We start from the raw sequence: 57,671 nt of genomic DNA on the forward strand, positions 1-57,671 counted from the left end.
GACATATTGTTTAACCGGCTTTAGAATATTTGGATACGTTTTCATAACAATTGAATTTTGATTTTCATTTATATTCAAATGTCTCAATTAAGCAGGCTCCAAACATTAGGGCAATGCGGAAATTTTAATTAAGGGATTTACGTAATGCCTCTGGCTCAAGATATAGTCATTTCATGAGACAACTCCGATTTTAGACTTCTTCGCATCTAAGTTGTTTTGGACGGGACTCACAGTTATAATTGGAAATCGAATAGTAACTACTTCAAAATAAAAAAGGCAATGCTGCGTTTAGCATTGCCTAAAACTATCACTGATAACCGTTCCAACTTGAACTAGTCTTTTAGAATATTGATTGCCATTGAATTATCGCTTTTATCAAAGGCAAAGTCTTTATAAATCTGCTTTACATGGTGATTGTAATCTAGCAGGGATTCAGAATCATCGCCATCTGCCATGATTATCAAACTTTCTGCATTAGGCGTTTGAATTGTCAAATTAACATCAATTAGCTCAAATACTTCTCTCACATTCTGCACTTCCCATTTAGCTCCCATATAGAAATAATAGCCTGCTTTTTCACCAGATACATAAACCAGTTGATTGAAAGAAGCATCCTGAATTGACGCTAATTCTTCTGTACTAACTTTTGGAATGAGTATATCAAAATCATAATTTGCCAATTGCACCACCATGGAATTATTGATTTTATCAACATCATTTTCTAATAATGTGCTTTGAGCATTTGCTTTCAAGGTTAAACCAAATAAAGTGATCATAACAATGATCGCAATTAGAGCATATTGTTTAACCGGTTTCAGAATATTTGGATACGTTTTCATGACTTTTGATTTTTAATTATAATCAAATGTCACAAGAATATGCCCTTTAAACATGAGGGCAATACGGAAATTGAAATTAGGTGATTTACGTAGATGTGTTCCATTCTCTCATTTTCTTATCTCAGAACAGCATGAATAAACTTTTCCAAAGTTTTAAAAATCAACTTCACATTATTCTCAACTTAGCGAAAGTTAACAGCAGTGTCTTTTCACCAAAATTCTCAAATTCAATGGTTGCTTTTCTGTTCGCCCCTTGAACATCCATTTTCTTAACCTCTCCAAAACCAAATTTAGGATGTTCTACTTTCATTCCTGTATCTAAAGTACGAGTATCACTAGGAGCAAAATCAGGTGATGGAGTATGTAGTTTCTTACCTGGAGGAACTGCTTTTCTTTCCGTTTTCCTTTGAGCTACTAAGTTTTTAGCATAAACACTATTACTACTACCATTATTCAAATCCCCCATAGGTTCAGACCGATTAAATTTCCGATCTACTTTAATATAAGCAGGATCTATCTCCTCTATAAATCGGCTTGGCTCGCAGTTTTTCAATCTTCCAAAACGATAACGGGTTAAGGCATAGCTTAAAGTCACCTTTTCCATAGCTCTGGTCAATGCCACATAAAACAACCTTCTCTCCTCCTCCAAGTCGGCACGGCTATTCAACATCATCTGCGAAGGAAAAAGATCCTCTTCCATTCCCACTATAAACACATGTTTAAATTCCAGTCCCTTTGCAGAGTGGATGGTCATCAAGTTTACATGGTCGTTATTGTCTTTATCTTCATTGTCGGCATCGGTCAATAAAGCCACATCAGCAATGAAAGCTTCGAGGGATTTATCTTCTTGCTGTTCGTCATCCACGAATTCCTTGATTGCGTTGAGCAATTCCTGAACGTTCTCGTAACGATTCAGCCCTTCAATGGTTTTATCATCATATAACTCTTTTAGCAAACCACTTTGCTTAGCAATAAAAGCTGCCGTATCATAAGCATCTGCTTTCTCTAGCCTAATTTTGAAGGTTTTGATTAGAGTGACAAAATTATCAACGGCATTGGCGGCTCGGTTAGGGAGCACTCTCTGGCTCTTTTGCAGTACGTCCCAGATTCCCAAATCATTTTCAAAAGCCGCTACCACTATTTTATCTACAGAAGAAGCTCCAATTCCTCTTTTGGGTAAATTGATAATCCTTCTGAATGATTGTTCATCATTATGGTTGATGGTAAATCGTAGATAAGCTAGTAAATCCTTGATTTCCTTTCTTTGGTAAAAAGATAAACCTCCGTAGATTCGATAAGGAATATTGCTTTTTCTAAGAGCTTCCTCCATCGCACGGGATTGGCTGTTGGTTCTATAGAGAATAGCAAAATCCTTATTCTCAAGTTTTTTGTTGTTCTTGTCTTCAAAAATAGAAGAAGCTACTAGCCTTCCCTCTTCATTATCAGAAGTAGATTTTATCAAATGCACCAACTCGCCATCATCATTTTGCGTCCAGACCTTTTTCTTAAGCTGGGCTGCATTTTTCAGGATAACCGAATTAGCTGCGTTTACAATATTCTGAGTACTTCTATAATTTTGCTCTAATTTAATCACCCTTAAATCAGGATAATCTTTTTCGAAATTCAAGATGTTTTGAATGTTGGCACCACGAAAGGCATAAATACTCTGGGCATCATCTCCTACTATACAGATATTCTGATTTACTGCAGAAAGACGTTTGGTAATTAAATATTGAGAAATATTGGTGTCTTGAAACTCATCTATCATCACGTATTTAAATCGCTGTTGATACTTATTCAGCACATCCAGATGATCACGAAATAAAACATTGGTATTGAATAGTAAGTCATCAAAATCCATTGCCCCTGAGCGGAAACACCGCTGCACATACTCTTTGTAGATGGCTCCCATTTTAGGTTTCTGGGCTTGCTCATCCTCGGAAACATAAACTGAATTGTTCATGTAATTCTGCCAGGAAACCAGATTATTCTTGGCTCCTGAAATTCTGCTATAGACTACATTTTGCTTATAGACTTTATCATCCAATCCCATTTCCCTAACAATTGCCCTTATCAAAGATTTGGAATCTTCCGTATCGTAAATAGTGAAATTGCTTGGATATCCTAATTTATCGGCTTCTGCTCGTAGAATTCTGGCAAAAACCGAGTGGAAAGTTCCCATCCATAAATTACGGGCATCAGTTCCCACTATTTTTTCAATTCTTTCCCTCATTTCCTTAGCAGCTTTATTGGTAAAGGTCAAAGCCAAAATGCTAAAAGGATCAACATTTTTAACGGTTATAAGGTGAGCAATGCGGTAGGTCAGTACTCGTGTTTTCCCAGAACCAGCACCAGCAATGATCATGGTAGGGCCTTCCAAATTCTCAACTCCTTCTCTCTGCGGGGGATTCAAATGACTTAAATAATCCATAGGGCAAATTTATAATCTAATTGCCAAGGAGCATCGAAAAGCGGTGGGAAATATTGAAAATATTTTGGTCGGTACTAGCTGGGAAGCTCACCAGCTGGTAGAGATAGTAATGGAGCTACTGCAGGAAATCATCATTATGCTTTTACTTTTCCCAGACAACCTCTACAAAGCTAGAATTTTCATAAAATTTCACACCATCAATTTCGTCTGAGCCAGCCAAGCCTCCTAAAAAACCCAGTCGATTACATTTTGAGTCAATCACTTCGATGCTGCCATCAGCAATGCAGCTACCCTTTTCCAATAGATACACATTTGACCCTTGAAACTTATATAAGCTTATCTGAACGCCATCTTCGCACGAACTCTCTTTCAGTTCACTTTTTTTGTCATTCAAGCAGCTTGGTTCTAGCTTTTCTTCTTTACAAGATACGATTGTTAATGTCACCAAGATTAACAGGATGGATAGCTTCTTCATTTATTCAATTTTGATTCAAACGATTGGAGATAGTTCGATATTGTAAGATTGAATTAATAAAGAATTGAATTTTAAGAAGTGTTTTTTAATGTCGGCTACCTTAGAATAATTACTTCCAGAAATTCTTTGTAGTTATCTTGTGCTTTGTTCTGTAGTATTAACGACTACAAAATCATTACTACTGCTCATGGAGAAAGACTAGTCAAGAACTTGAACGGTGTACCTCCAGAATTTCGTTCGCCAAACTGCTTCTTCAAATTCCTAAATTCCTTTTTTTGGTTTGTAGGAAATACATTTCTAACAGCATTCAAGTTTTTGATGTTGCTTATCAAATCTACCTCTAACCGGTCATAAGGTAAACCGATCATAGCACAGATTTCTTCCCCCAATAAATACGACATCATCGTTTCGGTAGGAAACGAAAATGGTAAAGGTTGACTCTTAATATAATTTTGCAAATTTACCGCAAGTAGTGCGCCTTCTGTCGAATAAGTGAAATTTCGACTCTTTATTTTCTTGTCTAGTATAAAAGCCTCTTCATTACTATCTGGCAACCAATCCTGTTCTACTCCTAACATTGCCCCTATCCCATTCCAATAGCGGATATAAGCTTGTGATTCCTTTGCAGAAATAGAATAGCCTAACTTTCGTAGACCCCGAATAGCAATTAAAGAAAAGGAAAGATTTGTACCAGCCATGTCTTCTTGATTGACAGGAGTTCCCTGTTCATCACTCCACTTATCACTATGCAATAAATGATAGCGAATTGCCGCATGCATTAAGCGGACTTTGGCAATGCTAATAAACCCCTTTCCTTCTGGTTTAAACGCTTCAGGACTGCAAACATCAAATACGAACTCCGCAGTTTCCGTTAATCGCTTCTCAGGCTGCTCATATATTCTTTTAGAAAAACTCAACACTTTAGCTCCTTCCGCTGCAGCATAGCAATAGGGTAAGGAAAGCATTCCCAGACATAGCATGATGGCCGATGCGTGTTCAACATAAAATTGAGATCCTTCTGCTGCAACTTTGTCTTCAATTTGATAGCTCTTGATGGTTGCAAAGTAGCTTTTTAAACCTTCAGGAAATTGATTCGGAATAGGCTGATTGTTAAATACCAGTTGATTGTAAGCAGTATTAGACAAAGGATTAAATCCGCTATCAAATAAATCTTTTACAGTTTTATCTGCTAAAACATCAGCTGTTTTACGAGCTATATCGAGCGCTTTGTTGGGATATTTTATTGCTTGAGTTTGCACATTATGCTTAACTAAGAACTGGAGAAAATGATTTGATAAATTAACAGAAACTTTAAATGGAATTCATTCTTATTAATAAATTCTTAGTGACATGCTAAGGCAAGTTCAAGTTAACTCGTCTAAATTGTAAAAAACTTCGCTAGTATTCATTACTCAATAAAATCAACTAAAGCAAATTCTAAATATTCTTAAAAATCTCAGGAGACTGTCTAGAACTAATGATATCTATTGTAACTATCTTATTGTTATTTTCTTTATAGAGTAACTTGTAGTCTCTTACAATTATCCTTCTATACTCTGGGTTAATATCATCGGGCTGATATTGTTTAGAAAAATAGATGGCTTTTTTTGCGACAGCTAGAGGTTTCTCTTTAAAAAATTCGTAAATCTCTTTTACGGAATTTTTTGCTTGATTTGACCAAATTATTTCAAATTCCTTCATTACCAATTTTCAGACTCTTTTTCTAAATCAGCTTGAGAAATAAATTCACCAGAACTAATTTGAGCTTCTGGAATTTCAAGTCTTTTATTGTATTCAGAAATTGTTAATGGTTTACCCTCAGTTGTATATCCTACAATAAGTTCTTCCTCAAGTAATTTTTCAACCTTTTTCAAAAGTTTTGAATCATTTACTGTCATCAACTTCTGCATTAAATCTAATTTTGTCTCTTTTATTCCCATCTTAAAACCTTTTACTAAAAAAAATAAATTTAATAATTCCGGAAAATTAAAAACACTCCCTAATTTAAATAAACACCTACTTCTCAATATCCCCCATCTGTATATTAAGCGCTTTTACACTGATTTGGATTTCAATTATGGAAAGCAATAAGGAGATCATTAGCAACACTAAGGAAAAACCGAAAATGATGCTTCCTGCCATTTGATATTCTTGGTAAATGGTAAACATGCTCACTACACAAAAGAACAAAGAGGAAATCCCTAGTAATTGCATATTACGAATGAGAATAACTCTCTTTTTTAAGTTAGAAATCTGAGCTTTAATTTTCACATCCTTTTCTGTCATATAACGAGCATGTAAACTTCTAATCAAATTAGCAAGAGCTAAAAAGCGATTCGTATAAGCTAAAAGCAGCAATGAGATTGCAGGAAAAAGTAAAGCTGGTGTGGTTAGGGAAATTTCCATTTCAACTTACAAATTCATCTTTTTCAATTCTGAAACCGCAAAATCAACTGCTCTTGCGGTTAATGCCATGTAAGTCAAACTTGGATTCTGACAAGCAGATGAAGTCATAGCCGAGCCATCGGTTACAAAAACATTAGGTACTTCATGCAATTGGTTATGCTTATTTAACATAGAGGTTTTAGGATCTCTCCCCATTCTGGCAGTTCCCATTTCATGGATGCCAAAACCTGGAACAGCAGGCAAGTTCACGGCTTCAATATTTTTACCACCAGCAACTTCCAGCATTTCTTTTCCCGTCTTCATCATGTCTTTTCGCATTTGCTTTTCATTGTCCTTGAATTCGCAATCGATATGCAAAGTCGGTAATCCCCATTTATCTCGAACATTTTCATTTAGCGTTACCTGATTGTCTTCATAAGGCAAAGTCTCACCAAAAGGCATAAAAGACATTTCCCAAGGACCAGGCTTCATTAAAGCATCTTTAAATTCTGCCCCGAAACCTGCCAATCTGTTTCCATAGCCCCAACCTACTCTATTTCCTCCTCCTTGAAACCCATATCCTCTTATGAAATCAGGATGTTGAGTTTTTATATTTTGAAAACGAGGAACATAAATACCATTTGGTCTGTAGCCGGTATGATATTTATCCTTAAAATCATCAAATTCAGCTTTGACATAAACCTCAAAATGATGATCCATTAAATATTTTCCTAATGTTCCGCTTGTATTTCCTAATCCATCAGGAAAACGGTCGCTTTTAGAATTCAGCATTATCCAAGTGGAACCTAAGGTAGAAGCACATAAGAATATGACTTTAGCATAATACTCATGGTATTCATTGGTTTCGGCATCAATTATCCGAACTCCCTTGGCTTTATTCGTATTTTCATCTAAAATTACCGATTCCACTATTGAATGCGGCCTTAATGTCATATTCCCAGTAGCAGAAGCTGCTGGCAAAGTAGAAGCCTGACTGCTAAAATAACCACCAAAAGGACAACCTCTGCTACATAAATTTCTGTATTGACATTTGGTACGATTATGTTTGTTTTGAGTAAGATTGGCAGTTCTACCGATTGTCATGAATCGGTCATCCCAATTTTTCTCTATAGCTCCTTTTACTTTTTCCTCCACACAATACATATCCATGGCTGGTTGGAATTTACCATCTGGCAATTGTGCGTAGCCTTCATTTCTACCCGAAACCCCTACAAACTCCTCCACTTTATCATACCAAGGCGCTAAGTCTTCGTATCGAATGGGCCAGTCAACTGCAATTCCATCTTTTGCATTAGCTTCAAAATCCATAGGGGCTAATCGGTAACTTTGTCGTCCCCAAGTTAAAGACCGTCCTCCTACGTGATTTCCCCGTAACCAGCGAAATTCTTTATTATCAGGATGTGTATAGGGGTTTTCTTTGTCATTTACCCAAAAATGCTTGGAACCTTCGTCAAAAGCATAGGTTTTACTTTGAACATAATACTCTTCCTGCACTTCCTGAGATTCTTTTCCCCTGTGTTCAAATTCCCAAGGAGCTTTATTCATGGTAGGATAATCCTTGATATGCTCTACATTTCTGCCTCGCTCCAGCACTAAAGTCTTCAATCCTTTCTCGCACAATTCTTTTGCTGCCCATCCGCCTGAAATTCCTGATCCCACTACGATGGCGTCATATTGATTTTTTTCTTTACTCATTCTTAAAAATAATTTCCTACTCTTAGTTTTTGATCTAATTTCATGGGTTCACAACCTACTAATTGAGAAGGCACAGGTTGATAATCCAAATGCTTGGTCATTATTTCTTCTGATGTGAAATAACCTAAAAGTACCAGCTCTTTAAGCATTAAAAAGAATGGTTTTTCTTGAGGGGCTGAATCGAAAGAAAGGTGCTGAATTTCGCTCTCCAATCCGTATAAAAAATCATATTGTTCTTTACTTTCTAGATCTGTAAACAACTTGCCATTTTTTGCTTCACTGTTTTTTTCAAGTTCTTCAAGACCCTTTAAAAACTGCTTCTGTTCTTTTTTGCTGTAGACTTCTGCCACCATTTTATCAACAAATACATCAACCCCAACATCTAATGCTCCTGGAGTATCTGTCTTGGGCAAAATCTGATTGGTTAAGGCCGCAACTAGTAATGCTTGCTTCTCATTAAAAAACTGAGGCTTCCAGCCTAATGGTTTCTTGCTATCACATGATTGAACTAAATGCATCAACAATGGCGAAGTAGCAGCAAAACCTAAGGCTAAACCTGTTTTCTTAATCGCTTCTCTTCTGTTCATTCCCTAAATTATCTTAATCAAATTTAATAATAAGTAAGTTATTGATTAGTTTCAAGCAATAAGAAATTAAATAGAAGAAAGTTTTTATAAAAGGGAAATTAGTACTTCGAATTTTCCTAGGGTTGGTGTTCCGCCAATCATGGGGACAGAAGAACAAAACTACCTTTGTCGGTGTGCCACCGACCTACATCTATTTAACCATAAAAATACAAAATTATACCATGAGCAAAATATTAAAAATGGGCATGATTGGAGGCGGACCAGGTTCCATGATTGGGGATATTCATAGAATTACAGCCACTACATCTGGAAAGGCGGAATTGGTTTGTGGTGCATTCAGTTCATCCAAAGAAAAATCCTTGCAAAAAGGAAAAGAACTTGGGCTGGATGAAAGCAGAATTTATGGAAGCTATGCCGAAATGGTTGAGAAAGAAGCTCAATTAGATGAAAAGGATCAAATGGATTTTGTTGCAATAGTTACTCCTAATCATTTGCATTTCGATGCTGCAAAACTAGCACTTGAAGCAGGCTTTCATGTCATATGCGATAAACCCTTGGCTTTTGATTATAGTGAAGCTTTGCAATTCCAAAAGGTAGTAGCAGAGTCAAAGGGACATTTTGCCATGACTTATACATACAGAGGTTACCCGCTACTGGAAAAGGCAAAGGAGGTCATAGATTCAGGACATTTGGGAGCCATCAGAAAAGTAAAAGTTGATTATTCACAGGGCTGGTTGTCTCAGTTGATAGAATCAGAAGGTCATAAACAAGCTAGCTGGCGTACTGACCCAAAAAAATCTGGGAAAGGCGGCACTATTGCCGATATTGGAACACATGCTTTTAACTTGCTAGAATCAGTTAGCGGTTTACAAGTAAAATCGCTTATGGCTGATGTTTCTATTTTAGTAGAAAGCCGGAAAATTGATGATGACACCAATGTTTTATTAGAGATGGAAAACGGTGCCAAAGGTTATTTATCTGCCAGCCAAATTTGCACAGGAGAAAATCAGGATTTGAGCTTGAATATTTACGGTAGCAAAGCGGGATTAGTATGGAATCACAACGAACCCAATTTGCTCACTATCAAATATCCAGATTTTAGGGAAGAGTCAATTAAGGGACTAGATCATGAAATTGGGGAAACTAGTGAAGTCAATATTCCGGGGCATTCTCCTTACTTCACAGAAGCTTTTCAAAGGATATATGAAGGCTTTTTTGACACTATTTTAAATGAAAATAGTAAAAAGGATTTTGTGAAAGCGGGAATAGAAGATGGCGTGAGAGGAATGTTGTTTATTGAGAAAGCGATTCAGTCTTCTAATGAAAGGAAGTGGGTGGAATTGTAAAATTCAATTACTTTATATTGATTAAAATTAACTATAATATTATGAGATTCCATTTTATTTTGGAATGACATTCTATTCTATCATATTAAAAAACTCAATAAATGAGTATATAGTTAATTTAAACTCATACTTGTGTTCTGTGCGTCATCCTCGCAAAGGCGGGGATCTTCTAATTTTAATCACAGATTAAAATATCGAATAAACTGGTTGTTTAAATCTAAAATAATTTAAAATCCATCTATAAAATTGCTGAAACAAAGTTTCAGCAAGACCAGATCCCTGCCTTCGCAGGGATGACGCACGGATTAAAACAAGCAATAAATGAAAAAAAAATCTCTTATTCAGCTGAATATGCTAATTCCGAGAAAGGTGGGTACTGTCATCTACAAAAATTAAAGAATTGAATACAATCCAATTTCCCATTCAATTTCACCCTCCTCTAAATTTTAAATCGTAATTTCGCTTTTTAATTAAATCATAATAATGAAACCAACAGTAGACCCGAATAATTTTAAATTTTCAGAAGATATTCAAGTGCGGTGGACGGATTTAGATCCATTGGCACATGTTAATAATTCCATTTACATTCAATATTTCGAAATAGCTCGAGGCAGATATATGCTGCAAGCATCCCCTAGCTGGGATTGGCACAAACATATGTTTTTGCTCGCCAATATTAATTGTAGCTATCTGCAAGAATTAAAAATCGGAATGGCTAAAACCAAATGCTGGGTGCGAACCAAAGAAATGGGCAAGAAAAGCTTTGTGTTGGAATATATGATTACCACTGAGGACAATACAGTTCATACCGTTGGAACTTCTATACAGGTGATGTTTGATACCAAGAATAAAACCACCATCGAGATTCCTGATTGGTTAAGAAATGAGCTAATGGCTTATGAAAAAGAAGGAAGCATAGAAGTAAAATAGATGCCAGCTGACAAATAGGCTTTAAAATAAAACTAAAGAAGGCCTTAAGTCGTTGTTTGAGAAAAATTCATAATATCATGATAAGAAATACAGCAATTGTAATCCTAAGCATATTATTCTTTGCATGTGCTGCAGAAAATAAAAAATCTGATAAAACAGCAACTGAAACTAATGTTATACAAAATACCGCAGCCTTAGACACCGCTTATTTTGCTGGTGGTTGTTTTTGGTGCGTTGAGGCATCATTTGAGCAAATAAAGGGCGTTAGAGAAGCAATCTCTGGTTATTCAGGGGGAGAAGAAAAAAATCCATCTTACAAAGAGGTGAGTTATGGAAGAACTAATCATGCGGAAGCCGTGATGGTTTTGTATGATTCGTCTGTGATCAGTTATGAAACGTTGTTAGAAATATTTTTTGTTGCTCATGATCCTACTCAATTAAATAGACAAGGACCAGATGTTGGAAAGCAATACCGATCTGCCATTTTCTACCGCAATTCCACTGAAAAGAATTTAGCTTTGAAGAAAATGAATGAATTGGCTTCGAAATTTGATAATGAAATCGTGACTGAATTGACTGCTTTCACTAAATTTTGGGAAGCGGAAGATTACCATCAGGATTATGAAAAGAAAAATCCTAATGATCGTTATATCGTGAATGTTTCAAAGCCTAAAATTGATAAAGTAGCGAAGGAGTTTAAGGATTTATTGAAGTGATAAAAGTCTAGATTCTAGAACCTAGAGGCTAGAATCTAGACTAAAATCATAATTATATAAGGTCTAAAACTTTTTCAGGCGGTCGTCCTACCACTGCCTTATCGCCATTAATGAAAATAGGCCTTTCGATCATCTTGGGTTCTGCTATCATAGCTTCAATCCATTTTGAATCTGATAAATCTTTCCCCTTATATAATTCTTTAAAAACCTTTTCATTTTTGCGCAATAAATCTTCTGCTTTCATATCTAATTTCTGAAGTAGATCTTCTAATTCAGCATGAGTGGGTATGTTTTTCAAATATTCAACAATTTCAGGCTCAATTCCTTTTTCTTGCAGTAGTTTCAAAGCCTCTCTGCTCTTTCCACATCTGGGATTGTGATATAGTTTCATGTGTATATGTTTTAATTTATAAGAGTCAATACTTGTCCCGTACCAGAGATCGGGATGGAATCTTTGATTAAAAATTCATCTTCGGTTTGTGTAAAATTCGAACCTGAATTTTTAATGTCGATTTCATAGTTTTCAATTTTAAGTAAAGTATGTTCCTTATTCTTCGGAATTTGTTTACAAATGTTGTATTACAGCCCTAATAATTATGCTCTTGGGTGAAATTCCTTTAGCGTTTGACTTAAATAATCCCTGTCCAAATGCGTATAAATCTCAGTGGTGGTGATGGATTCATGCCCCAGCATTTCTTGCACTGCTCTAAGATCAGCACCTCCTTCAATTAAATGTGTGGCAAAAGAATGACGGAAAGTATGCGGACTTACATTTTTCCTAATTCCTGCCATAACACATTGCTTTTTAATCATGGTGAAAACTGAAATTCTACTGATGGCTCCACCAAAACGATTCAAAAAGACGATATCTCTGGCTTCAGGTTTGGGCTTTTGATGTACTCTTACCTCAGTAAGGTAAATTTTTAATTGTTTGGCTGCAGACTTTCCCATCGGAACTAATCTTTCTTTGCTGCCCTTCCCGATTATTCTCAAAAACCCTAGATCAAAATAAGTATTGGAAATTTTGAGACTGGTTAATTCGGTTACCCTTAAACCTGATGAATATAAAACTTCCAGCATAGTCAAATCTCGCTGGCCATTTGCTGTACTTCTATCGATGGAAGAGATTATTTGTTCGATTTCATCAAAGCTCAAAACATCTGGTAATTTCCTTCCTAGTTTGGGAGCCTCCAGCAGTTCCGCTGGATTATCTTCGATGATATCTTCGAAAACTAAATATTTATAAAAGCCTTTGATTCCCGAAACCACTCTAGCCTGTGTATGGACTGTCATGCCCAATTCATTTACATATTCCAGAAAATTATGTAAATCAGTAGAAGAAACTTGCAAAGGGTCTACATTTCGATTGGAGATATCCAAAAACTGTTTTAGCTTTATCACATCATGAACGTAGGCGGCAACCGTATTTTCTGCCAATGAACGTTCTAATTGTAAATAATTTTTATATTCAGTTAAAAATACATCCCAAGCCATAATCGAAAGTAATGCAAAAAAGGAAAATCATCATCATAAACGGACCTAATTTAAATCTTTTGGGCAAAAGAGAACCTGAAATATATGGTGGGGATTCTTTCGAGGAATTTTTCAAGAAATTGCAAAACAAAAACCCTGAGTTTCAACTAGAATATTATCAATCCAATATTGAAGGTAAATTAGTAAGCAAAATACAACAAGCGGAAGGAGAAGTTGATGGAATTTTATTGAATGCTGCTGCTTATACGCACACTTCTGTTGCCATTCATGATGCTATAGGTGCCATAACAGTTCCTGTAGTGGAAATCCATATTTCCAATATCTATAAAAGAGAAGAATTCAGACACAAAAGCATTATATCTTCAAAATGTGTCGGCATGATTTCAGGGTTAGGGTTGAAAGGCTACCAGTTAGGTTTGGAATATTTTAAATCAACAAATAAATGAAGATAGCAATAATAGCTCACGATGGAAAAAAACCTGAAATGGTTTCCTTCCTCAATAAAAACAAAGATAAGCTTAAGGAAATTTCTTTAGTGGCGACTGGAACTACGGGTAAATATGTGGAAAATACAGGCTTAAATGTAGAAAAATTGCTTTCTGGCCCAATAGGTGGTGATGCACAAATTGCAGCACTTTCCGCTGAGAAGAAATTAGAAATGGTGCTCTTTTTCAGAGATCCGCTTGGCAAACATCCTCACGAACCCGATGTGCAAATGTTGATGAGGATTTGCGATGTCCATAATATTCCAATTGCTACTAATCCTGCTACGGCTCAACTACTTATTGATGCTTTTTGGAGCAAACAAATGGAATAAAATATTATTGACTGGTTTTCAGATATTTAAATAAAAATATTCGACCAATGCTATTGCTAAAGCTTATAGATAGTACTATCTTACCAATAACTATAAACTTTTCATGCTATGGCAGAACGCGAATTTATTCAATCAGGCACAACCGGTCCCCGTTTAAAGTACATTTTCAAAATCTTTAATAGCTATACAAGTGGCTGGATAGTTTCTGCCCTGCTTCTAACGGCTGCTTATGGCTACTTTTTTCAGTACGAATTTTTACAAGAATCGGGTCCAGTAAAATTAGCACTTACATTAGGTGGCGAATTTCTTCTAGCCCTTCTCATCACCGGACTGATCACCTTATACATTTATGATAAGAGACAGACTGATATGCCTATACAACGTGTTTTCCCAGTAGTGATTTGGGGTAGAAAGTTTTTAGTGAAAGTAGGCCCACTTTTACGTCAATATTTATTTTCAAACGATCAAGAAGAAACACCCTACAATAGAATCACCAGAAACTGGATTTATGCTACTTCAGCAGGAGTCAGCAACACCATTGGTTTTGGTAGCCAAATAGACATGGATAAAGTAGGCACAACGCTCATCATGCCTGCTACATTTACCAATACTAAAACCAAAACAGGAGACGAAACCGGTCATTTCTATAAAAAAGTTATCGGTGAACACACTGGCGTTCAAACCTATACTTTGAAGCACTTTGTACACATTAGCGCTATGTCTTATGGCGCGCTTTCCTATAATGCACATGCTGCATTGAGTAAAGGAGCTAAAATGGCAGGAATTCTGCATAACACTGGCGAAGGATCATTGGCACCTTGCCATGAATATGGCGGTGCAGATTTAGTCTTCCAGATTGGAACAGCTAAATATGGAATCAGAACAGAAGATGGGAATATGGATGACAATTTATTGAAAGAAATGGCCGATCATCCCCAGGTGAAAATGTTTGAAATCAAATTGGCACAAGGAGCAAAACCGGGTAAAGGTGGAATGTTGTTAAAGGAAAAAATCACAGCCGAAATTGCCCAGATAAGAAAAATCCCAATGGGAAAAGATGCCTATGCTCCAGCAAGACATAGAGAATTTTCTGATGTGGCAGGATTATTTGATTTCATCGATAAGGTTAGAAAAATCACCAATAAACCTGTAGGAATCAAAATGGTTATAGGTCATACCGTAGAGATTGAAGACATTGCCAAGAAAATGAAAGATGAGCCAGGCAGAGGACCAGATTATATTGTGATTGATGGTGGAGACGGAGGTACAGGAGCCTCTCCACACGTTTTAAGTTCTTATGCCGGTTTACCTATGAAGCAAGCTTTAGCGGTAGCAGACTGGGCTTTAAGACACAATGGCGTAAGAGATAAAGTAGTGCTTTTTGCCAGCGGTAAAATTGCTACTACCATCGACATAGCCGTTGCCATGGCATTGGGTGCAGATGCCGTTTATATTGCCAGAGGCTTTATGCTTTCATTAGGCTGTATTCAAGCCTTAGAATGCCATACCAACTCCTGTCCTACAGGCATAGCAACTCAAAACAAGCGCTTACAAAAAGCCTTGGATATAGAGGCTGCAGCCAAAAGAATTGCCACTTATGCCGATGCGCTCTATAAAGAAACCCAAATGCTTGCAGAATCATGTGGCTATGAAAGCCCTAATCAAATCACAGCAGATGACATCATGGTGGTGACTTCACCGGGTCATTTAGATTATTTATCCGAACTACAAGGCATATCAGCCTTTGAAGCCAGTCAGGAAAGAAGATTGGCTAAAGAAAAAAACATGAGTGTTGGAGAAATGAAGATGCGAGGAGAAAAGGTTTAAAAAATTTAACCCAATGAGCACACTCCACAGAGTCAGATTATTTATATTCAATATTAGTTTTATTCTGTTTACTGACAAAAAGAAAAACACAATTCTATGTTTTGAAGTTTATTGAATGTATTTTCATAACTTCTATAAAGTAATTCAAAACAAGACTAAGACAGCATGATAATAAGTACCGATAAAAGCATAGGAATATGAAACTGAAAAAGACATTTGAGCTAGTAAATTCTAATGTATTTTTTTAAAGCACACGTGATCCAATATTAAATTATCATGTAAGCTTTTTCATTCTTCCAATTTATTTGAACCACTTTAATAATGAAATATTGATTATCCTATCGAATAAAACTAAACAGAACTTTAGAAACACAAGCTGTGAGTCTACTCGACTATCTAGAATCATAGTTTTGTTGGTTTTGATATTATGCATAGGCGATGATGTTTCTAGTCAATTCTACCCTGCAAAATTATATTCCATCCGAGACGGTATGCCTACAAATGCCGTCTATGATATTTCTCAATCGCCAGATGGTATTTTGTGGTTTATGACCTCCAAAGGTGTTGCTACTTACAACTCACTTAAATGGACACTTTATCCTGACAGTCTAAAACTTCCAAGTTCTCCGTATTCTTTCATTAGGTCTCTTGAAGATGGATCAATTTGGGTTGCTGGCCAAAATAGTGATGGCTTTATGATTAGTTACTTCAAAAATAAGAAATGGCACTCTGTCAATACAAAAGAGATTGGTGAAATAAAAGGTAAATTTACTTTCGATGTCAAATTGAAAAATGAGAACTATTCCGTTGTAATCGGCAATGAAGATTATCTTAAAATTCTAAATACCTCTGAAGATAAGCTCACAAAAGTTCTTCTCCCTAATCATCGGACTTTACAAATACATGCCGTTTCTTTCAAAGATGAAAATATTTACATTTCCAGTTCTGAAGGGCTATTCGTATTCAATGAATCAGTAACAGCTCATGCCGTGAATAAGTTAATCGCACCCCAAAAGCAAATCTTACAAATTGATTGGGATGATGACGACTTATATTTATTGGGAAAAAATTGGGTAGGGCGCTATAAAAATAATGAATTTGAGTATCTAAGCAATAATACCGGGGTCAGCAATGTTAGCCAGTTTAATAAGCATAATTTAACAATCGATCAGTTTGGAAGAGTATTTTTCAGTAGTATGAGTTCAGCTCGTTTTTTGAATCCTGCTTCTGGAAAAAGCGAAATATTGTTCGTGAACGGTCGAATTTTCAATGCAAAAAGCAACAAAATATTTGTAGACAATGAGAATAATATATGGGTTGGAGATCACCGAGGACTCTTCAAGTTTAATGTATTAAGATTCCAAAATTACAACGAGAATATCGGTTTAGCTGACGATGAAGTTACCGCTATCTCTACTTATCAAGATCAACTTGTTTTAGCTAATAAAACTCATTTAAACTTGCTAGAGCAAGGTACTATTAAAGAGAGAATCGCATTGAACTATGAACCTGACATGAGAATACTTGATATTGCATATGATGGCCAAAATGTACTTTACATGGCCACCAATTCAGCTGGTTTGCAAGTATATGATGGCAAGACGGTAGCTAACATTAACTTACCAGGTCTTACAGAAAAGAGGATCACCACAGTGGAATTTATCAAAGATCAATTGTTTTTTGCTACTATTGATGCTCTATTCTCCTATCAAGCAGGAAAAATCACAAAAGAAGCTGAACTAAGTGGCATTAGAAATATCAGTGCTTTAGATTCAGACAGCATTGCGGCAGTTAGCACCAACAAAGGAATCTATTTTTACCAACCAAAAACACAAGCCGTTCACAACGTTACCTCTAATTCTCTTAATTACCGAAATGTATATAACATCTGTAAATGGAAAGGACAATACTTTGTAGGTACTAGTGGCGGATTGGCTGTAATTACAAACAACGAAATTATTCCCTATTTCACAACTGAAAAATTGAATGGGGTTGCTGTGTATAGTTTATTTGTAAGTATTAATAATAAATTATGGATAGGCACAAATGAAGGAGTATTCATATGGGATGGGCAGAAACTGACCAATTATAACAGATCTCATGGTTTAATTGGTGACGAAATCAATAGAAATGCATTCCTTCAAATCAATAAAGATAAAGTTTGGATAGGTACAGAATTAGGTGCTTCAGTATACGATTATACTAAAGACATTAGCCTGGAAATTATTCCAAATCTAAAGATTACAAAAGCAGCGACTTTAGAGGGACAAGAATTAAATGAGAATACTAACACTGTAAACTATAATGATAACACTATAGAATTTCAATTTATTGGAGTATCATATTTTGATGAGAACCAAATAAAGTACCGGTATAAATTGGTAGGCTTCGATGATGAGTACCTTTACATCAATAACTCCAATTCCAATTCTATACGATATACTAATTTGCCCCCTAATAATTATGAATTTCAGGTACAATCTAGCATTGATTCCGACCATTGGAGTCCTCCCAAAAGTATGAGTTTCACAGTTGAAAAACCATTCTATGCCACTTACTGGTTTCTTACTTCTTCTATTCTGGCTATTATTATCATCCTTTATATCATTTACAGAATTAGATTCAATCTTATACTTCGAAATCAGGAGAAGCTTAAAAAAGAGGTGAGCCAAAGAACCCAGGAAATTCAACGAATGAATAGTGAAATTCAAGCACAAAATGAAGAGTTACTGAGTCAAACCGAAGAAATTGCCACTAACAATGAAAGATTAGAGGAGATTGTTCAGGATAGAACTCAGAAGCTTCAGGAACAAAATGAAAGACTATCAAAGTATGCCTTTATGAATTCTCATGAGTTGAGAGGGCCAATCTGTAGAATGATTGGACTATTGAATGTATTAAAAATTTCAAAAAGCACAGATCATAAAAAGCTCTTGAGATTGATCCAAGAAACAGGCTTAGAACTAGATGCAATCACCAGACAAATCAATCAGACACTAAGCACCGTGGATCTCAATGAAGTATATGAATCAAATAGTATAGAAAACATTAATGTCGAAATTAGCGATAATAAAACATCACAGAAGTAGAAGCTTTCCTTTTGCAGGCCTAGGCCTGCCTGTATCACAAGATTGATTCTAATTCAACCTACATGAGCTATCTTATAATTGGATATCAATATTATGTTCCCCCGTTTTAGACTGTGCAGTCCTACAATTACTTTCCGGTTGTAATATTGAGAGTACTCCTTAAAAGTGTACTATATACGGATAGAAGATGATAAAAGCATTTATTAAAGCAAAGATTACAGCAAAACCTACGGCACCAGCAGCAATATCCTTTATCACTCCTATTTTTTCGTTATAGTCAGGATTAATAAAATTGCAAGTAAGTTCAATCGCTGTATTTAGGCTTTCTACGGTCAACACCAAACCAATGGAAAAAACTAGGAACATCCATTCAATCCTTGAAATGTTAAAATATATACTGATTGATAAAAAGAATAGTCCAATTATACACTGGGTTATGATGGCATGTTCAGTTAAAAGCAAGCGCGACATACCAACGAAAACATACTTAATACTTTTTAACCTGCCAACGATGAACTTTTTCATGAATATTTATTTTTAGTAAAATTAAAAATTTCTCCCATTGTAATTGAAATAGCAATAAAGAAAATCGATTATTACAATTTTCGATTTCGAGCCGAGCGGTTCTCATCCGCTGGAAAATTCGTGCATAAAAAAACCTCCAACAGAAAAATTAACTGATGGAGGTAAAAAAAAGAGGTCACGAGCGGATTCGAACCGCTGTGGATAGTTTTGCAGACCACTGCCTAGCCACTCGGCCACGTGACCTTATTTGCTTTTGCGATTGCAAAAATAGACATATTATTGCGCTTGTCAAATAGAGAACAAGAATAATTATTAAATAATTTGACTTACTATATGACTAGTTCTATTTTTATTTGACTACATCTCTTTATTACTCTAAAGCAACACCTACCAAACCCACTCAATACTATTAAGTTAAGCTTTAAAGCCTAATCGCTCCTGAAAAATAACCTTGGTTATTTTCCTTTGAGTTCTCGTCTCTTTTGTGGTGTAAATTTGCTACCGGTTGTTCAGATTAACAAACATTACTTTTTTACCACAAAAGATTCAAAAGAAAACAAAAGGTTTCTCGCTGAAGCGATAAACTTGATAGTAAAATATTTTTAACTTATTAGCATTGGAACCCTCAAGGACAGTCGTTCAGATTTAAATCAGTAAAAACAAAAAAACCACCCACTTTTCAGCAGATGGCTTTCACATATATTATTAAGAATTAAGAATTAAGAATTACTCCTTATCTTCTTTTTTATCGTCAGCTTTTTTCTCTTCAGCTTTGTCCTCTTTCTCGTCCGCTTTAGCTTCTTCCTTTTTGGCTTCTGCTTTCACTTCATCAGCTTTTGGCTCTTCCTTCTTAGCTGCTTTCTTTGCTTCAGCTTTTGGCTCTTCCTCTTTCTTAGGAGCAGCTTTTTTCTTGCTTCCGCCTTTAGCATCATCTTCCATTTGTGTTTTCAATGCATATAATGCATCTAAATCACCTAATGTAGAAGAAGAAGCTTGTTGCTTAGGAGCTGATTTCTTCTTACCACCACCAGTTGCTGGCTTCTTCTTAGGAGCTGCCTCTTCAACTTTTGAGTGTGTATGTAAGTGAGACAATACAATACGCTTGTCATCTTTTGAGAATTCTAATACTTGGAATTCTAAAGACTCACCTACTTCTGCCATAGAATCATCTGCTTTCTTCAAATGCTTAGTTGCAGCAAAACCTTCGATTCCGTAAGGAAGCTCAAGGATAGCACCTTTTTCGTTTTTGTTCAACACAGTACATTTGTGCTTAGAACCTACAGTAAATACTGTCTCGAAAGTATCCCAAGGATTTTCTTCCAATTGCTTGTGTCCTAATGCTAATCTTCTGTTATCAACATCAAGTTCTAAAACAACTACGTTCAATTCCTCTCCTACTTTCACGAATTCAGATGGGTGCTTGATTTTCTTAGTCCAGCTTAAATCAGAAACGTGAACCAAACCATCAATTCCTTCTTCCAATTCGATGAACAATCCGAAGTTAGTCATATTTCTAACTACTCCTTTATGCTCAGTACCAACCGCATATTTAGTTAATACTTCTTTCTTGTTCCAAGGATCTTCAGTCAATTGCTTAATGCCTAATGACATCTTACGCTCTTCTTTGTCTAAAGTAAGCACAACGGCTTCTAACTCATCTCCAACATTGATGAAATCTTGTGGATTTCTCAAGTGCTGTGACCAGCTCATTTCAGAAACGTGGATCAAACCTTCAACACCTGGAGCGATTTCCAAGAATGCACCGTAATCAGCAACATTAACAATTTTACCTTTCACTTTAGAACCTACATCAAGGCCTTCAGCCAATGAGTCCCAAGGGTGAGAAGTCAATTGCTTCATACCTAAAGAAATACGTTTCTTGCCTTCGTCAAAGTCTAATACTACAACTTTAACTTTTTCGTCAAGCTTCAATACTTCTTCTGGGTGGTTAATTCTACCCCAAGAAATATCTGTGATGTGTAATAAACCATCAACACCACCAAGGTCAATAAATACACCAAAGTTGGTCATGTTTTTGATCACACCTTCTAGAACTTGTCCTTTTTCAAGGTTGTTCAAGATTTCAGCTTTTTGCTTCTCTAGATCTTTCTCTATTAATACTTTGTGGGAAACTACTACGTTATCGTTGCTGTAGTTAATTTTCACCACTTTTACTTCCATTTTCTTACCTACAAAAACATCGAAGTCGCGAATTGGCTTCACGTCAATTTGAGAACCAGGCAAGAAGGCTTCAACACCGTGTACATCCACGATTAAACCACCTTTAGTTCTTCTTTTTACTAATCCTTCGATGATTAGATCTTCGTCAAGTGCTTTTTGGATTTTATCCCAAGCACCTACAATTTTTGCTTTTCTTCTGGATAAAACTAATTCTCCATTTTGATCTTCACGCTCTTCAACGTAAACTTCCACTTCGTCACCGATTTTTAAATCAGGAGTATCACGGAATTCATTGGTAGGAACCAATCCATCAGACTTGTATCCAACATTTAATACTACGTCACGATCGTTGATCGCTACCACAATACCTTTTACTACTTCCTGCTCAGCCAAGTCAGTAGCAACATTGTCATACATTGCTGCTAATTCTTCTCTTTTTGATTTTGAGTAGCCTTCGCCAAATCCTTTGGTTTCAAATGCTTCCCAGTCGAACTCTTCGTTCTTTACGTTTTCTTGATTTTCTGCCATAATGTGTCAGGGCTCTTTAATTACAATGTCAATCCGAGCCAAGATTGCCATCGTTTTGGTTTACAAATACTTATCTACTCAGATAAGCCCATTCACTCGAACGGATTGCAAAGGTACGATTTATTTGGAAAGTCACAATATGTTGGCACTCAGATAATAAAAACATTTGATTTTTAACCACTAAGTTTCTCTAAGAATTTCGCAATGGTCACTAAGGTACTTCTTTGTAAAACCACCACCTGTTTCTTTCAACCACTAGAATCCTCAAAGCTAAACTCAATGCTACGCAATGAGGGTTAGCACATGTCAGACAATCTACTTAATCAGCCAATTTTATAATCTCGTTTTTCTAGTCTTACACAACAAAATTTAATGATAAAGTTAGTCTATGTCGGACATTTTATTAACACAGTTAGAATATTCAAGATATTTAGCGATAAGCTCACTGATTAATGTCTGACATGAGCACAGATTATTATTTTTGATGAATTTAAGAATGCGAGGTCACACAGTTATTTCTTCGTGAAACTTGGTGAAAAATCACCGTGCTCTTTGTTGCTAATATGGTTAAAATCAATCTTCTGTTAATTCGAATAGATGGGATTCAGGGAAAGTCACTATGTAGCTCTCCGCTACTTTAAATTCTGATGAAAGTGATTTTACTATGAGTTTTTGTTTTTTTAACAATCGAAACTGGTAGCGATAATAATTACCTACGAAAAGCTTTTCAGTAAGCTTCAAATTTAAATGGTACTTAGAATCATTCTCAGTACCGATCAAAATATTTTCACTCCAAATCCCCAATAATTTCTTTTGTCCTTTAGAAAGAGTGCCTTTTGGCAGAAGGTTTACTTCCCCTAAAATATTGGCAACTGAAATAAATTCAGGATTTTCGTAGATAACTTTAGGTGTACCACTCTTAATGATATCCCCATCTTTAAGGATATGAATAATATCAGCCAGGTAGAAAGCCTCATAGAGATTATGACTCACCAGGATAATGCTAGTATCCAATTCGTTTTTAACTTCTTTAATAGCATCTAAAAGTATTTGGCGAGTTGGAAAGTCAAGCTGTGTGAAAGGTTCATCAAGCAATAATACAGCTGGCTGAGTAGCCAATGCTCGAGCAATTGCTAATCTTTGTTTTTCCCCTCCTGATAATAACTCAATCTTATGCTCTTTTACTTCTTCTAAGCGCATAAGCTGCAACAATTGATTAATTTGTTGCTTAGCAAAATCTTCTTTAAAAGCTAAGAGCGCATCCTTTAAATTCTCAAGGACTGTACGATTATGCAGAAGATTGAAGTTTTGAGCTACATAAGCCAATTCTTCATGCCCGGCAACCAGGACTTCTTCAGGGTTATCTAATTCTTCTCCTTCAAAAAAGACCTTCCCACTATCAGTTGCTGTCAGTCCGGCTAAAATTTTCAGCAAAGTTGATTTTCCCTCACCGCTTTTACCCATCACCACATGGGTTTCACCTTCCTCTATTTTCAAATTAACTTTTGAAAGAATAGGCTTATCAAATGATTTGGAAATTTTACGACCTTCTAAAATAACTTTAGCCATGCAGTAAATTTAAATAGACTGATGATAGATATCTACAAACAAAAAAAGCGAACTGATGTTCGCTTCATTTTTATATCTGCAAAAAGAAAAGGAATTAATCCTCTTTCTTATCTTCTTTCTTTTTTGTTGCCTTCGGCTTATCTTCAGTTTTTGCTTCCTCTTTTTTAGGAGCTGCTTTCTTCTTAGGAGCTGCCTTTTTTGCTTTTGGAGCTTCCTCTTTCTTTTCAGCTTTAGCAGTATCTTCTTTCTTAGCAGCAGGTTTTTTCTTATCTGCTTTAGCGAATTCTGCTTTTATTGCTTCTACATCAACATTTTTGATAACAGGCTGTTGCTGTAATTTCTGAATGCTTTCCACTCTTTTCTTTGCTACTACCCTGTTTCTTCTTGCTTTTCTTTTAAGACTTGTTCCTGCCATGATTAGTTCTTTGTCAAAATTGGAATGCAAATGTAGGCTTATTGTTCATTTAATCAAAATATAAGTGAAATATATTTTAGTTAATTCAAAAGCATCCACCAAAAATATCAGCGAATACTTTTGAATGAATTATTAAGTCAGATTATCACTATTTACTTTGAGTTTCCTTCAGTATTTTCAGAATCTGACTCATCAGATTTATTCTTAACATATTTCTCCAACCACTCATGTTGCTCCCATAGCATGTGTAAAATGCTTTCTTTAGCACTATAGCCATGACTTTCTTTTGGAAGCATAACTAGACGAGCTGTAGCTCCTAAACCTTTTAAGGCATTGAAATATCGTTCGCTTTGCAGGGGATAAGTCCCTGAATTATTATCTGCCTTTCCATGGATTAATAATAGAGGAGTATTCATTTTATCAGCATGCATGAATGGCGACATATTGTAATAAGTCTCCGGTGAATCCCAGTAAGAACGCTCTTCACTCTGGAAGCCAAAAGGTGTTAAGGTTCTGTTGTAAGCACCACTTCTTGCAATTCCGGCAGCAAACAAATCAGAATGGGAAAGTAAATTTGCTACCATAAAAGCTCCATAGGAATGACCGCCAACCGCTACTCTATTTCGATCGATATAGCCCATTTCATCCACGGCATCAATAGCGGCTTTAGCATTATCCACCAATTGCTTTCGGAATGTATCATTCGGCTCTTCTTCCCCCTCTCCTACTATCGGAAAAGCTGCTCCATCTAACACCACATAACCTTGAGTTACCCAGTAAATCGGACTTCCATAGTAAGGATAGATAAATTCATTAGGATTAGATGTGTTTTGGCCTGCGCTGCTCTTATCTTTATACTCTCGAGGATATGCCCACAAAATCATCGGTTTCTTCTCCTTTTTAGATTTATCATAATCTACCGGCAAATAAAGTGTCCCATCTAATGAAAGTCCATCTTCTCTTTTGTAGTTAATCACTTCTTTATGCACATTTTGCATGCTTTTAAATGGATTCTCAAAAGATGTAATTTGCCTTAAATCATTCTTCTTTCTAATGTTCCGGAAATAATAATTTGGATAATCTGTTTTGGACTCTATTCTTACCAAAATAGTCCCTTTTTTCATATCAACCGAAGAATATAAATTCTCTAGTTTATCTGTATATCCTGACCTATAAAGTCGATTTGTCTTTTTAGTTTTTAAATCAATCTCATCAACAAATGGAAATTGTCCTTCGGGAGTATAACCATCCCCCATTAAAAAGGCTTTATTGCCATCCATTTCCAAAACATACTCATTAAATTCATTTTTAGTGGTCACAAAGCTACCAGGGTCATTATATTGATCCTGATAATTTCTGTCAAAAAGGATTTCTGGTTCCTGTTCATTATCCGATGGATTGAAAACATAAGCTTTCATATTTCTTGTATTCCACCAGTAATCGTGGGCAATGGCTATATCATCACTTCCCCATTGGATATATCGGTAACGATTGATTGTCTTTAATAATGGCTTACCTTCACCTTTAAATGGGGCTTCCAATTGATAAACTTCATCCCTATATTCCACTTCATTTTCAGGATCCCCCTCATCTAATGCTTTGGTATAAATCAATGTAGCAGGCTTATCATTTCGCCAGTTCATACTTCTTCTGCCCGTCCTGACCGACATAAAGCCTTTCGGTAAAACTTCCTGCAATGGAACATCATTCACCTGGTTTATAAAATTCCCTTCTATATCATATATATTGGTTTCATTAGGAAATCTATAGTAGGGCACGAGATAAGAAAATGGCGATTTAATTCTGCTCACCATCACATACTCTCCATTCGGGGAAATTGAAATATCGGAATACATGGCATTAGGCAGGAAATCAGTTGCATTTCCTTTCAAATCCAAGGAAACAATTTTAGACAAAGCCAACTGTTCAAAGTTAAATTCATCGTTCGGATTGCTCAATAAATCTTGATACGTTCTATTTTGCGCTTTTTCACCATCACTAATCGAAACTACAGGACCACTTGGTATAGCTTCATCAGTATCAATCAATTCTTTTCTATTATCAGGTAATACATTGATTAAAAGTCCTGAATTATCTTTTTTCCATTCAATCGGATTTCCCATGTTAGCATTCACTATGCCTTCCATTAATCGATTGGCTTTGCTTTCACTGATATTAAGAACCCATATCTCCACGCCAGTATGCGTAGTGTGCGTAAAAGCAATCATTTTTTGATCAGGCGACCAATTGAAATTTGCTAATCTTGGAGTTTCAGGTAGGCCTTCGACTTCTATTATTTTGTCCTTTAGCGCTTTTTTGGTTTTAATATCATTGTAGTAGCGGGTTCTGCTTCCAATGTTAGTCTTTGGATTTATTCGCAGCCCCCCTAGCCTTAATTCTTCTTCCGAGAGTTCAGCTATAGACTTATAAGGGTCTCTGTAAAGCAACACTACATTTTCTCCTTTTTTATCAATAAGGACAGACGGAGCTAAAGGAGCATTCACCAACTCTAATATCTCCTTAGGTGGTTTCTGATAATCTAAATTCTCTTGAGCTTGTAAATTCCAGCTGGCAGCTATCAACAGCAGTAGAATGAATACTTTTTTCATAATGATTAGTTTTGGGTTAAAAATTCGGATTTCATTTTGAACATGAGGCTTATGCCAATATAAAAATCCAACGATAACTGAAATTATACAAACCTTACCAAAATTACTAATCAGAACTACAGCAATGGTAGGAAATCCTCAATATCACTTAAAATTATTCTCTAAATAGCCCGAAAAGCTTCTTTTTACAATTGGCAATAATGTTTCTTCATAAGGATAGGGTTGCAAAGCCACCACACGAAAAGCTGAATAATTGCTAACCAATTTAATGTTCTTCAAAACTTGAATTTTCAGTTGCTCCAATGTTGTCCCAATGGACTTTTTAATTCTATCGATAAAGACCGTTTGAAGCCCTCTAACTTTTTCTTCGGCTGCTTCAAAAATTGAAATTCTGTACTGATAAATATGGTAAAAAGGATCATACTGCGGATCGATCAATAATAGACCTTCATTTTCCTCTAGGGCTTTAATGCCGACCGGTTCAATAATAAGTTGTTTCTCGACTTCATCGAAAATATTTTTTCCCACAGCAATATGCCCTTGTAGGCTGTCCATCGCAAAATCAACAATCTCTTCCAATTCCTTGAGCTGATCATCTTCATTCACTTTTGATTCAAAAAACAATCGGAAGTTCTTCAAATCAAGCTTAGTCAATTCTTTTGGGAATGATTTCCACAACTGTTGTTTACCAGCTTTCAATTGGGAAGCATTTTTATAGTGCATAATTAAATCAGCAAAAGAAGGGTAAAGCTTATGCTGGTCAAATGACTTAGCTACATGCTTCAAATAAGCTAAAAGAATATATTTCTTGTATTCAAAATCCAAAGTGCCGCTAGTTATCCAATCGTCCGCCAATTTTTCCATATTATTATAAATTTTACTTAAAATGACATAGAAATATAACTAAAATCTGTCAAAAGTTCACAAAGGAAATTACGAATAATATTACATGACAATTTTAACTGAAAAAGTCTGCAATTTTGACACGCTTTTACAAGTGGCACATTTAATGTAAGCTGCAACACAGATTATTAACAAAATCAACATTTAAATTATAACTAAAATGTCTAACGTATCATTTAAACCAAACGAGGATAGGGTTCTAGTAGAACCAGCTCCTGTAGAAGAAAAAACAGCTTCTGGTATCATTATTCCTGACACTGCAAAAGAAAAACCACAACAAGGTAAAGTAGTTGCAGTTGGACCTGGAAAAGATGATGCTCCTGTAACCGTTAAGGTTGGTGATTCTGTATTATACGGCAAGTATTCGGGTACAGAATTTACACTTGAAGGTAAAGAGTATTTAATTATGAGAAATTCCGACATTTTCGGTACTATTTAATCAAAAAATTAACTAAAACATTATAAAACTATGGCAAAGGATATTTCATTTGACCTAAAAGCTAGAGACGGCTTGAGAAAAGGCGTTGACAAATTAGCGAACGCAGTAAAAGTAACCTTAGGACCAAAAGGTAGAAACGTTATCATCGACAAGAAATTCGGTGCTCCGACCGTAACTAAAGATGGTGTTTCAGTAGCTAAAGAAATCGAATTGAAAGATGCAATTGAAAACATGGGCGCTCAGCTTGTGAAAGAAGTTGCTTCTAAAACTGCTGACGAAGCAGGTGATGGTACTACAACTGCAACTGTATTAGCTCAATCTATTTTCAAACACGGTTTGAAAAACGTTACTGCGGGTGCCAATCCAATGGACTTGAAAAGAGGTATTGAGAAAGCAGTGAAAGTTGTTGTTGAGAACTTAAGAAAACAATCTAAGGACATCTCTAACAGCAACGAAATTGAGCAAGTTGGTACAATTTCAGCAAATAACGATGCCACTATCGGTAAAATGATTGCCGAAGCAATGGACAAAGTTGGAAAAGACGGTGTAATCACTGTTGAAGAAGCTAGAGGTACTGAAACTGAAGTAAAAACTGTAGAAGGTATGCAGTTTGACAGAGGATACCAGTCTCCATATTTCGTGACTAATACGGAGAAAATGGAAGCGGAATTAGATAATCCTTATATCTTAATTTATGATAAGAAAATTGGTAGTATGAAAGAATTGCTTCCAATTTTGGAAGCGGTTTCGCAGACAGGTAAGCCATTATTAATTATCTCTGAAGAAGTAGAAGGTGAAGCTTTAGCTACTTTGGTGGTAAACAAAATAAGAGGTTCTTTAAAAATTGCTGCTGTTAAAGCTCCAGGCTTTGGTGACAGAAGAAAAGCAATGTTAGAAGATATTGCCATCTTAACTGGTGGTACTGTAATTTCTGAAGAAAGAGGCTATAAATTAGACGGTGCTACTTTAGAATATTTAGGTACTGCTGAGAAAATAACTATCGACAAAGACAATACTACTATTGTTAATGGTGCCGGTAAAAAAGAAGATATCCAAGCGAGAGTGAGTCAAATCAAATCTCAAATGGAGAACACTACTTCTGATTACGACAAAGAAAAATTACAAGAGCGTTTGGCTAAGTTGTCTGGCGGTGTAGCTATTCTTTACATAGGTGCTGCTACAGAAGTAGAAATGAAGGAAAAGAAAGATAGAGTTGATGATGCTTTACATGCTACAAGAGCTGCAGTTCAAGAAGGAATTGTTGCTGGTGGTGGTATCGCTTTATTAAGAGCTATCAAGTCACTTGACAAAGTAGATGTTGAAAACGAAGATCAAGAAACAGGTGTGAACATCATCAGATTAGCTCTTGAATCTCCTCTAAGAACCATAGTTGAAAATGCAGGTCAAGAAGGATCTGTAATCATCAACAAAGTATTAGAAGGAAAAGATGATTATGGATATAATGCACGAACAGGTAAATTTGAGAATTTATTTAAAGTAGGTGTGATTGACCCAACTAAAGTAACACGTTTAGCCCTTGAAAATGCAGCTTCTATCTCAGGATTGTTGTTAACTACCGAATGTGTAGTAGCAGACGAAGAGGAAGAAGACAATGGCGGTGGCATGCAAGGTGGCGGAATGCCAGGCGGCATGGGCGGAATGGGTGGAATGATGTAATTCCTCCAAATTTCAAAGAAGAAAATTAAGGCTTTGTCGATTGACAAAGCCTTTTTTGTTTTTTTATTCTAAAAAAGTATAGCTTTACAATAAATATAACTAAGAAATGGATAAGCATCATATTTTTAAGAATTACGAAAGCTTTATATTATTCTTACTGATTCATGTAGGAAGTTCAGATTACAGCCTTAAAGGATCTGAAATTGAGGTTATTCTATCCAAAATGGAAGATTACTTCCCCGATATTGACGATATGGATCAACTCAGATCAAAATTCGTGTCACTAAAAGATGAATATGAAGAGTTGTCTGATTCTGATATAAATCATATCATCTATCACAACTACCTGCATTACAAAAATGACCGTATCAATGCCAATAGAATCTTAAATGATTTGCAAGAAGTAATCATGGCAGATGGGTTTATCCACGATATGGAAACCAAAACCATTGAAGCTATCAAGAAATTATTAAATATAAGAGAAACAGATCTATAAAGATTTTAAAGCAAATACATTACCGCTATAAAATGTGTTATGGTGCCTATCAGGACAAAAACATGCCAAATGGCGTGAGCATAATGCATTTTATGGTTAGTGTAAAAAATGGTCCCAAGCGTATAGCTCAGGCCTCCACCAATTAACAGCAGTAAAACTGTAGTTGACAATTGTTCATAAAGTGGTTTAGCAATAAAAATTGCAATCCAGCCCATTCCGAGATATAGAATCAGTGAGAGTTTTGGAAATCGATGGGTGAAAAATATTTTAAAAACAGTACCGAATAAAGCTATTCCCCAAACAATCCCAAACATCACCCAGCCCATTGTACCTCCTATACCTAATATTAAGAAAGGTGTGTAGGTACCAGCTATCAGAAAATAAATGCTGATATGATCGAAAACCCTAAGGATAGCTTTGGTCTTTTGATGTTGAATGGCATGGTAGAGTGTAGAAAAAGTATACATCAATAAAAATGCTCCACCAAAAAAGCTACTACTTATTATATGCAAAACACTCCCTTCCAGAACTGAAAATGTAATTAATAAGGAAATGGCTACTACACTAAACAAAATACCGAAGCCATGAGTTAAGCTATTGGCTAATTCCTCTTCTATAGTTTGGGGTCTTTTCAAAATTTAACAATTTTAATTGAACTAAAAGTAAATCTAATCGCTTTTTATTGGAAGAACATAAGTTACCTGATTTTATTAAAAAATAGTTATTTTGAAAGCTTTTTGGTAGCTTTGTTGTCTTTCAAAGCTAGGCTGACCATTTGCATCTATCTAAAAAGATACCTTCCCATGGTTATTCCCCTTTGAATCCCTAAATAAATGGGATTTTTACATTCAAGTAAAATACTTGTCTTACACTACTAATTTAAACCCTACTTTATGGCAAGATCACAAAATAGCTTTATCAAAAAACAAAAAGAGAAAAAGCGCATGAAGAAAAAAGAAGAGAAGCAAGAGAAGAAAGAAATGCGCAAAGAGCAATCCAAAGGCGGGGCTCTTGACGACATGATTGCTTATGTTGATGATTACGGAAACATACTAGATAGCCCACCAGAAGAACCTAAGAAAGACAAGAAGAAAGAAAAAGAAGAGAATTCTGAAAACAAAGAGAATTAATTCTTATAAAGTTACTACCCCGTAAAAATCAAAAGGCGAGCTTAAACTCGCCTTTGGGGTGATAATGACGGTATTTCGTCATTAATCCTACCTCTTGATAACGTTTGGGAAAAAACTCTCCCGACTCGTTAATATGAATGTAAACATTCTATTCGATAGTTACAAGCGTACTCATCATTATTTTTATATAATTTCCACCGGCATTTTTTGAGTTTCATGGCAAGATGAATTAAATAGCATCTTATTTTATTTTTTAAGACAACTGAAATAGTATATGAAAAAAGAATGTCCTTCATGTGCCATGATGATCGAAAATGATGCTCAGGTCTGCCCTATCTGCAAGTATGAGTTTCCTAGAAGAGGCTATCAAAACAAATTAAAATGGATAGCAGTTTTACTGGCATTGCTTTTTTTATTGGTCATCTTACTTTAAAATTAAAAACCATGAAAACAGAATTTCCTTTTGCTATCATCAATGTATTTTCAAAAGCAAAAATTAATGCCCTAGGAAATCCATCTGCTGTAATTTTACTTGACAGAGATTTATCTGATGAAAAATTACAATCCATTGCCACAGAATTGCATCAACCCGCCACCACTTTTTTATGGGAGACGGCTGAGGAAAATGAATTTCGAATTCGATGGTTTGCGCCTGATGCAGAAATTGGTTTATGTGGGCATGGTGCCATGGCAGCATCTGTTTTTTTATCAGACCATTATCCTGAAAAACTTAAAAAAGATTTTAGATTGATTAAAGGAGACACAGTTATTGAAGCTGGAAAAGACTCCGAAAATACGCATTTTGTTATTTTAGAAAACATCAAAAGAAGTGAAAATCAAACTTCACCTGAAGGTTTAGAAAAAGCCTTGGGCCAGAAAATAGTTGAGTATTACCCTACTGAAAACAAAGATATTGTAGTACTGGAAAGTGAAGAGATTCTTGCCAACATGAAACCTGATTTTGAAGCCTTAAGAAAAATAGATGTATTTGGCTATTCAGTTACCGCAGCTTCATCACAAGAGGATGACTTTGTCTGCAGAACACTTGTTCCTCATGTACAGCAATTAGAAGATCATGCAACAGGATCAACTCAAGCAGTATTGGTTGATTATTGGGCAAGTAAGTTAGGTAGATCTAATCTGGAATCAAGGCAGTTAAGCCCCAGAGGTGGTTACTTTAATGTCATTCATACTACCGAAAATTTCAGATTAATTGCTCAATCTTATTACACCATAAAAGGAACTTTTTACTTAAATTAGAGATTCAAAATACAGTAAAATCACTAGAATATCATTTTACAATGAAAAACATATCATTCTATATTTTCCTTAGCGGGATCATTATATTTTCATCTTGTAGAAACAAGGACCCAGAGCCTGAAAAGTTTGATAATGGCACTAATGAGTATGTAAATAATTGGATTTACGAGAATATGAACCTTTACTATTATTGGACTGATGACCTACCTGATAAGAACATCAATGGAGAAAACCCTGAAGATTTTTTCTATGGCTTGCTGTCCAATCAAGATCGCTTTTCATGGATTCAACCTAATTTTCAAGAATTACTAAACTCACTACAAGGAATTACCTTAGAATCAGGCTATGAATTTATTCTATATAATGACAGTGAAAATGCAAATGGTGTAATTGGCCAAATCGCATATGTAAAAAAAGGCTCACCAGCTGAGAATGCAGGACTCAAAAGAGGAGATAAATTTACCAAGATAAATAGTACGAATTTAACGCTAGATAATTACAGTGACTTATTGGGAAATATTAGTCAAAATCATAGTTTAACTATCGAGAGATATAATTTCCAAAATGAATCCTTCGAAGAAATAGGTGATTTTGATTTAAGCGCTATACAATTTGCTGAAAATCCGAACCACCTTGACACTGTCTATACAAGAAACGGTAAAAAAATTGGCTACTATGTATACAATCTATTCTCAGTAGGTACAGATGCAGATAGTGCAGCTTATGCAATTGAAATGGATGAGATTTTCGCAAATTTCAAGTCAGAAGGTATTGATCACCTAGTTTTAGATTTAAGATACAATAGCGGGGGTGCCGAAAGAGCTACAATCAATCTTGCTAGCTTAATTGGATCTAATATTTCGGATCAGGATGTTTTTGTAAAAAGAGAATATAACGAAGAATTAAAGCAGGCACTAATTAATGAGTACGGAGAGGAATCATTGAACAGAAGATTTATAAACAAAACCTCAAACATAGGAAATGATCTCCAAAGCCCTCAGCTTACAGTTTTGACCTCCTCAAGGACCGCTTCCGCCTCTGAGCTTTTGATCAATGGCCTAGATCCTTTTATGGAAACTTTTATTATTGGTGATACAACAGTAGGCAAAAATGTTGGTTCAACTAGTTTTTATGAAGATGATAATCCTGAAAACAATTGGGGTATGCAACCCATAATCACAAAATCTTTCAATAGTCTTAATCAATCAGATTATGACTTAGGATTTTACCCTGATATTCCTTTAAAAGATAATGATCTGGTAAAATTGCAGTTGGGAGATGTAAATGAAAAATTATTAAAGGAGGCTTTAATTTATTTGGCAGGCTCAGATGAAGCAAGTAGGACTTTAAGCTATCAAGCTATACCCTCAAAGGATATAATTGGGAGCATGGAATTAAAAAGAAGATTTGGTATTTACGACATCGATTTGAGCAACTGATGCTCATTTAAAACAACGAAAGGAGGTATAGTCGACTACACCTCCTTTCTTTATTATTGCATGGGTTTTATTACAAATCCTCAGCTAAAGGTTCAATATCAAAATCCATATCCAACGAATCTCTGAAATCCTCAATCTCCTCACCCATTTCTTCATCACCTTCTACGAAATTCCAAATGATTTTCAATTTAGTACCCTTATCCTCCATGTTCTTCAACTCCATTAATAAATCAAACAAACATTTAGAGGAGGATGTATTGAAATATTTCAAATATATATTTACATCTAATTTTTCCGGATTCTTGTCACCGAAAGCTTTAAGCTTAGATCTTAACATAGTGAAAAGCATTACAACGTCATCATCATAAGATTTCCCCTTTAGTTGAAGCGTTGCATTCTCTTCATCAAATCTAACGTAAGGTGCAGCTTCTTTAGCCGGAATTTCTAATACACTCATTAAACACGTATTTTTAGTTTTTCTCCAACAATTATAACGATTATTGTGATCAAATCTTTGAAAAAACTTCAACATGTAATAATATTTCGATTAATTTAACTTTTTAATCGATTATTAATGTTTTGTTGTTTAAACAAATATTTAAGTTTAGATTTAATTTATGAATGCGAAACATCACATTGACAACAACTTATACAAAAGTAAACTTAGCAACACGTTTAGTTTACAGTATTTCTTAAATACGATAAGTATTTTGTGTCTTACATCTATATTTTTATTTGGAACATACAAAATTTTCAATGCAGATGCAGCCTACCTAGGAGGAATTTTAGTTTTAGTGATTTTAAGCTTGTTTAGAAATAAAGTTAAAAGCAAACCCTATTCATACATCAGACCAAAAGTAAGTCAATTTCTATTTTCAAACCTTTTTAATTTATTTAATGTAATATTTAGTGCTTTATGCCTAATTATCATTTATATCAATGTTCAAGGTAGTAGCTTGGTTTTTGAATTTAGTAGCCTAGGTTCGGTAATTTTCATGATGGGTTTACCAGTTGGTTTTTTCTTTTGGATTTCTTTTACAAGAACAGATGAAAAAGCAAAATTAGGCATCGTAAATAGTAAAAGACATGAAACATTTAAATCCTATGAAATATATTTCATTATTATTACGATTGCTTGTTTTGGAATTTTATATGATTTTTTACCGCAAACGATCAATTACCTTCTCTTTTTGCCCATTCTTCTATTAGTGATAATATCAATACTAAATTTCCTTTTTCACAATGCCCAGCATAAGCTGCTACTGAAATTTATTGCTGCTATCGGCAAAAAGGATTTAGAAAAAGATCAAGAGCATATCAGTTTATTAAATGTATATGAAAAAAAGCCTTACAAATTATCTAAGTTATTGAAAGAGAACTTCCTTACTGCTCCTTTAAATGAACAGTATTATGTTTTATATACTTTAAAAAGAATATCTGCAATAGATGAAATTGAAAACATTGAACTACTAATTGAAAAAACCGACTCTTCAAATGAAATACATTCAGTTCTGACAGATATTAGTAAATACCTTAAAAGTATTAAAGACCAAATTGACGAAATTAAAAATCCATACGAATACATTGAGCAATCCAATGACTTAGCAGTTATCAAAGGCCTAATAAGAAAACAAATAATTACCCCTGACCGAAACTTCATTATCAAATTACTAAATGACAATAGATTATCTGTAAAAAAACCTGCCTGCATAGTAGCTGGTTATCAGGATGACATTAATATCATTTCAATACTAATAGAACATCTTGAAAAGCCAGAGTTAAGTTTATGGGCACAATTAGCATTGGAAAATATCGGTGAAAAAAGCATTAAATATATTGAAATCGAATTTTCAAAAAGAAAAGAAAATTTGCTTTTTGTAGAATCCTGCTTTGCTCTTTTATGCAAAATCAATGCTGAAGTTGCTCATCAAATATTATTTAACTCTTTAAATGAAACCAATAGTAATATCCGCAAAATTGCTGCAAAGAAAATCATCATAAATAATGTTAAGGTAACTGAAAAACACAGAACCTATTTTGCAAAACTATTTGACGACCTTATTATCACCTTATTGAGTAATGATTATCTCATACAACAAATGGAATTGAGAAATGAGAGCTTCAAAATGTTAAAGAAAGCAATTGAAAATGAAAATAAAGAAGCACTATATATCATTATCAATATCCTAAAGCTGTACTACAGTGCTGCGGCAATTGATGAAATTTTTGCGAACTACAGTAATAGAAATACAGAAAGTCATGCTATAGCCAATTGCTTAATTGACTTAGTGATAATTGATAATTTATCCGTTCATAATAAGATTAAAATATTATTCTCTCCTAAGGAAAAAGCATTGTTGGAATTTCTACAAGAAGAATTTCCTGAAACCACTTTACAACCTAATTTTGAATCAGAGGAACAACTTATTTGGGGAATTCTAAACAAAGAGTACGATCAAATAAACAGTTGGACAAGAGCCTGTACAATAAATATATTGCAATATGCTTTCAAAGAAGACATCCCCTTTGAACTTGCATCTGAGTTTTTGAATGAGAATAAATTATTGAAAGAAACGGCTGCAGTTAATATTTATAAAAACTTACCTGAATTTTATACAATTTTCCTAAAAAGACTACCTGCTAATGAAGCGACAAAAATAGATTATATAATAAGATCTAATTTTGATGTTGTACAACAAAAACAGATTTATCATGACAATTTACTTTTGTTTGATAAAATCGATTTCCTAATTTCAATTCCGTATCTAAATAAATTATCTGTAGCAGAACTATTAAATTTTCATGAATATTTTGAGGTAAGAGTATTAAAGGCTGGTGAACACCATATTTCATTGCAAAAAGAATTCAATTTGGGTTATTGGATAATACAGCACGGCAATGCTTCCTATTCAAAAGATGGAATTAACTATAACGAGTATAAAAAAAGAGATATCATTAAAGTGTCTGATCACGAAAGCCCAACTGAAAATGTATACTTTAATTTAGAGGAAGATGTAAGGTTTTTAATTGTTGATGAAGTAATATTGCTTAATATTATTATAGGATATGAGAAGATTATCCAAAAATATTTAGAAGAATTGCCTAAAAAGAGTGAAATTATGAATGGAAAAACCCTTAATAAAGAAGCAGCTTGAAAGTAACTAATAAACATATTGGCATACTAGTTTTTTTATTGCTTTCGGCAAATATTGCCTTTAGTCAAAACCAGCAATATGATTCATTCTCACCTAGTGATTTCTTTGGAGAAAAAGAATTTCTGTCTGCTAGCCAAGATCAATTTTTAAACATATATTTTAAGACTAAGAGTGAAGTTTTGAAATTTGATGGTTCGGAATTTTCTCGAATTAAACTTCCTATTAAATATGAAGACCTGAATAAGATATATGCTTTTAAGGATAAGCTTTTCTTTTCTGACAACAATAAAACCTACTTCCTTAATTTACTAAATGACAGTGTCAATGTGGTTTGGGACCAAGCTGCAATTCAGTTCCAACAAAATGAAGATCAACTATGGATCCTGTCTAAAACAGAATTAATAAAGCTAGGAACTAATTTAGACCTGCCAGAGGTAGTTTATTCAAATGAAAAAAATGAAGAGTTCTATAGTTTTCATATAGGCCAAATTAATACTGTTATAGGGCACAGCAATGGTTTAACTGTATTAGTCGAGGGAAGAAGTCCTGCAAGCATTGGCACATTCCTTTCAAATCCATCAAAGATTATTTCTGTTGATTCAAATACTTATATTCATAACGAAAATGCAGTCTTTAATTATGCAAATGGAAGAATTACAAGGTTGTTTAAAAACGACATTGCCATTATAGATTTTTTTGTTGATGATTTTGGTAAAATATGGTCTGTAGATTCAGACGGTAAACTTTGGGTAGATAACGGAATTGATACCAAATCATTAGCTAGTATAATACCTAATGAAATTATAACAGTTAATAAGTTGTTTAATGACAAGGAAAACAACCTCTGGATTCTAGGAAAGAATAAACTGTTGAAGATTGTTCAAAACAACCCTTTTTCAAGAATAGTACAAAAAGAAATAATAGACCTTTTTGTTGGCGAAAAAGGAACACTCTTAGCTAGTTCTAAAGAATTGACTTACTACAATATTTATAATAAAGAAATCACTTTTAAAATTCCCGAGCAAGAAATTCCAGTCAACAATATTCAAGCGTTTGAATTAGATAATACTTGGATAATCTCCTTCAATAAGAATATTTATAGTTGGAAAACTGGTGATTCAGATCTATCCCTAATCCGAAAAAACAGTAATTTTATTCCCTTTACTTATTACACTAATGATTCTCTCATTGCTTACAATCAAAGAGGAGATATATTTTATGTAGATAAGAATGTATCTCCTGTTCAACAAATCAAAACATTGAATTCTGCCAAAAAACTTGATTTATCATTAGATAAAATCATCACAGTAAACAATCAAAATATTGTATCGACATTAAACGTGGCAACTCAAAAAGTAAAGTCCATATCGTTACCAGATTCACTTTCAGTAACCAATCTAATATCAGCGAGTGAGGGACTTTGGTATTTTAATGAAAAGGAGATTTACTTTATAAGTGAATTAGGAGAAATTACACAGATGCCTATTTCCCAATATAATTTACTACAAGGCAAGGTAATTATTAAGATATTCGATGACCGTGATGGTAATTTGTGGATTTCTACTAAAAACCAATTACTAAGACTACCAATAACGTTTAATGAAGATAAAATAAGTAGCAGAAATCCTATTGCTTATAATAAGAATGACTTTTTGCTTTCCACCTTTTTCTTAGATGTTAAAAAAGATCCTACAGGAACATTATGGTTTACTCATCCCAATGGCATTTCATTATTTAATCCACTCAAGGAAATACCAAATCTAGTAGCCCCTGGTATATCTGTTGAAAAAGCATATTCCTACACGCTAGATGAATTTAAAAACCCAGTAGATACAATTAATTTATTAGATAATAAAGCCCGCATAGAAAAAGATGCAATTGTAGTGATTGAAGCAAGAGTAATCAATCATTTAAAAAATGACAAGGCACAAATATCATACAGTAATATTATTAACAGCCAATCTGAAAGGAGTATAGCATCAGGAGAGAAAATAATTTTGACTGACTTTGAAGATGGCAGAAATGCTATAGAAATTAAAGCTGTAAACAGTGATGGTATAGAAAGTGTAAATAAAGAAATAGTAAACATGACGGTAATCCCTCCTATTTGGAAGAGGAATTGGTTTTATATCAGTGGTGGTCTTTCACTCTTATTATTGGGTTTTATCGGATACAAAACTGTTATCGGTCTTAAAAATAGTCGTGCAAAGGAGCTAGAAGAGGAATTGCAAAAAGGATTGGAGGATTTAGAAAAGAAATCCCATTTGCAAGTGCTAAAAGCTGAACGCTTAAAACAATTAAATGAACTAATTACTTCTCAAAAAGGAGAGCTAGAGAAAAAGAATACTCAAATAGAATCGCAGAAATATGAACTTTCACTAACAAATCAGCAGATTAAAAAACAAAAAGACTTACTAGAAGAAACCAGTAGCAAGTTAAAATCAAGCATCAATTATGCGAAAAGAATACAAAATGCATTGATGAGCACCGAAGTAGAAATCAAAAAAGCTTTTCAAGAAAGCTTTGTTTACTTTTTACCTCGAGATGTGGTTAGTGGTGACTTCTTTTGGTTTAATAAAGCATATAATGACAAAAATGAGGAATTACATATTCTAGCTGCTGTAGATTGTACAGGTCATGGAGTTCCAGGAGCAATTGTAAGTGTGGTAGGGATGAACCTATTAAACAACATTACCAAGTTGAAGAAAATATATGATCCAGGTCAAATACTGACTGAAATGAACCACGACATCATTGCTGATTTGAGGCAGGACGAGACCCAGGTAAATGATGGTATGGACATGACCATTGTCACTTACAACACTGAAACTAAACAACTCTATTTTGCTGGTGCTAAAAACCCTCTCATGTATGTGGAAGATGGGGAACTAATTAGAATTAAAGGTGACAAATATGCCATTGGAGGTCAACAAAGAGGGGCTGACCGATATTTCCAAACCCATCATTTAGATTTAACAGATAACAAAAAACGAAGTTTTTACCTTTTCTCAGATGGATATCAAGATCAATTCGGTGGAGAAAAGGGATTCAAATATCTAACTGGCAATTTCAAGAAATTATTAGTCAATATTCACGATAAAGAAGTATTGGAACAAAAGACGATATTGCACGAAGAAATTGAAGATTGGAAATCAGGCTATCATCAAACTGATGATATTTTAGTGATTGGATTTAAACTATGAGCAAAAAAAACTACCATATCATCATCAAATTTACGCCTAATGACAATATTTCGGCAGCCGATCAGCAGAAGGGCTGGGTGGACTATTTTGCTGATTTTTTAAAAGCGGGAATAAATTATCAATTGAAAAATAAAGTTGACATCACTTATAAAAGTGAACTAGACTTGATTACAAAAAATGATTTTGACAATGCCAATTTAATTTTCTATGTCCTCTCTCCTGCTATGGTATTTGCATCAAATATTAATCAGGACTCAGCAGAGCTTGAACAAGCCTATAATTTTGACATCCCTTTGATAAACTCAAAAATAAAAAAAGTTTTCAAAGCACCAGTTAATATTGCTGATCTACCCTTATCTTTATCAACGCCAACATATTATCGATTTTATGATCATGGCATACTGAATGAAGAAGACTATCAAACTTTTGAAGGTTGGAATAAATTCCAAGACAATGAAAATTATTGGAAAGTCTTTGCTGACGTCCTCTTAGACACTTTAAAAATATTAGGTGGACAAGAAACTCTTATTAAGAACACTGTTTTTATTTCGGATAAAAATAAAAGTTATTACGAAGCAAGAAACACCATAAAAAGAGAATTGAAGGCTTATGAAACAGAAATATTTCCAGATGAAGATTTTTCCATTGAAGCTAATTATATGGAAGACCCAGAACTGTTTTATTTGAAAAAATGTAACATGGCATTACATTTCCCTGATGAATTTATTGATTTAACAAATGAAGAAAAAAGGACAGCATTTAATAAATTACCATCTCTAAGAAGATTGATCTGGTTTAATCCAGCTGAAGGATTAAAACCCGAAAAGAAAGCGAAATATAATGAGTTGAAAGTACAACTTAAGCCCTATCAAAATATAGAAGCTGTTGAAACTACAATTGAAGAATTAAAAGACATTATTAAGGACAACCTTCATAAGATAAATCAATCAATTGAACTAAAGGAAGAATCCTTAAAGAAAATTATTTACATAATTTCTGATACTAGAATAGAAGGTGCAAGTATAAAGGAATTAAATCAGGACAAATCAATTGAAGAAAATTTTGAATTAAAAATAATAGATTTTGTAGAAAATGTTACCGAATACAGACATTTGCATTATGAACTATTGCGAAATGCAGATTATTTCATTATTCTCTACTTCAAAAACAATCTACCATGGTTAAACTCAATGTCTTCTGAAATCAGAAAGGCTCCGGGTTTTAGAAATGATAAAGACATACTGGGTAAGTATATTATCTATGGACAACAAGCAAAAATAGTTAGAGAAAATTTTGAAAGTTTTAATTTAGTTGAAAAAGAAAAGCCTGACCAAATAATGGGGATTATTAAGAAACTATAGTATTAAGTGCAGCAAAAAGAAAATAATAGGGGAAACATTTTTAATCCATTTCCGGGCTTAAGGCCTTTCGGAATTGAGGAGAGCTATCTTTACTTTGGTCGTGAGGGTCAGAGTGATGAGGTATTGGCTATACTAGAAAAAAATAGATTTGTCAATATATTGGGCTCATCAGGTACAGGAAAGTCTTCCTTGATGTTCTCTGGTGTAATCCCAACTCTTCATGGTGGCTTTATTTCCAAAGCTGGAAATGAATGGGAAATTATTACTGCCAAGCCCGGTCTGAATCCGATTAAGAATTTAGCTAGGGGATTTAAAAAACATATAGAAGAGCACAGCGCACCAGATTCTGTAGATTACTCCCAATCCTTAATAAACGAATACCTATTTGAGGCAGTTCTTAAAAAAAGTACTAAAGGATTAAGTGACTTATACCAATTAAACAAGCATCTGAAAGGCAAAAACTTATTGATTTATCTAGATCAGTTTGAAGAAATTTTCCGATTTAGAAAACTAGGAGAGACTAAGCACTTAAATGAATCATTAGCTTATGTGAATTTAATTCTGCAGGCTATTGAACAAACAGAAGTTCCTATTTATATCGCATTATCCATGAGATCAGATTTCTTGGGTGATTGTGAGCAGTTCCCAGAATTGACCAATAAAATCAATGACAGTCACTATCTGATTCCTCAAATGACTAGGGAACAGAAAAAGCTAGTCATAACCGGACCAGTTGCTGTGGGTGATGCTAAAATATCTAATAGGTTGGTTCAAAGATTGCTCAATGATATGGGCGACAGGTATGATCAATTGCCTGTTTTACAACATGCCTTAATGCGGACTTGGAATTATTGGACAGAAAGTGGAGATAGTAAGGAGCAATTAGATTTTATTCACTATGAAGCCATTGGTGGAGTGAATGAAGCCTTATCAAGACATGCTGACGAAGCCTTCTATGAACTTGATGAAAATGAAAAACAAATTTGCGAAAAGATTTTCAAAACTATCACTGAAAAAAGAAGTGATAATGACGGGATTAGAAGACCTACCCCTTTAAAAGAGATTGCTCAAATAGTTGATGAGGAAGAATATATTTTAATCAAAATAATTGACAAATTTAGGATTGAGGGTCGTGCTCTTCTTACCCCAAGGGAAGATATAGAATTAAATAGTGAGTCTGTAATTGATATTAGTCATGAGGCTCTAATGAGGGTTTGGTATAGGTTGCGTAACTGGGTTCAAAACGAATCACAATCTGCTCAAATATATTTACGATTATCAGAGGCTGCCACAAAATATCAACAGGGAAGTGGTGGTTTATGGCGTCCACCCGATTTGCAATTGGCAATAGAGTGGAGAAATAAATCAAAACCAACATTAAAGTGGGCACTGCAGTACGAAAATAATTTTGAGGCTGTAATCCTTTTCTTGAATAAAAGTGAAGAGTCTTATAAAAAAGAACTGGAGACAAAAGAGCTTTTGCAAAAAAGGAGACTGAAGCGTTCCAAAATCATAGCATCTGTTTTGGGTACAGCAGCTGTTCTGTCCATCATATTATTATTCTTTGCTTTTAACCAGAGTAATGTTGCAGAAAGACAAAGACAATTAGCAGAGCAGAATTCAATTGAAGCCAAAAGAAATGCAGAAAAAGCTAAGGAGAATGAATTAAAGGCACAGCGACAACAAATTGAAGCTAATAAATCAAGTATTAGAGCTAATAAGGAAAGAAACCGGGCAGAATACAATGTATATCTTGCAATGCAGGCAAGGAGAACTGAAGAAATTGCAAGAAAGCAGGCCAATGAACAAGCTCAAAGAGCTATAGAGCAAAGTCAAATTGCTCAAGAGAGACAAGAGCAATTAGCACTAGCCAACCAAGATTTACAACGTGAACAGAAAAACTCTACCCAGCTAAGTATGAGAGCTGTGGCTCAATCGCTAGCAGTAAAATCATTACAAATGGAGGATGATCAACTGCAAGGAATTTTAGCCTATTTAGGGTTTAAATTCAATATCAACAATGCTGGCTATGATAGTAATAATGACATCTACAATGGCTTATTTTATGCTGTCAAAAACTTTGATTCTGATTACTATAATGCTTTTAAAAGTACTTCTTCGGATGTTCGTTCATTACAATTTGTTCAAGACAAATATCTATACACAACGGGCACTTCAGGAAGAATAAATGCCTGGGAAGTAGAGGACATGGCGGCACAAAGAAGTATTGTGGTATTTGATCAAGAGGGAGTATTTATTAAAAAAATATTTGTAGACGAAAACAATCAAAAACTTATTGCACTTACTGACGGCTCTGATTTTTATGTGATTGATATTTCAAAGAGAATAAGAACCGTGGAAAAACATAGCCTACCAGGAAGCTATGCATTTGATGTAGCATTCATGCAGGGTTCAACAGATTTTTATCTTTCCGCTTCTGATAATATCATATACCAGTTTAAAGACAACAAATTGTCTCCCTTTATTGATACAAATAGCAGAATATATGATATGGAGATCATTAATAAGGATTTGCTAGCTACAGGCAATAATGATGGTAAAATTGAAATATGGGATACAAATGAAAAAAAGAGCAAGATTACTGTCAGGGAAGCTAATAATAAATATATACATTCATTAGCAGTGGGAAATGGCATATTGGCAGCTGGAGATAATTCAGGTCAAGTAACTTTATTTTACCTTGATGACGAATTTAACACAGAAAACTCCATCTCCTTGAGGGGTAATGATGGTGAAATCATGACTGACATTACATTCAATCATGCTGAGAACCAAATTATAGCAGCAAGTACTAAAGGAACAATTCGAATGTGGAACCTAAAAGATCCTGATGAATTCCCAATGATCATAAATGAACCAGGATCTTGGGTAAATGCCATTGCCTTAATGGATAAAAATCACATTTTTGCTGGTTGTAAAGATCAAGTATTTAGGCTTTACCCTATTAAAAGCGAAATATTAGCTGAGACGCTAAAAAACAAATTAAGAAGAGATATTACACCAGAGGAATGGGATAGATACATTGGTGACGATCTGGAATACTCACCTATATTTGAGGAAAGCGTTTTTAAAAGCCAAAGTAGATGAATAAATATTTATTAATCTTATTTTTAAGCTTAATGAGCTCAAAATTAATAGCACAATCTAGCTGTGAAAGAAATTTGAATGAGGCTCGTTCAGATTATTCAAACGGAAATCTATATGCCATTCCTGGTAAGTTAACAGATTGTTTGGAAGAGGGTTTTAGTAAGACCGAAAAAATAGAAGCTCTTCGCTTATTGACTTTAACCTACATAAACATTAATCAGCAAGAAAAAGCTAGAACTACTTTTATCAAATTACTAAATGTAAAAACTGATTACCAAGTACAGGAAAATATAGACCCCTCTGAACTTTATTCTTTATATAGAAAAATTGATACTGATATAAAATATTTTATTGGAGTTACATCTGGTGTCAACTTAAACAGTGTAATCGTTCATCAATACCGAAATACAAACCCATTTGAATCAATGGAATCCATTCATGATCCAAATTATTTAACTAAAATATCAAATCCACAAGTAGGAATTCAGTTTTTATACCCTATAACAAAAAACTTAATCGCTGGCGCAGAAGTTCAATTTCAAAATCAAAGGTTCGACTATGAAGAAACAAATTACCATATTACCGAAGATTACGATAGCGAGAACAGCACGGATGTAGTCATTCCTGAAGACAGTCGTAGTTTTATCCAATACGAAAGCAGTAATAATGGACTAAACCTGAATCTCAATCTAAGGTATATGAAAGATTATTACACATGGAAACCCTTCATTGAAGTCGGGGTCATTGGCAGGTATAATCTAAGTTATAACGTGTTTAATTATGACAATAATTATCAATTAACTGTAGAAGAGGAAATAATTAATGAATTTGATATTTCGTCAAGAAGAACAGATTTCAATGTTGGTATATCTACAAATGTGGGAACTATGCTAAAAATTGGGGAAAACTATGGTGAAGTAAAATTTGGCGTATCGAATTACTTCATCAATCACTTAACTGCTGAAGCAAGAAGAACAGCTCATACTGTTTCGATGGCCAACGCAATGGCTCTGTTAGATGATGACTATACCAACCTAGTTTATCAATTAAGTGTTTCATTCAATATACCTTTTTTCAATTTTAAATGATAAAGAAATCCTACATATACCTTATTCTTTGGATTCCAGTTGCTTTTGCTTGCCAACTAGAACCACTACCAGAAGATATGATGCCCGGCTTCAATAAGCTCTATGCAGTATCAGAAAATGTAGAGGCAATTGACTTTATTTGTAAACCTGACCAAAGCGGTTATCTAATTTTGGCAAATATCAAGACTGATGATGATTCGGACATTGCATTGATCAATGTAAATGCGAGCGGCATGCAAACTGACTTTCATCGAATCACCAATGCGGATTTTTACGATGAAGGAGTAAAAATGAAATTACTTGGGCAAGAAGGAGTCTTGGTACTAACGCACAGAAAAACCTCAGCTCAACAAGAAAATCCAGCGATGAACATGCTGATAAAAGCCGATTTAGATGGACTTCCGGTTGATGTCAATCAAGCAGACAGCGTAGCCGCTGAATTCAAAATTTTACAAATGAACACTTCATCTGAAATCATTGCATTTAAGGACTTTTTGGTCATACCGAATTATTTAATATGCGTGGGATCCATTCGTAATTCCCCAACCTCTAATACAAGTAAAGTGACAGAGATTTTTGAATTAAGTGATATAGACTTTAATCAAAGCTCAACTGAAGAAATTGAAAAAATTCAACAAAAACCTGCGGTCCTCAATTATTCGGGAAGCTATAATCTAAAAATACTTCCGGGGAATAATCCAGATGAAGTTTATGCGGTGATTGGGCAGGAAATCAATGAAAATCCTCAGGAAACAGTGCAAGGCCCATCACTAAATATAATCTGGGAGATATACACTGATTTAGTATCTACTGCTCCAGCGCGTCCGTCCTTAGGCACAGATGAGAATGACAGATTTGCTGATTATCTGCGTCACAGCACAAATGAGAAAGACTATTTTTTGGGGAACTATAATGAAGCCAATAATGATTCTGTATTTTTGATAAGAAAAGAATACATTAATTCACAAAAGGAAAAATCTCAGCAAATTTTTAAATATAGAAGAGATACAACTAATGTAAGTGATGTGGGAAGAACCACTGCAGCAAGCCTAGCAGAAGATTCAGATGGGAATATCGTAGTAGCCACAATAGAAGAAAAGGAATTAAGTACTTACTCCTATCTACAAAAATTTTCGCAAGAAGGAGAAGCACTATTGAACGAAAACATTGAATTTCAAAGTACTGGATTTTACAAGATTAAAAAAATCGAATGTGAACCGAATAATGTAGTCGTAATACTTTCACAAAAAGAATTTGAAAATAATTCGACAGCCATTGGATTAATGAAGATAAAATTTTAGTAAAATTCTATTATTAGATATAAATTTGCTGATTGCTCCCCGAATCTGTATATTGTAAGACACACTAAACGACAAAGTTACGAAACACATCTACCGAAATATTAAGTTTGCTTTTATTTTGAGCTCATTGTTAGTGATGGGGATGAAATCCTATGCAGATGTAACCATCACTACTGCAGATTTAAGTAATATCTGCGTTGATGGGGGTTATTATTCTCTTACTGATATTGTAATCACGGAGAACCTCAATGGAGACTTTGCGAATACTAGTGGGGCAACGCACTATTATAGGATTGAGTTACCGCCTAATTTTGAATTCAATCCAGCAGCTGGAACTATTTCTACCAGTGGTGTTGGGAGTGACATTGATCCATCATTTACAACTTCTCGGGGAACTACATATGTACAAATTGGCCTTGTAATTAATAGTGAGAATGAAATCAATAGTATATTTTTCGAAAATTTCGAAGTTAGAGCCATCAATTCAAGCAGTAGTGGCAATATAACCCGTGTAAATTCTCCATCAGGAACTAATGCTACTGTAAGTGGAGCCCCTTTAGGAAGTATTCATGGAACTATCTCAAGCTTAGCTCCTCCAACTATTAGTAGTGATCCTTTAGACGAAGCCATTTGTGAAAATGGAACAGCATCTTTTTCAGTCTCAGCGTCTGGAAGCGGGATAAGCTACCAATGGCAGCGAAATGCTGGTAGTGGTTTTCAAGATATCGATATTTCTTTAGATGGTGGTATTTACAGCAACTTTAACTCACCTACACTTAATATTTCAAATGCACCAAGTTCCATTAATGGGCATCTCTATCAAGTTGAAATCACTGGAGTTTGTTTGCCAACAGCCACTTCAAGTGCTGCAACTTTAACCGTGAACCCGCTCCCTGCTGCACCTGTAGTAACAAATCAATCTCAGGAATACTGTGTAAACAATATTACTTTCACTTTACCAGAAGCAAGTGGTGGTGGGGGTACTTTTAATTGGTATTCAGATGAGGAACTCACCTCTTTTCTATATACAGGAGCAGTACCTACTCAAGATTCTGATATCGGTTTCGATGAGAATGTAACTGGAACCTATACAGCATATGTAGCAGAAACCTCAGCACAGGGTTGTGAAGGTGAAGCCACTAAAGTAGATTTATGGGTAAAACTTACCCCGAACCCTTTTCCAACTTCTACTACCACTACGCCCTCTTCCAGCTCCGTGTGTGATGGTAGTAATTTAACTTTTACCATTGATACTGCTTTTGCATTTAATTCTTATCAATTAATAGACCAGGCAGGAGATCCATTAAGTTCAAATGTATTAGGTAATGGTGGTAGCATAGATATTCAAACCATTTCTCTTGACCGCGCTACGTATGGAGCTAGTGAGTTAGTGAGAGTAAAAGTCACACGAAATGATACTGGCTGTTCTGAAATACTTACTAATCTTCAAAACCGAAATACCATTTCTATCACCCCTGAACCGGTGGGAACCACTTCTACTGAAACAGCTATTTGTTCTGATGTTCCCCTAGCATTTGATCTTTCTACTTCAGCTGATGCAAATACCGCTACCTATAACATTACCATCAATACCAATGGATTGACTGCCTCTGCTGGTAATCCTGTGAATGGAACTGGTTTTCCTGCTAATGAAATTGCCGATGATGCATGGATTAATAATTCTGGATCAACTGTAGATGTGATTTATAATATCACTCCTGTTAGTGCCAATAATTGTATTGGTAATACATATACAATTACTTTTCCAATTGATCCTGCTCCTATTGTAGCCGCTGACATTACTGCCTCAGTATGTTCTGGAGATGCTGTTGGCGTCAACCTGCCAGCTAGTGATGATAATACCAATACCATCGATTCTTATGATATCACCGCCACCGTGAGTGGAACCCTAACCGGCACTCCGTCTGAACCTACAGGAACAACTAGTATCAATGCCATCAGTGGGGATGCTTTTACCAATACTTCAGGCGCTAATGCCACCATTACCTATACCATCACTCCTTACATAGGAAGCTGCCCTGGAAATGATTTCGATATAGTCGTGACTGTGCAGCCTGAGCCGGTAGTAGCGGCTAACATCTCCACCACCATATGCTCGGGTGATAATGTGGGCGTTGTACTGCCCGATACAGACGATAATGGCGATGCCATCACCACTTACGACATTGCCGCTGCTTTAAGCGGGGTATCAGGATCTGCTTCTACCCCTAATGGCACTACCAGCCAAAATGCCATCCTCAACGATAACTTTACCAATACTTCCAATAGCAATGGTACGGTAACCTATACCATCACGCCTTATGCAAATGGATGTCCGGGCAATACCTTCGATGTGGTTGTGACCGTGCAGCCTGAACCAGTGGTGGCTGCCAACATTCCGGTCGCTATTTGTTCTGGAGATGCCGTGGCTACCAATCTACCGACCACTGATGATAATGGCAATGCCATCGACACTTATGATATTACAGTAGCCTCTACCGGTACTTTCTCTGGCACGCCTACTACGGCTATCGGCACCAACGATGAAACCATTTTGGCAGGCGATACTTTTGTCAACAACTCAGCAGCAGATGCCACCATCACTTATACCATCACCCCTTATACCTCTGCTGGTTGTGCAGATAACACCTTTGATCTGGTCGTAACCGTCTCCCCTGCTCCTATTGTAGCCGCTGACATTACTGCCTCAGTATGTTCTGGAGATGCTGTTGGCGTCAACCTGCCAGCTAGTGATGATAATACCAATACCATCGATTCTTATGATATCACCGCCACCGTGAGTGGAACCCTAACCGGCACTCCGTCTGAACCTACAGGAACAACTAGTATCAATGCCATCAGTGGGGATACTTTTACCAATACTTCAGGTGCTAATGCCACCATTACCTATACCATCACTCCTTACATAGGAAGCTGCCCTGGAAATGATTTCGATATAGTCGTGACTGTGCAGCCACAACCAGTATTCTCACCAGTACCAACAAATATTACAGCTTGCGCTGGAGAGCTTATAGATATAGATTTTTCAACTTTATCAGCAAGTGATATTATAACATGGAGCGCTGATAACAGGAATGTTTTTATCTCTCCGACTGCTCCAACCACTGGTTCCAGTAGTTTAACTTTCGTTACAGCCTCCAATAATACAACCAGTGACAAAGTAACTACATTCACGGTTTCAGCTTCCAATTCTGTCTGTACCACACCAGTAACCACTACCTTTACAATCACAATTAAGCCTACTCCAGATATACTTAACTTCTTTCCACCAGAACCAGTCTGTAGTAATGAAAATGCTGTTGATCTAACAACTTTAGGACTAACGGCTAATATTGGGGGCGGTGAATTTACATTTACAGGACCAGGAGTTAATTCAGTTATGAAAACTTTTGATGCAACTGCTGCTGGATTAGGAACTCAAGAAATACAAGTAACTTATACCACACTGGACGGATGTTCTAAAACTGAAGAAATCACTTTATTGGATGTAATTGCCGAACCTACTGCAAATGCAGGTGGATCTGATCAGGTGTGCGTTAATACTACCTATACTGTCAATGACGCAGTAGCAACTAACAGCGCTGGACTAATGTGGTCTGAAGATGGCTTTGGAACACTAACAAATGCCACAACAATCAACCCAACCTATAATCCACATCCTGATGATGCTGGTAACATTGTCACACTAACATTAACAGTTAGTGGAGTAAGTGCCTGTGGAGATGCCACAGATACTAAAACTTTAACAATCGATGAAAGACCAGAATCTACCATAACCACCACTACTGCCCAAATTTGCGAAACCCAAACCCTTGACCTTATCGCCACCATTGCTGGTGGTGCTACCAGCGGAAACTGGTCTATCACGGGTGGAAATACCATTGGTGCTATTGGGGCTACCACCGACAATAGCGGAAACTGGACGGCTACTTTCTCTCCTTCTGGCACCGCCTTCGGTACGGTTACCGCTCAATTTGAAGCAACCACCTCCAACACTTGTGCTCCTGAAGTGGAAACTTATACTTTCGATGTCTTTGAAAACCCTACCGCTACCATTCCTGCTAACTTTAGCACTTGTGGCGATGCAAGCTTTGATCTTAACGCTACTTTAGGGGGCTCGGCCCTCAACGGTAATTGGGCTGTGATCACCAATGGCACTCCAGCCAATCTTTCTGCCTCTGCTACTTCAGCAGGCATCACTTCGGCTACCTACACACCTGATGCCGCTGATTATAACTCACTGATCACCTTCCAGTTTACTGCTGAAGATCCTGCTGCTGGGCCTTGTGGCGATAATACCTATACGGTCGATGTAACCATCGATGAACCGGCTGGTGTTAGCATCTCTACCGCACCTGCCAACGTGTGCCAGACGCAAACTATAGCCCTGTCCGGTGATTTCTCTGGATCTGCTAGCAGTGCTTCATGGTCAGAAAACGGAAATGGTTCCTTGACCAACATCTCGACTTCTGGCAATACAGTAACCGCTGATTACACCCCTACTGCAGCTGATATTGGCAATACCGTGACCTTTACCCTTACCACTAACAATCCGGCAAATACCTGTAATGCAGTGAGCCAAACCGTAGACTTTATCATCGATGCTCCGGCTCAGGCTACCGTAACCACCACTACTGCCCAAATTTGCGAAACCCAAACCCTTGACCTTATCGCCACCATTGCTGGTGGTGCTACCAGCGGAAACTGGTCTATCACGGGTGGAAATACCATTGGTGCTATTGGGGCTACCACCGACAATAGCGGAAACTGGACGGCTACTTTCTCTCCTTCTGGCACCGCCTTCGGTACGGTTACCGCTCAATTTGAAGCAACCACCTCCAACACTTGTGCTCCTGAAGTGGAAACTTATACTTTCGATGTCTTTGAAAACCCTACCGCTACCATTCCTGCTAACTTTAGCACTTGTGGCGATGCAAGCTTTGATCTTAACGCTACTTTAGGGGGCTCGGCCCTCAACGGTAATTGGGCTGTGATCACCAATGGCACTCCAGCCAATCTTTCTGCCTCTGCTACTTCAGCAGGCATCACTTCGGCTACCTATACACCTGATGCCGCTGATTATAACTCACTGATCACCTTCCAGTTTACTGCTGAAGATCCTGCTGCTGGGCCTTGTGGCGATAATACCTATACGGTCGATGTAACCATCGATGAACCGGCTGGTGCAACTGTTACTTCAACCGCTACTGAGGTTTGCGAAGCAGATCCTTTTACTTTATCTGGAACCATCTCAGGAGGTGCAAATGCTGGTGAATGGCGAATTAAAACAGGACAAACTAGTGCTGCAGAAAATTCAGGAACATTGTCTTCTACGACAGAATCTTCTGGAATCTGGAGTGCTACATTTACACCTGATGGAACTTATCAAGGCTTTGTTGACTTTGAATTTGTTGCTTTTTCTGCTAATACATGTTCTGATGACGTAGAAACTTACACACTTAACATAAGGAACATACCTGTTGTAATAAATCAATCTTACTCTTATTGCGAAGATATTGCTGGAAATGGAACATCAAATCAAAATTTGACAGCATATAATGATCCAATTACAGATGAAAATTTAGGTGATGTAACAATTACATGGTATACTAACAATACACTAGCTACAGAAGTAACTGATGATACTGATGTTGATGTAAGCAACGGTGAAACTTATTACGCTAAAGTTCAATTTAATTCCACCAATTGCTTTGATGTAGCGGAGGTGGATTTTACAGTTAATCCGCAAATTGTAATTGAGGCAGGTTCCAATCAGGAAATATGTGATGGTGAAATCCTAGATTTAACGGAATCCACAGTATTACCAAATCAATCTAATGCCTCCAATTTGCTTTGGACCTCAAGTGGCGATGGTACTTTCGATTTTGATTCTAATTTGAGGCCAATATACACTCCTGGATCAAGTGATTTAAGTAATAGTCCTATTACATTAAGATTAACGGGTAGCAATAGTACTTCATGTACAGACGTTTTTGATGAAATGCAATTAACTATCAAACCAATACCTGTGATAGTAGATGTGCCAGATGAAAACTTATGTGCAGGAGAATCTTTAGCACCTATATCGTTCAATGCAGATATTAGTGGTGGGACTTTTACATGGTCTGCAACTAATTTCACACAATTAGGATTAGGAACCTCTTCTGGATCCGGCAATTTCCCTGCCACTACAGCTCAACCAAATACCACAGGAAGTACAATAACATCTGTAGTTACAGTTAACTATATGTTAAATGGTTGTCCTGCAGGCTCAAAAACTTTTAATATTAATGTAAATCCAACACCAGTAACAGATGATATTCAGGATATAAATGTGTGCCCTGGTGAACCTGTTAATATTAATTTTAACGCCAACACAATTGGTGAGACATTTAATTGGAACAAAGATGGAAATACTGTAGCTGCTTCACCATTATCAACATCTGGGTCAGGAGATATTAGCTTTGTTTCCGCTGAAAATTTCACAGGCAGTGCAATCACTTCTCAGTTTACTTACAGTGCAACATTGAACAGCTGCAGCAGTATTACAAAAACTTTTAGAGTTAACTTATTACCTCAACCAGAAATAGATCCAATTTCACCAATAGTAGTTTGCTCATTCGATAATATCAGTACTAACTTCACTTCCGATGTCCCAGGTGCTACATACAGTTGGACCAACGATAATACTGCATCAGGAATAGCTGCAGCTGGTAACGGTAATATAAATGTCACCGCATCAGAAAATACTACCAGCTCTACAATAGTTAGTAATATAACAGTAACTGCAACTAAAGATGGCTGTGTTAGTGACGTGCAAACCTTTGCTGTCACCGTAAAGCCAAAACCGGTAATACAAGCTGAAAGCACTTTAGAAATATGCCCAGGTGATGCGATCTCTACAATTATATTAACAGATGATTCTGGTGGAAACAGCACCATTTCATGGACAGCTACTAATGCTTCTGCTATTGGACTACCCGCTAGTTCAGGAACAGGTAACATTCCTTCTTTTACAGCAAAAAGTAATAATTCTACATCCACCATAACTTCTAATATCACTGTAACTAGCACATGGAACGGCTGTGTTAGTGATCAAATGAATTTCCAAATTAGGTTAAAACCTACTCCTATTATGAATGCCGTTTCGGATGAAGAGCTTTGTGCTGGTGAAAATTACATCGTGACTTTTGGTAACAGTTTAGGTGCTACAACTTCTTATACTTGGGTTAATGATAACCCCGCCATAGGTCTACCAGCTTCAGGATCAGGAGATAATATAAATTTTACTGCAGCATCAAATACAACTGGATCTGACATTGTAGCAAATATACAGGTAACTCCTAGCAATAATGGATGCGTAGGTCCTGATGAGGTTTTTACCATCACATTAAAACCAACTCCTGTAATTTCAAACATCTCTGATGTAGAATTATGTTCAGATGATTTTGTATCTATTCCATTTACGGTGGATTTACCTAATCCAAATTTAAATGTATCAATTTCAGATAACAGTTTAATAGATGGTGGTATCTCGATTGTTGATAACAAAATTGAATTCACTACATCAGTAAATACCTCTGGTGTAGATCAAACTGCCACTGTTTCGTTGAATGCAGAGAAAAACACCTGTACTAGTGTTGAAACCTTCATTCTGACCTTAAAATACAAGCCAGTGGTCAGTTCAGTTCCAGATCGAGCTGCTGTTTGTCCAGGTGAAATTATAACTGGTCAAAGCTTTGGCCATGATGTCGGGACTGGCTCCTTTGGTTGGGAAATTACCAATCCCTTATTAATTGGAGATGCAACAGCTAGTTCAGGAACTGGAAATTTACCAAGTTTCCAAGCTGCTAATAATATAACTGGTGAGGAAATCGTAGGATATGTTAAGTATTTCAGCACAAGAAATGCTTGTTTAAGTGATGCGGATTCTTTCAAAATCAGTATAAAACCGGCTCCAGTTATCACTAATACGGATATAATTTTTTGTGACGATGAAGAGGCTAATATTTCATTCAGTACCAATACTTCCACTACAAATGCAAGTGGTGATGTTACTTACTACTGGACAAACTCTAATACATCAATTGGGGTTAACAATCCATCTGGAACAACAAATGATAAAATTACTGCAAGTAATTTCTTTACAAATACGGTTAGTGCTACCAATGACAACGTGGCAACTATTGAAGTTTATGCTGTAATAGATGGCTGTACCGGGCCATCAAAAACATTTGAAGTAAGAGTAAAACCTCTTCCTGTGATTACCACTCCTGATGTAGAGTTTTCTCAAACTACTTGTTCTGGAGATACATTTAACTTCAACCCGACTGCCAATATTTCTGCAACACAGTTTAGCTGGAACCTAGTATCAAATCCTGGGGCAGTAACTGGAGTGGCATCATCTGGAACTGGTAACATAAGCCTTGACTTAATTAATAACACCAATACAATTCAGACTATACAATACAGTATTAGTACATTAAATGGTAATTGCCCAGGCGAGACTTCAGTTTTAAACATTACTGTTTATCCAGAACTAAATTTGCAACCGCTGCCAGCAGAAAGAGTTGTTTGTAGCGGAGGTAGCTTTGAAATAGCCCTAGGAACGACAAACAATGTTAATGTTGGAGGCGAAAATGTAATTTATGAATGGGAAGTTTCGCCAAACAATGTTGGAGCAACAGCTGGTGTAGGTACCCAATTAATTGAAACCCTTACGAACAATAAGACAACTGGCGAGAGAGACACAGTGTTTTATTATATCAGGCCAACACTAAACAACGGTCTGTGTGTTGGACTAAGAGATACACTACCTGTCATTGTAAACCCAGACGCCATAGTTTATGCGGGAGTTGACACCACCGTTTGTCAAGGTCAACCAGTCCTGCTTGAAGCAACTATTGATAAAGGTGCTAGTAGTGGCTCATGGTCGGGGGGTATTCCAGAAAACTTTAACAATAGAAACTCTCTTAGTACATTCTATACACCATCTGCTTCAGAGGTAGGAAGAACCATTACATTTACCTTTACATCCAATGATCCTGACGGCTCTGTAGGCCCTTGTACTGCAGTATCGGATCAAGTGGATGTGACTATAGACGAATTACCAACAGCTCTGATTACTGAGAATCCATTCCCTACTGGCGAATACTGTGTTAGAAATGGAAGGCTAGCCTTATCCGGTAATAACACGAATTATAGCAGTCCAGATGTCGTTTTTGATGGTCCTGGAGTAGAATACATTAGTGCGGAACAGAGGTACTATTTCTATCCTGATAGTGCCACAGTGGGTGGTCCTTATAACATTACCTATTCTGTAACAAATGCAAATGGCTGTGTTAATACTGATGAAGTTGCTGTCAGTGTAACAAACGGATTAAGCGCAGGTTTTAGAGTTAATAATGCTTTAAGTGTTGGTAGTGACTATGTCGTTTGTTTTAATCAGTCTGAAATTGAATTAATACAAGATGAAAGAAATGTTATAGGTGAATTCGATGGCAATGGGGTTGAATTCAATGCCAAGGGTGTTCCAATTTTCAATCCTACGAGCCCAGATGTAACTGATACTACGGAAGTTTCTTTTGAAATTTTAGATCCTGCCACTGGCTGTCTGTCACAATCAAGCGTTAATATTATTAGATTACCTGAACCCGTTTTTGAAATCGAGGAATCTAAAGTTTGCGATAGAGATTATTCAATTGTAATTCAAGACCTGACTGTATATGATAACGATTACGACCAGATTGTAGGTCAATTATCATATTCTCAAGTAGACAATAATTTAAACAAGATCGCAAGCATTGATGGAGATACAATTACGTTTGCTACTCCTGGTTCAAAAGAAATCAATGTAACTTGGAATTTCGACTTAGGATGTACACAAACTAAAACTTTGCAGGTTAATGTGGGTAATATTGAATCAATGGACTTCAATATAGACAACATTAAAGTTACCAATATTGGTCAATCCGGCACATCATTTACTGTGGAAGAAGATTTAGCATCTATCACTATTCAGGAATATATTTGGTTCTTTGGCGATGGTTCTCCTTTGGATACGACTACAAACCAAGGAATAGAACATAATTTCACTGAAGCAGGAACATATGATATCATCTTAACAGCCATAGATGAGTATGGATGTCCTACAGTAGTACAAAAAACAATAAACATAGTCCCAGCTATTACGGCAGCTGATCTCCCTTATTTCGAAACTTTTGAGAATAATAATGGGGCTGGATGGTTTACAATAAAAGACAGTACAAGTACTTCGACCTCTTGGATTTACAACAACGGTGTATCAAGCTTTGATAATGAAATAAATAGCTCTGACTATTGGATGACTACACTCAATGGCAAGGCAGGATTTAGAGAAGATGAACGTTCCTATCTAGTTGGTCCAACATTCGATTTAACCAGCCTAGAACGTCCTACCTTATCATTTGATATGTTCCTTGATTTTCAGGATGGTGACAATTCGGGTGCAAGAGTAGAATATAATTTGGGCGATGGGGAATGGCAACAGCTTGGTGTTTTAAATGACGAGCTAAATTGGTATAATGCCGAAAACACTGAACTATTTGACAATGATACAGAGGATGCTGGTCA

41 protein-coding genes and 1 tRNA gene (2 of these 42 running past the window's edge) are annotated in these 57,671 nt (G+C 35.8%); 21 read left to right on the forward strand and 21 right to left on the reverse strand.

Annotation, left to right across the window (positions count from 1 at the left end):
• From FTRAC_RS04205 to FTRAC_RS04250, 10 genes are all read right to left on the reverse strand, one after another.
• A protein-coding gene (locus tag FTRAC_RS04205) for a hypothetical protein (RefSeq protein ID WP_013452988.1) crosses the window boundary here: on the reverse strand, window positions 1-45 show its 5' portion. The gene continues 456 nt to the left of window position 1, outside the view; only the first 45 of its 501 coding nucleotides appear in the window; it begins with the start codon at window positions 43-45; its stop codon lies beyond the left edge, outside the window.
• Window positions 46-332: 287 nt separating this feature from the next.
• On the reverse strand, window positions 333-839 hold the full coding sequence (locus tag FTRAC_RS04210; RefSeq protein WP_013452989.1) for a hypothetical protein: 507 nt from the start codon (window positions 837-839) through the stop codon (window positions 333-335).
• A gap of 166 nt (window positions 840-1,005) precedes the next feature.
• A complete protein-coding gene (locus FTRAC_RS04215; RefSeq protein WP_013452990.1) occupies window positions 1,006-3,270 on the reverse strand; it encodes an ATP-dependent helicase in 2,265 nt (754 codons plus the stop codon).
• A gap of 142 nt (window positions 3,271-3,412) precedes the next feature.
• Window positions 3,413-3,745: a DUF6970 domain-containing protein gene (locus FTRAC_RS04220; protein ID WP_013452991.1), complete on the reverse strand. Its 333-nt coding sequence runs from the start codon at window positions 3,743-3,745 to the stop codon at window positions 3,413-3,415.
• A 185-nt stretch (window positions 3,746-3,930) separates the two neighbouring features.
• A complete protein-coding gene (locus FTRAC_RS19160) occupies window positions 3,931-5,004 on the reverse strand; it encodes an oxygenase MpaB family protein (protein ID WP_013452992.1) in 1,074 nt (357 codons plus the stop codon).
• Window positions 5,005-5,182: 178 nt separating this feature from the next.
• Complete coding sequence (locus FTRAC_RS04230; protein WP_013452993.1) at window positions 5,183-5,446, reverse strand: type II toxin-antitoxin system RelE/ParE family toxin; 264 nt, start codon at window positions 5,444-5,446, stop codon at window positions 5,183-5,185.
• Complete coding sequence (locus FTRAC_RS04235) at window positions 5,446-5,685, reverse strand: hypothetical protein (protein ID WP_013452994.1); 240 nt, start codon at window positions 5,683-5,685, stop codon at window positions 5,446-5,448. Before FTRAC_RS04235 ends, FTRAC_RS04230 begins: the two co-directional genes overlap by 1 nt.
• Window positions 5,686-5,761: 76 nt before the next feature.
• Window positions 5,762-6,151, reverse strand: coding sequence for a DUF2721 domain-containing protein (locus FTRAC_RS04240; RefSeq protein WP_013452995.1), 390 nt, complete (start codon window positions 6,149-6,151; stop codon window positions 5,762-5,764).
• A gap of 6 nt (window positions 6,152-6,157) precedes the next feature.
• A complete protein-coding gene (locus FTRAC_RS04245; protein ID WP_013452996.1) occupies window positions 6,158-7,846 on the reverse strand; it encodes a GMC oxidoreductase in 1,689 nt (562 codons plus the stop codon).
• A 2-nt stretch (window positions 7,847-7,848) separates the two neighbouring features.
• On the reverse strand, window positions 7,849-8,433 hold the full coding sequence (locus tag FTRAC_RS04250) for a gluconate 2-dehydrogenase subunit 3 family protein (protein ID WP_013452997.1): 585 nt from the start codon (window positions 8,431-8,433) through the stop codon (window positions 7,849-7,851).
• Between the two features lie 221 nt (window positions 8,434-8,654).
• Between FTRAC_RS04250 and FTRAC_RS04255 the strand changes: the two genes are divergently transcribed.
• From FTRAC_RS04255 to msrA, 3 genes are all read left to right on the forward strand, one after another.
• Window positions 8,655-9,779, forward strand: coding sequence for a Gfo/Idh/MocA family protein (locus tag FTRAC_RS04255; RefSeq protein ID WP_013452998.1), 1,125 nt, complete (start codon window positions 8,655-8,657; stop codon window positions 9,777-9,779).
• 483 nt (window positions 9,780-10,262) lie between these two features.
• Window positions 10,263-10,709 (forward strand): acyl-CoA thioesterase, encoded by a 447-nt coding sequence (locus FTRAC_RS04260; RefSeq protein ID WP_013452999.1) that lies wholly within the window; start codon window positions 10,263-10,265, stop codon window positions 10,707-10,709.
• 77 nt (window positions 10,710-10,786) lie between these two features.
• Window positions 10,787-11,425: a peptide-methionine (S)-S-oxide reductase MsrA gene (msrA, locus tag FTRAC_RS04265; RefSeq protein ID WP_013453000.1), complete on the forward strand. Its 639-nt coding sequence runs from the start codon at window positions 10,787-10,789 to the stop codon at window positions 11,423-11,425.
• Window positions 11,426-11,477: 52 nt separating this feature from the next.
• On the opposite strand, the gene arsC is transcribed toward msrA, so the two are convergent.
• Window positions 11,478-11,816: an arsenate reductase (glutaredoxin) gene (gene arsC, locus FTRAC_RS04270; RefSeq protein ID WP_013453001.1), complete on the reverse strand. Its 339-nt coding sequence runs from the start codon at window positions 11,814-11,816 to the stop codon at window positions 11,478-11,480.
• A 203-nt stretch (window positions 11,817-12,019) separates the two neighbouring features.
• Entirely contained in the window at window positions 12,020-12,919 is a 900-nt protein-coding gene (xerD, locus tag FTRAC_RS04275; RefSeq protein WP_013453002.1) for a site-specific tyrosine recombinase XerD, read from the reverse strand.
• An 11-nt stretch (window positions 12,920-12,930) separates the two neighbouring features.
• Here xerD and aroQ point away from each other — a divergent pair, with 11 nt between their 5' ends.
• From aroQ to FTRAC_RS04295, 4 genes are all read left to right on the forward strand, one after another.
• Window positions 12,931-13,365: a type II 3-dehydroquinate dehydratase gene (gene aroQ / locus FTRAC_RS04280; protein ID WP_013453003.1), complete on the forward strand. Its 435-nt coding sequence runs from the start codon at window positions 12,931-12,933 to the stop codon at window positions 13,363-13,365.
• Entirely contained in the window at window positions 13,362-13,736 is a 375-nt protein-coding gene (locus FTRAC_RS04285; protein WP_013453004.1) for a methylglyoxal synthase, read from the forward strand. The genes aroQ and FTRAC_RS04285 overlap by 4 nt, the downstream gene beginning before the upstream one ends.
• A 108-nt stretch (window positions 13,737-13,844) precedes the next feature.
• Window positions 13,845-15,563, forward strand: coding sequence for an FMN-binding glutamate synthase family protein (locus FTRAC_RS04290; RefSeq protein ID WP_013453005.1), 1,719 nt, complete (start codon window positions 13,845-13,847; stop codon window positions 15,561-15,563).
• 410 nt (window positions 15,564-15,973) lie between these two features.
• Window positions 15,974-18,652, forward strand: a complete 2,679-nt coding sequence (locus tag FTRAC_RS04295) for a ligand-binding sensor domain-containing protein (RefSeq protein ID WP_148230038.1) — start codon at window positions 15,974-15,976, stop codon at window positions 18,650-18,652.
• 159 nt (window positions 18,653-18,811) lie between these two features.
• Here FTRAC_RS04295 and FTRAC_RS04300 read toward each other — a convergent pair whose 3' ends face one another.
• The 7 genes from FTRAC_RS04300 to FTRAC_RS04330 form a co-directional block, all read right to left on the reverse strand.
• Window positions 18,812-19,177 carry a diacylglycerol kinase gene (locus FTRAC_RS04300; protein WP_013453007.1) on the reverse strand — a complete coding sequence of 122 codons (366 nt, stop codon included), beginning with the start codon at window positions 19,175-19,177 and terminating at the stop codon, window positions 18,812-18,814.
• A gap of 172 nt (window positions 19,178-19,349) precedes the next feature.
• Window positions 19,350-19,420: transfer RNA gene (locus FTRAC_RS04305), tRNA-Cys, on the reverse strand.
• Between the two features lie 483 nt (window positions 19,421-19,903).
• Window positions 19,904-21,886, reverse strand: a complete 1,983-nt coding sequence (rpsA, locus tag FTRAC_RS04310; RefSeq protein WP_013453008.1) for a 30S ribosomal protein S1 — start codon at window positions 21,884-21,886, stop codon at window positions 19,904-19,906.
• Window positions 21,887-22,459: 573 nt separating this feature from the next.
• Window positions 22,460-23,455, reverse strand: a complete 996-nt coding sequence (locus FTRAC_RS04315; RefSeq protein ID WP_013453009.1) for an ABC transporter ATP-binding protein — start codon at window positions 23,453-23,455, stop codon at window positions 22,460-22,462.
• Window positions 23,456-23,549: 94 nt separating this feature from the next.
• Window positions 23,550-23,870, reverse strand: a complete 321-nt coding sequence (locus FTRAC_RS19165) for a hypothetical protein (RefSeq protein WP_049784025.1) — start codon at window positions 23,868-23,870, stop codon at window positions 23,550-23,552.
• A gap of 152 nt (window positions 23,871-24,022) precedes the next feature.
• Entirely contained in the window at window positions 24,023-26,479 is a 2,457-nt protein-coding gene (locus FTRAC_RS04325; protein ID WP_013453011.1) for a S9 family peptidase, read from the reverse strand.
• Between the two features lie 144 nt (window positions 26,480-26,623).
• Window positions 26,624-27,343 carry a hypothetical protein gene (locus FTRAC_RS04330; RefSeq protein WP_013453012.1) on the reverse strand — a complete coding sequence of 240 codons (720 nt, stop codon included), beginning with the start codon at window positions 27,341-27,343 and terminating at the stop codon, window positions 26,624-26,626.
• Between the two features lie 199 nt (window positions 27,344-27,542).
• On the opposite strand from FTRAC_RS04330, the gene FTRAC_RS04335 reads away from it, so the two are divergent.
• From FTRAC_RS04335 to FTRAC_RS04345, 3 genes are all read left to right on the forward strand, one after another.
• Entirely contained in the window at window positions 27,543-27,821 is a 279-nt protein-coding gene (locus FTRAC_RS04335; RefSeq protein WP_013453013.1) for a co-chaperone GroES, read from the forward strand.
• 30 nt (window positions 27,822-27,851) lie between these two features.
• A complete protein-coding gene (gene groL / locus FTRAC_RS04340; RefSeq protein ID WP_013453014.1) occupies window positions 27,852-29,498 on the forward strand; it encodes a chaperonin GroEL in 1,647 nt (548 codons plus the stop codon).
• Between the two features lie 106 nt (window positions 29,499-29,604).
• A complete protein-coding gene (locus FTRAC_RS04345) occupies window positions 29,605-29,994 on the forward strand; it encodes a tellurite resistance TerB family protein (protein ID WP_013453015.1) in 390 nt (129 codons plus the stop codon).
• A gap of 5 nt (window positions 29,995-29,999) precedes the next feature.
• On the opposite strand, the gene trhA is transcribed toward FTRAC_RS04345, so the two are convergent.
• Window positions 30,000-30,629 (reverse strand): PAQR family membrane homeostasis protein TrhA, encoded by a 630-nt coding sequence (gene trhA / locus FTRAC_RS04350; RefSeq protein ID WP_013453016.1) that lies wholly within the window; start codon window positions 30,627-30,629, stop codon window positions 30,000-30,002.
• Window positions 30,630-30,887: 258 nt separating this feature from the next.
• Here trhA and FTRAC_RS04355 point away from each other — a divergent pair, with 258 nt between their 5' ends.
• The 4 genes from FTRAC_RS04355 (at window position 30,888) to FTRAC_RS04365 (ending at window position 33,823) form a co-directional block, all read left to right on the forward strand.
• Entirely contained in the window at window positions 30,888-31,124 is a 237-nt protein-coding gene (locus FTRAC_RS04355) for a hypothetical protein (RefSeq protein ID WP_013453017.1), read from the forward strand.
• Between the two features lie 274 nt (window positions 31,125-31,398).
• Window positions 31,399-31,557, forward strand: coding sequence for a DUF2116 family Zn-ribbon domain-containing protein (locus FTRAC_RS19680; protein ID WP_148230039.1), 159 nt, complete (start codon window positions 31,399-31,401; stop codon window positions 31,555-31,557).
• An 11-nt stretch (window positions 31,558-31,568) separates the two neighbouring features.
• Entirely contained in the window at window positions 31,569-32,384 is an 816-nt protein-coding gene (locus FTRAC_RS04360) for a PhzF family phenazine biosynthesis protein (RefSeq protein ID WP_185094430.1), read from the forward strand.
• Window positions 32,385-32,425: 41 nt separating this feature from the next.
• On the forward strand, window positions 32,426-33,823 hold the full coding sequence (locus FTRAC_RS04365) for a S41 family peptidase (protein ID WP_013453019.1): 1,398 nt from the start codon (window positions 32,426-32,428) through the stop codon (window positions 33,821-33,823).
• Between the two features lie 70 nt (window positions 33,824-33,893).
• Here FTRAC_RS04365 and FTRAC_RS19170 read toward each other — a convergent pair whose 3' ends face one another.
• Entirely contained in the window at window positions 33,894-34,280 is a 387-nt protein-coding gene (locus tag FTRAC_RS19170) for a DUF1987 domain-containing protein (RefSeq protein ID WP_013453020.1), read from the reverse strand.
• 160 nt (window positions 34,281-34,440) lie between these two features.
• Between FTRAC_RS19170 and FTRAC_RS04375 the strand changes: the two genes are divergently transcribed.
• From FTRAC_RS04375 to FTRAC_RS04405, 7 genes are all read left to right on the forward strand, one after another.
• Window positions 34,441-36,978, forward strand: coding sequence for a hypothetical protein (locus tag FTRAC_RS04375; RefSeq protein ID WP_013453021.1), 2,538 nt, complete (start codon window positions 34,441-34,443; stop codon window positions 36,976-36,978).
• Window positions 36,975-40,181 (forward strand): SpoIIE family protein phosphatase, encoded by a 3,207-nt coding sequence (locus FTRAC_RS04380; protein WP_013453022.1) that lies wholly within the window; start codon window positions 36,975-36,977, stop codon window positions 40,179-40,181. The genes FTRAC_RS04375 and FTRAC_RS04380 overlap by 4 nt, the downstream gene beginning before the upstream one ends.
• Window positions 40,178-41,542 carry a hypothetical protein gene (locus FTRAC_RS04385; protein ID WP_013453023.1) on the forward strand — a complete coding sequence of 455 codons (1,365 nt, stop codon included), beginning with the start codon at window positions 40,178-40,180 and terminating at the stop codon, window positions 41,540-41,542. The genes FTRAC_RS04380 and FTRAC_RS04385 overlap by 4 nt, the downstream gene beginning before the upstream one ends.
• Before the next feature lie 6 nt (window positions 41,543-41,548).
• Window positions 41,549-44,650 (forward strand): nSTAND1 domain-containing NTPase, encoded by a 3,102-nt coding sequence (locus tag FTRAC_RS04390; protein WP_013453024.1) that lies wholly within the window; start codon window positions 41,549-41,551, stop codon window positions 44,648-44,650.
• Window positions 44,647-45,738: a hypothetical protein gene (locus FTRAC_RS04395; protein ID WP_013453025.1), complete on the forward strand. Its 1,092-nt coding sequence runs from the start codon at window positions 44,647-44,649 to the stop codon at window positions 45,736-45,738. Before FTRAC_RS04390 ends, FTRAC_RS04395 begins: the two co-directional genes overlap by 4 nt.
• Window positions 45,735-47,039, forward strand: a complete 1,305-nt coding sequence (locus FTRAC_RS04400; protein ID WP_013453026.1) for a hypothetical protein — start codon at window positions 45,735-45,737, stop codon at window positions 47,037-47,039. Before FTRAC_RS04395 ends, FTRAC_RS04400 begins: the two co-directional genes overlap by 4 nt.
• A gap of 118 nt (window positions 47,040-47,157) precedes the next feature.
• Window positions 47,158-57,671 carry the 5' portion of a PKD-like domain-containing protein gene (locus FTRAC_RS04405; protein ID WP_013453027.1) on the forward strand. It continues 1,153 nt past the right edge of the window, so only the first 10,514 of its 11,667 coding nucleotides appear in the window; it begins with the start codon at window positions 47,158-47,160; the stop codon falls past the right edge of the window.

The organism is Marivirga tractuosa DSM 4126 (assembly GCF_000183425.1).
GTDB lineage: Bacteria > Bacteroidota > Bacteroidia > Cytophagales > Cyclobacteriaceae > Marivirga > Marivirga tractuosa.

Coding starts and splice junctions, on each gene's coding strand:
- FTRAC_RS04210 (WP_013452989.1), bottom strand. CDS start 839: ATGAAAACGTATCCAAATATTCTGAAACCGGTTAAACAATATGCTCTA.
- FTRAC_RS04215 (WP_013452990.1), bottom strand. CDS start 3,270: ATGGATTATTTAAGTCATTTGAATCCCCCGCAGAGAGAAGGAGTTGAG.
- FTRAC_RS04220 (WP_013452991.1), bottom strand. CDS start 3,745: ATGAAGAAGCTATCCATCCTGTTAATCTTGGTGACATTAACAATCGTA.
- FTRAC_RS04230 (WP_013452993.1), bottom strand. CDS start 5,446: ATGAAGGAATTTGAAATAATTTGGTCAAATCAAGCAAAAAATTCCGTA.
- FTRAC_RS04235 (WP_013452994.1), bottom strand. CDS start 5,685: ATGGGAATAAAAGAGACAAAATTAGATTTAATGCAGAAGTTGATGACA.
- FTRAC_RS04240 (WP_013452995.1), bottom strand. CDS start 6,151: ATGGAAATTTCCCTAACCACACCAGCTTTACTTTTTCCTGCAATCTCA.
- FTRAC_RS04245 (WP_013452996.1), bottom strand. CDS start 7,846: ATGAGTAAAGAAAAAAATCAATATGACGCCATCGTAGTGGGATCAGGA.
- FTRAC_RS04250 (WP_013452997.1), bottom strand. CDS start 8,433: ATGAACAGAAGAGAAGCGATTAAGAAAACAGGTTTAGCCTTAGGTTTT.
- FTRAC_RS04255 (WP_013452998.1), top strand. CDS start 8,655: ATGAGCAAAATATTAAAAATGGGCATGATTGGAGGCGGACCAGGTTCC.
- FTRAC_RS04260 (WP_013452999.1), top strand. CDS start 10,263: ATGAAACCAACAGTAGACCCGAATAATTTTAAATTTTCAGAAGATATT.
- msrA (WP_013453000.1), top strand. CDS start 10,787: ATGATAAGAAATACAGCAATTGTAATCCTAAGCATATTATTCTTTGCA.
- arsC (WP_013453001.1), bottom strand. CDS start 11,816: ATGAAACTATATCACAATCCCAGATGTGGAAAGAGCAGAGAGGCTTTG.
- xerD (WP_013453002.1), bottom strand. CDS start 12,919: ATGGCTTGGGATGTATTTTTAACTGAATATAAAAATTATTTACAATTA.
- aroQ (WP_013453003.1), top strand. CDS start 12,931: ATGCAAAAAAGGAAAATCATCATCATAAACGGACCTAATTTAAATCTT.
- FTRAC_RS04285 (WP_013453004.1), top strand. CDS start 13,362: ATGAAGATAGCAATAATAGCTCACGATGGAAAAAAACCTGAAATGGTT.
- FTRAC_RS04290 (WP_013453005.1), top strand. CDS start 13,845: ATGGCAGAACGCGAATTTATTCAATCAGGCACAACCGGTCCCCGTTTA.
- FTRAC_RS04300 (WP_013453007.1), bottom strand. CDS start 19,177: ATGAAAAAGTTCATCGTTGGCAGGTTAAAAAGTATTAAGTATGTTTTC.
- rpsA (WP_013453008.1), bottom strand. CDS start 21,886: ATGGCAGAAAATCAAGAAAACGTAAAGAACGAAGAGTTCGACTGGGAA.
- FTRAC_RS04315 (WP_013453009.1), bottom strand. CDS start 23,455: ATGGCTAAAGTTATTTTAGAAGGTCGTAAAATTTCCAAATCATTTGAT.
- FTRAC_RS19165 (WP_049784025.1), bottom strand. CDS start 23,870: ATGGCAGGAACAAGTCTTAAAAGAAAAGCAAGAAGAAACAGGGTAGTA.
- FTRAC_RS04325 (WP_013453011.1), bottom strand. CDS start 26,479: ATGAAAAAAGTATTCATTCTACTGCTGTTGATAGCTGCCAGCTGGAAT.
- FTRAC_RS04330 (WP_013453012.1), bottom strand. CDS start 27,343: ATGGAAAAATTGGCGGACGATTGGATAACTAGCGGCACTTTGGATTTT.
- FTRAC_RS04335 (WP_013453013.1), top strand. CDS start 27,543: ATGTCTAACGTATCATTTAAACCAAACGAGGATAGGGTTCTAGTAGAA.
- groL (WP_013453014.1), top strand. CDS start 27,852: ATGGCAAAGGATATTTCATTTGACCTAAAAGCTAGAGACGGCTTGAGA.
- FTRAC_RS04345 (WP_013453015.1), top strand. CDS start 29,605: ATGGATAAGCATCATATTTTTAAGAATTACGAAAGCTTTATATTATTC.
- FTRAC_RS04355 (WP_013453017.1), top strand. CDS start 30,888: ATGGCAAGATCACAAAATAGCTTTATCAAAAAACAAAAAGAGAAAAAG.
- FTRAC_RS19680 (WP_148230039.1), top strand. CDS start 31,399: ATGAAAAAAGAATGTCCTTCATGTGCCATGATGATCGAAAATGATGCT.
- FTRAC_RS04360 (WP_185094430.1), top strand. CDS start 31,569: ATGAAAACAGAATTTCCTTTTGCTATCATCAATGTATTTTCAAAAGCA.
- FTRAC_RS04365 (WP_013453019.1), top strand. CDS start 32,426: ATGAAAAACATATCATTCTATATTTTCCTTAGCGGGATCATTATATTT.
- FTRAC_RS19170 (WP_013453020.1), bottom strand. CDS start 34,280: ATGAGTGTATTAGAAATTCCGGCTAAAGAAGCTGCACCTTACGTTAGA.
- FTRAC_RS04375 (WP_013453021.1), top strand. CDS start 34,441: ATGAATGCGAAACATCACATTGACAACAACTTATACAAAAGTAAACTT.
- FTRAC_RS04385 (WP_013453023.1), top strand. CDS start 40,178: ATGAGCAAAAAAAACTACCATATCATCATCAAATTTACGCCTAATGAC.
- FTRAC_RS04395 (WP_013453025.1), top strand. CDS start 44,647: ATGAATAAATATTTATTAATCTTATTTTTAAGCTTAATGAGCTCAAAA.
- FTRAC_RS04400 (WP_013453026.1), top strand. CDS start 45,735: ATGATAAAGAAATCCTACATATACCTTATTCTTTGGATTCCAGTTGCT.